This window comes from Lentzea jiangxiensis, from assembly GCF_900104175.1.
GTDB classification, from domain to species: Bacteria; Actinomycetota; Actinomycetes; order Mycobacteriales; family Pseudonocardiaceae; genus Lentzea; species Lentzea jiangxiensis.
On sequence record NZ_FNIX01000012.1, the window covers coordinates 1 to 56316 of the forward strand.

General features: G+C 70.8%; 54 protein-coding genes and 2 pseudogenes (1 of these 56 only partly in view). 28 read left to right on the forward strand and 28 right to left on the reverse strand.

Annotation, left to right across the window (positions count from 1 at the left end):
• The coding region (locus BLQ91_RS26295) for a transposase (protein WP_143022819.1) at positions 1-312 on the forward strand (312 nt) is incomplete at its 5' end.
• A gap of 27 nt (positions 313-339) precedes the next feature.
• On the opposite strand, the gene BLQ91_RS26300 is transcribed toward BLQ91_RS26295, so the two are convergent.
• The 3 genes from BLQ91_RS26300 to BLQ91_RS26310 all read right to left on the reverse strand — a co-directional run bounded on the left by BLQ91_RS26300 (position 340) and on the right by BLQ91_RS26310 (position 1522).
• Positions 340-774 carry a hypothetical protein gene (locus BLQ91_RS26300; RefSeq protein ID WP_090100854.1) on the reverse strand — a complete coding sequence of 145 codons (435 nt, stop codon included), beginning with the start codon at positions 772-774 and terminating at the stop codon, positions 340-342.
• Positions 771-980: a hypothetical protein gene (locus BLQ91_RS26305; protein ID WP_090100855.1), complete on the reverse strand. Its 210-nt coding sequence runs from the start codon at positions 978-980 to the stop codon at positions 771-773. Before BLQ91_RS26305 ends, BLQ91_RS26300 begins: the two co-directional genes overlap by 4 nt.
• Before the next feature lie 305 nt (positions 981-1285).
• Entirely contained in the window at positions 1286-1522 is a 237-nt protein-coding gene (locus BLQ91_RS26310) for a hypothetical protein (RefSeq protein WP_143022820.1), read from the reverse strand.
• Between the two features lie 502 nt (positions 1523-2024).
• On the opposite strand from BLQ91_RS26310, the gene BLQ91_RS26315 reads away from it, so the two are divergent.
• On the forward strand, positions 2025-2561 hold the full coding sequence (locus BLQ91_RS26315) for a hypothetical protein (RefSeq protein ID WP_090100857.1): 537 nt from the start codon (positions 2025-2027) through the stop codon (positions 2559-2561).
• 520 nt (positions 2562-3081) lie between these two features.
• Here BLQ91_RS26315 and BLQ91_RS26320 read toward each other — a convergent pair.
• Complete coding sequence (locus tag BLQ91_RS26320; protein WP_090100858.1) at positions 3082-3384, reverse strand: hypothetical protein; 303 nt, start codon at positions 3382-3384, stop codon at positions 3082-3084.
• Between the two features lie 11 nt (positions 3385-3395).
• Between BLQ91_RS26320 and BLQ91_RS26325 the strand changes: the two genes are divergently transcribed.
• The gene (locus BLQ91_RS26325) at positions 3396-3776 is read left to right on the forward strand and encodes a hypothetical protein (RefSeq protein WP_090100859.1); all 381 of its coding nucleotides are present in this window, start codon (positions 3396-3398) and stop codon (positions 3774-3776) included.
• 232 nt (positions 3777-4008) lie between these two features.
• Here BLQ91_RS26325 and BLQ91_RS26330 read toward each other — a convergent pair whose 3' ends face one another.
• Complete coding sequence (locus tag BLQ91_RS26330; protein WP_218130411.1) at positions 4009-10200, reverse strand: DNRLRE domain-containing protein; 6192 nt, start codon at positions 10198-10200, stop codon at positions 4009-4011.
• Between the two features lie 61 nt (positions 10201-10261).
• On the opposite strand from BLQ91_RS26330, the gene BLQ91_RS42175 reads away from it, so the two are divergent.
• A complete protein-coding gene (locus tag BLQ91_RS42175; protein ID WP_218130412.1) occupies positions 10262-10825 on the forward strand; it encodes a hypothetical protein in 564 nt (187 codons plus the stop codon).
• Positions 10826-11189: 364 nt separating this feature from the next.
• Here BLQ91_RS42175 and BLQ91_RS26340 read toward each other — a convergent pair whose 3' ends face one another.
• Both BLQ91_RS26340 and BLQ91_RS40500 read right to left on the reverse strand, forming a co-directional pair.
• Complete coding sequence (locus tag BLQ91_RS26340; protein ID WP_218130413.1) at positions 11190-13778, reverse strand: hypothetical protein; 2589 nt, start codon at positions 13776-13778, stop codon at positions 11190-11192.
• On the reverse strand, positions 13775-13972 hold the full coding sequence (locus tag BLQ91_RS40500; protein ID WP_143022821.1) for a hypothetical protein: 198 nt from the start codon (positions 13970-13972) through the stop codon (positions 13775-13777). Before BLQ91_RS40500 ends, BLQ91_RS26340 begins: the two co-directional genes overlap by 4 nt.
• A gap of 102 nt (positions 13973-14074) precedes the next feature.
• Here BLQ91_RS40500 and BLQ91_RS26345 point away from each other — a divergent pair.
• The 3 genes and pseudogenes from BLQ91_RS26345 (at position 14075) to BLQ91_RS26355 (ending at position 16953) form a co-directional block, all read left to right on the forward strand.
• A pseudogene (locus BLQ91_RS26345) lies at positions 14075-14496 on the forward strand (YciI family protein).
• A gap of 12 nt (positions 14497-14508) precedes the next feature.
• Positions 14509-15792, forward strand: a complete 1284-nt coding sequence (locus BLQ91_RS26350; protein ID WP_090100861.1) for an RNA polymerase sigma factor — start codon at positions 14509-14511, stop codon at positions 15790-15792.
• Between the two features lie 84 nt (positions 15793-15876).
• A complete protein-coding gene (locus tag BLQ91_RS26355) occupies positions 15877-16953 on the forward strand; it encodes a hypothetical protein (protein WP_143022822.1) in 1077 nt (358 codons plus the stop codon).
• A gap of 36 nt (positions 16954-16989) precedes the next feature.
• On the opposite strand, the gene BLQ91_RS26360 is transcribed toward BLQ91_RS26355, so the two are convergent.
• Both BLQ91_RS26360 and BLQ91_RS26365 read right to left on the reverse strand, forming a co-directional pair.
• Positions 16990-18414, reverse strand: a complete 1425-nt coding sequence (locus BLQ91_RS26360; RefSeq protein ID WP_090100863.1) for an amidase family protein — start codon at positions 18412-18414, stop codon at positions 16990-16992.
• 301 nt (positions 18415-18715) lie between these two features.
• Positions 18716-19216, reverse strand: a complete 501-nt coding sequence (locus BLQ91_RS26365; protein WP_090100864.1) for a CGNR zinc finger domain-containing protein — start codon at positions 19214-19216, stop codon at positions 18716-18718.
• Between the two features lie 26 nt (positions 19217-19242).
• On the opposite strand from BLQ91_RS26365, the gene BLQ91_RS40505 reads away from it, so the two are divergent.
• The gene (locus BLQ91_RS40505) at positions 19243-19449 is read left to right on the forward strand and encodes a hypothetical protein (RefSeq protein ID WP_143022823.1); all 207 of its coding nucleotides are present in this window, start codon (positions 19243-19245) and stop codon (positions 19447-19449) included.
• Positions 19436-20050, forward strand: a complete 615-nt coding sequence (locus BLQ91_RS26370) for a TetR/AcrR family transcriptional regulator (RefSeq protein ID WP_245733819.1) — start codon at positions 19436-19438, stop codon at positions 20048-20050. Before BLQ91_RS40505 ends, BLQ91_RS26370 begins: the two co-directional genes overlap by 14 nt.
• Here BLQ91_RS26370 and BLQ91_RS26375 read toward each other — a convergent pair.
• Positions 20033-21043 carry a helix-turn-helix transcriptional regulator gene (locus BLQ91_RS26375; protein WP_090100865.1) on the reverse strand — a complete coding sequence of 337 codons (1011 nt, stop codon included), beginning with the start codon at positions 21041-21043 and terminating at the stop codon, positions 20033-20035. The genes BLQ91_RS26370 and BLQ91_RS26375 overlap by 18 nt on opposite strands.
• A 97-nt stretch (positions 21044-21140) precedes the next feature.
• Between BLQ91_RS26375 and BLQ91_RS43835 the strand changes: the two are divergent.
• Positions 21141-21575, forward strand: a pseudogene (locus tag BLQ91_RS43835) (NAD(P)-binding protein); the annotation flags it as partial.
• Between the two features lie 167 nt (positions 21576-21742).
• Positions 21743-22408, forward strand: coding sequence for an FAD-dependent oxidoreductase (locus tag BLQ91_RS42185; protein ID WP_218130415.1), 666 nt, complete (start codon positions 21743-21745; stop codon positions 22406-22408).
• Between the two features lie 31 nt (positions 22409-22439).
• Here the strand turns inward: BLQ91_RS42185 and BLQ91_RS26385 are convergent, their stop codons facing one another.
• Complete coding sequence (locus BLQ91_RS26385) at positions 22440-23303, reverse strand: ferredoxin family protein (RefSeq protein ID WP_090101151.1); 864 nt, start codon at positions 23301-23303, stop codon at positions 22440-22442.
• Between the two features lie 314 nt (positions 23304-23617).
• Between BLQ91_RS26385 and BLQ91_RS26390 the strand changes: the two genes are divergently transcribed.
• Both BLQ91_RS26390 and BLQ91_RS26395 read left to right on the forward strand, forming a co-directional pair.
• On the forward strand, positions 23618-24283 hold the full coding sequence (locus BLQ91_RS26390; protein WP_090100867.1) for an SDR family oxidoreductase: 666 nt from the start codon (positions 23618-23620) through the stop codon (positions 24281-24283).
• 80 nt (positions 24284-24363) lie between these two features.
• Positions 24364-24975, forward strand: a complete 612-nt coding sequence (locus BLQ91_RS26395; protein ID WP_090100868.1) for a class I SAM-dependent methyltransferase — start codon at positions 24364-24366, stop codon at positions 24973-24975.
• Here the strand turns inward: BLQ91_RS26395 and BLQ91_RS26400 are convergent.
• Positions 24972-25721 carry a ZIP family metal transporter gene (locus BLQ91_RS26400; protein ID WP_090100869.1) on the reverse strand — a complete coding sequence of 250 codons (750 nt, stop codon included), beginning with the start codon at positions 25719-25721 and terminating at the stop codon, positions 24972-24974. The genes BLQ91_RS26395 and BLQ91_RS26400 overlap by 4 nt on opposite strands.
• Before the next feature lie 186 nt (positions 25722-25907).
• On the opposite strand from BLQ91_RS26400, the gene BLQ91_RS26405 reads away from it, so the two are divergent.
• Both BLQ91_RS26405 and BLQ91_RS40510 read left to right on the forward strand, forming a co-directional pair.
• The gene (locus BLQ91_RS26405; RefSeq protein ID WP_090100870.1) at positions 25908-26852 is read left to right on the forward strand and encodes a helix-turn-helix transcriptional regulator; all 945 of its coding nucleotides are present in this window, start codon (positions 25908-25910) and stop codon (positions 26850-26852) included.
• Positions 26853-26854: 2 nt separating this feature from the next.
• A complete protein-coding gene (locus BLQ91_RS40510; protein WP_143022824.1) occupies positions 26855-27121 on the forward strand; it encodes a hypothetical protein in 267 nt (88 codons plus the stop codon).
• On the opposite strand, the gene BLQ91_RS26410 is transcribed toward BLQ91_RS40510, so the two are convergent.
• Positions 27033-29954, reverse strand: coding sequence for an NACHT domain-containing protein (locus tag BLQ91_RS26410; RefSeq protein WP_090100871.1), 2922 nt, complete (start codon positions 29952-29954; stop codon positions 27033-27035). The two genes, BLQ91_RS40510 and BLQ91_RS26410, sit on opposite strands and share 89 nt — an antisense overlap.
• A gap of 30 nt (positions 29955-29984) precedes the next feature.
• Entirely contained in the window at positions 29985-30536 is a 552-nt protein-coding gene (locus BLQ91_RS26415) for a cadmium resistance transporter (protein ID WP_245733821.1), read from the reverse strand.
• A 95-nt stretch (positions 30537-30631) separates the two neighbouring features.
• On the opposite strand from BLQ91_RS26415, the gene BLQ91_RS26420 reads away from it, so the two are divergent.
• Together BLQ91_RS26420 and BLQ91_RS26425 are read left to right on the forward strand one after the other, a co-directional pair.
• Positions 30632-31501 carry an SDR family NAD(P)-dependent oxidoreductase gene (locus tag BLQ91_RS26420; protein WP_090100873.1) on the forward strand — a complete coding sequence of 290 codons (870 nt, stop codon included), beginning with the start codon at positions 30632-30634 and terminating at the stop codon, positions 31499-31501.
• A gap of 10 nt (positions 31502-31511) precedes the next feature.
• Positions 31512-32072 (forward strand): TetR/AcrR family transcriptional regulator, encoded by a 561-nt coding sequence (locus tag BLQ91_RS26425; RefSeq protein WP_090100874.1) that lies wholly within the window; start codon positions 31512-31514, stop codon positions 32070-32072.
• On the opposite strand, the gene BLQ91_RS26430 is transcribed toward BLQ91_RS26425, so the two are convergent.
• Together BLQ91_RS26430 and BLQ91_RS26435 are read right to left on the reverse strand one after the other, a co-directional pair.
• Complete coding sequence (locus BLQ91_RS26430; RefSeq protein WP_090100875.1) at positions 32061-32858, reverse strand: LLM class flavin-dependent oxidoreductase; 798 nt, start codon at positions 32856-32858, stop codon at positions 32061-32063. The genes BLQ91_RS26425 and BLQ91_RS26430 overlap by 12 nt on opposite strands.
• A 63-nt stretch (positions 32859-32921) precedes the next feature.
• Positions 32922-33416, reverse strand: a complete 495-nt coding sequence (locus BLQ91_RS26435; protein WP_090101153.1) for a DinB family protein — start codon at positions 33414-33416, stop codon at positions 32922-32924.
• Between the two features lie 809 nt (positions 33417-34225).
• Here BLQ91_RS26435 and BLQ91_RS26440 point away from each other — a divergent pair.
• From BLQ91_RS26440 to ligD (BLQ91_RS26455), 4 genes are all read left to right on the forward strand, one after another.
• Positions 34226-35203, forward strand: a complete 978-nt coding sequence (locus tag BLQ91_RS26440) for a tyrosine-type recombinase/integrase (protein WP_090100876.1) — start codon at positions 34226-34228, stop codon at positions 35201-35203.
• Positions 35204-35336: 133 nt separating this feature from the next.
• Positions 35337-36158: a non-homologous end joining protein Ku gene (gene ku / locus BLQ91_RS26445; protein ID WP_090101155.1), complete on the forward strand. Its 822-nt coding sequence runs from the start codon at positions 35337-35339 to the stop codon at positions 36156-36158.
• Positions 36159-37604, forward strand: coding sequence for a non-homologous end-joining DNA ligase (gene ligD, locus BLQ91_RS26450; protein WP_090100877.1), 1446 nt, complete (start codon positions 36159-36161; stop codon positions 37602-37604).
• Positions 37594-38478 carry a non-homologous end-joining DNA ligase gene (gene ligD / locus BLQ91_RS26455; RefSeq protein ID WP_090100880.1) on the forward strand — a complete coding sequence of 295 codons (885 nt, stop codon included), beginning with the start codon at positions 37594-37596 and terminating at the stop codon, positions 38476-38478. The genes ligD (BLQ91_RS26450) and ligD (BLQ91_RS26455) overlap by 11 nt, the downstream gene beginning before the upstream one ends.
• A gap of 13 nt (positions 38479-38491) precedes the next feature.
• Here ligD (BLQ91_RS26455) and BLQ91_RS26460 read toward each other — a convergent pair whose 3' ends face one another.
• A complete protein-coding gene (locus BLQ91_RS26460; RefSeq protein WP_090100882.1) occupies positions 38492-39463 on the reverse strand; it encodes a GlxA family transcriptional regulator in 972 nt (323 codons plus the stop codon).
• 53 nt (positions 39464-39516) lie between these two features.
• Between BLQ91_RS26460 and BLQ91_RS26465 the strand changes: the two genes are divergently transcribed.
• Positions 39517-39900: a cupin domain-containing protein gene (locus BLQ91_RS26465; protein ID WP_090100884.1), complete on the forward strand. Its 384-nt coding sequence runs from the start codon at positions 39517-39519 to the stop codon at positions 39898-39900.
• 140 nt (positions 39901-40040) lie between these two features.
• On the opposite strand, the gene BLQ91_RS26470 is transcribed toward BLQ91_RS26465, so the two are convergent.
• From BLQ91_RS26470 to BLQ91_RS26490, 5 genes are read right to left on the reverse strand one after another with little or no spacing between them, the layout of a single operon-like run.
• Entirely contained in the window at positions 40041-40847 is an 807-nt protein-coding gene (locus BLQ91_RS26470; RefSeq protein ID WP_090100886.1) for a hypothetical protein, read from the reverse strand.
• Positions 40844-42394 carry a nickel ABC transporter ATP-binding protein NikE gene (gene nikE / locus BLQ91_RS26475; RefSeq protein WP_090100888.1) on the reverse strand — a complete coding sequence of 517 codons (1551 nt, stop codon included), beginning with the start codon at positions 42392-42394 and terminating at the stop codon, positions 40844-40846. The genes BLQ91_RS26470 and nikE overlap by 4 nt, the downstream gene beginning before the upstream one ends.
• Positions 42391-43218: an ABC transporter permease gene (locus BLQ91_RS26480; RefSeq protein ID WP_090100890.1), complete on the reverse strand. Its 828-nt coding sequence runs from the start codon at positions 43216-43218 to the stop codon at positions 42391-42393. The genes nikE and BLQ91_RS26480 overlap by 4 nt, the downstream gene beginning before the upstream one ends.
• On the reverse strand, positions 43215-44165 hold the full coding sequence (locus BLQ91_RS26485) for an ABC transporter permease (RefSeq protein WP_425412540.1): 951 nt from the start codon (positions 44163-44165) through the stop codon (positions 43215-43217). The genes BLQ91_RS26480 and BLQ91_RS26485 overlap by 4 nt, the downstream gene beginning before the upstream one ends.
• The gene (locus tag BLQ91_RS26490; RefSeq protein ID WP_245733822.1) at positions 44166-45875 is read right to left on the reverse strand and encodes an ABC transporter substrate-binding protein; all 1710 of its coding nucleotides are present in this window, start codon (positions 45873-45875) and stop codon (positions 44166-44168) included. It lies immediately after the preceding gene.
• A gap of 92 nt (positions 45876-45967) precedes the next feature.
• Between BLQ91_RS26490 and BLQ91_RS26495 the strand changes: the two genes are divergently transcribed.
• A complete protein-coding gene (locus BLQ91_RS26495; protein ID WP_090100893.1) occupies positions 45968-46795 on the forward strand; it encodes a M55 family metallopeptidase in 828 nt (275 codons plus the stop codon).
• A 54-nt stretch (positions 46796-46849) separates the two neighbouring features.
• Positions 46850-48136: a M20/M25/M40 family metallo-hydrolase gene (locus BLQ91_RS26500; protein WP_090101159.1), complete on the forward strand. Its 1287-nt coding sequence runs from the start codon at positions 46850-46852 to the stop codon at positions 48134-48136.
• Between the two features lie 27 nt (positions 48137-48163).
• Here BLQ91_RS26500 and BLQ91_RS26505 read toward each other — a convergent pair whose 3' ends face one another.
• Together BLQ91_RS26505 and BLQ91_RS26510 are read right to left on the reverse strand one after the other, a co-directional pair.
• The gene (locus BLQ91_RS26505) at positions 48164-48739 is read right to left on the reverse strand and encodes a pyridoxamine 5'-phosphate oxidase family protein (RefSeq protein ID WP_090100894.1); all 576 of its coding nucleotides are present in this window, start codon (positions 48737-48739) and stop codon (positions 48164-48166) included.
• Between the two features lie 103 nt (positions 48740-48842).
• Complete coding sequence (locus BLQ91_RS26510) at positions 48843-49421, reverse strand: DinB family protein (protein ID WP_090100897.1); 579 nt, start codon at positions 49419-49421, stop codon at positions 48843-48845.
• 263 nt (positions 49422-49684) lie between these two features.
• On the opposite strand from BLQ91_RS26510, the gene BLQ91_RS26515 reads away from it, so the two are divergent.
• Positions 49685-51343 carry a M14 family metallopeptidase gene (locus BLQ91_RS26515; RefSeq protein ID WP_090100899.1) on the forward strand — a complete coding sequence of 553 codons (1659 nt, stop codon included), beginning with the start codon at positions 49685-49687 and terminating at the stop codon, positions 51341-51343.
• A 10-nt stretch (positions 51344-51353) separates the two neighbouring features.
• Here the strand turns inward: BLQ91_RS26515 and BLQ91_RS26520 are convergent, their stop codons facing one another.
• Positions 51354-52565 (reverse strand): FAD-dependent monooxygenase, encoded by a 1212-nt coding sequence (locus tag BLQ91_RS26520; RefSeq protein WP_090100901.1) that lies wholly within the window; start codon positions 52563-52565, stop codon positions 51354-51356.
• Between the two features lie 85 nt (positions 52566-52650).
• On the opposite strand from BLQ91_RS26520, the gene BLQ91_RS26525 reads away from it, so the two are divergent.
• Positions 52651-53187, forward strand: a complete 537-nt coding sequence (locus tag BLQ91_RS26525; protein WP_090100903.1) for a TetR/AcrR family transcriptional regulator — start codon at positions 52651-52653, stop codon at positions 53185-53187.
• Between the two features lie 263 nt (positions 53188-53450).
• The gene (locus tag BLQ91_RS26530) at positions 53451-54215 is read left to right on the forward strand and encodes an alpha/beta fold hydrolase (protein WP_090100905.1); all 765 of its coding nucleotides are present in this window, start codon (positions 53451-53453) and stop codon (positions 54213-54215) included.
• A 24-nt stretch (positions 54216-54239) separates the two neighbouring features.
• On the opposite strand, the gene BLQ91_RS26535 is transcribed toward BLQ91_RS26530, so the two are convergent.
• Positions 54240-55028 (reverse strand): pentapeptide repeat-containing protein, encoded by a 789-nt coding sequence (locus tag BLQ91_RS26535; RefSeq protein ID WP_090100907.1) that lies wholly within the window; start codon positions 55026-55028, stop codon positions 54240-54242.
• Between the two features lie 11 nt (positions 55029-55039).
• Entirely contained in the window at positions 55040-55450 is a 411-nt protein-coding gene (locus BLQ91_RS26540) for a winged helix-turn-helix domain-containing protein (RefSeq protein WP_090101161.1), read from the reverse strand.
• 48 nt (positions 55451-55498) lie between these two features.
• Between BLQ91_RS26540 and def the strand changes: the two genes are divergently transcribed.
• Positions 55499-56077, forward strand: coding sequence for a peptide deformylase (gene def, locus BLQ91_RS26545; protein ID WP_090100909.1), 579 nt, complete (start codon positions 55499-55501; stop codon positions 56075-56077).
• On the opposite strand, the gene BLQ91_RS26550 is transcribed toward def, so the two are convergent.
• A protein-coding gene (locus tag BLQ91_RS26550; protein ID WP_090100911.1) for a coiled-coil domain-containing protein crosses the window boundary here: on the reverse strand, positions 56017-56316 show its final stretch. It continues 843 nt past the right edge of the window; only the last 300 of its 1143 coding nucleotides appear in the window; its start codon lies off the right edge, out of view — the gene reads right to left on this strand; its stop codon occupies positions 56017-56019. The genes def and BLQ91_RS26550 overlap by 61 nt on opposite strands.

Genomic DNA, 56316 nt, shown 5'->3' on the forward strand with positions numbered 1-56316 from the left:
CCGCCGGTGCGCGGCCGGCGCGGACGTCCACGCCGACGACCGGACGCGTTGTACGCCGACCGCGCCTACGACTCCGCCAAACACCGCGAAGAGCTACGGAACATGGGGATCGACCCCCAGATCGCCCAGCGCGGAGAGGATCACGGATCCGGGCTCGGCACGATCAGATGGGTCGTCGAACGCACGATCGCCTGGTACCACGGCATGCGGCGCCTTCGCATCCGCTGGGAACGCCGCGACGACATTCACGAGGCGTTCCTCAGCCTGGCCACCTGCGTGATCTGCTACCGCCACATCAAAACCCTCTGTTAGGAACCCTAAGCGCGCGGCGGCGGTTCATCACTGGGCCACCTTCGCCACGATCTTCTTCGCGACCTCTTCGGCGTTGTCGCACGTCGCGGTCTGCACCCGGATCTGCTGGGTGAGGTCGTCGTCGTCGACGCGGTTGTCCTGATCGACCTTGATCTGGTCGTCCCAAACAATGTAGGTGGTGCAGCCCAGGCTTCCTTTGGACAGCACGGCTTTGCGGCCTTCGACGGTGATCTCACGCGCACTGCCGTCACTGGCTTTGACCAGCTTCGACGGGTCGGTGTTCATCGTCCATGCCACGTTGACCTCAGGCCGGCCGACACCCTTGTCCCGCTTCTGCGGTGCCGTCACCTTCCCGGATCGGGCCGTGCACGACATCGGCCCGCCCGTCTCGAGGAATCCCTCCTCGAACATGCCCAGCGTCGCGGACGCGGCCTTGTACGGGTCCGGTCTGACCAGCGTCAACTCGGGCTTGGTGCGTCCGGAACCGTGCTTGGCATGTCCTGCCAGATAGGCGCCAGCGCGGTGACGTACTCGCGCAACACCGCACACGCCGGTTTCGCGAGCTTCTCGTCGGACCTGACCGATGCGCTCGCACGAATCTGCACCGAGTGGTTGTCGTCGAGCGGCTTGGAGACGGTGCAGGTCTTCTCCTCCTCGGAAATGAACACGTCCAGCCCGCCCAGCTTCTCCGGCGCGTCGTCACGACTGCCTTGTGCGGCTCCGAGACGCCTGGGTCGACCTGAACCTCGGTCTGCTGCGGCGCGCCGCTGTCCTGCAGCTGCTGGTCACCGCCCGAGCCGGTGCAGGCCGTGGCGAACAGAACCGCACCGACCGCGGCAGCGAGCGTAAAACGCTGTCGTAGAGCCATGTCCGTGATTCCCCCGAATCTAGACAGAAGTACGAGAGGGCCCCTGACCAGAACGAATTGACGAATGAGCCGACGGCGGCTGACCAGCGAGCAAGATCAGACGTGTCAGCCGCGCAGCGGCGATGCCGAGGCGTGCACGCCGACGACCTCAGGAACTGCGGCCTCGGCGCCTGGCGCGAGCCAGGTCAGCAGCACGGCCAGCACGATGAGCACGCCGGCGGCGAACACCGTCGTCCGGTTGATCACCCCGGCCGCTGACCTGCCCAGGGCAGTGATCTGGTGCAGCCGTGGACCGGCTTGTGGCACGGCGTCGTCGTACCGTTGCTGACTGAGCAGCAGCATCTCCACGTCCCCCAACGTGGTCGGTCAGGCCACCACCGCGGCGAAGAGGTCTCCTCGCCCCGCTGGTGTGCCCGCGCGTGGCTCCAGCTCACGAACGAGCCGGAGACGGCCGTGCTGGTCATCAGCGAGCGCTCCGGCGCGCCGGAGCGCTGCACGACCAAACACGTGCCTGCCGGACACCTCGCGCACCGTGCGACCCATCGGTTCCCACACCGCGCCCGCGCTCGTAGCGCCGGCACGCTCAGCAGCTCTGCACTGAACGTGACTATGACCCTGCACGATAACGGCAGGTGAGATCAACAGCGAGCCTGGGAAGACGCAAAAATCGCCGCAGCCGACTATCATACGTGAACAGCGCTGTGCGGGTTCGCGGAGTTGGCGCACATCCTTGGATCGGCCCGCGACGTCGGCGCACCCTAACTGCATCGGCGCCTCGATCCGGTTCCTGCGACGGCGCCCGGTGGCCGCGAACGGGTCACTGATCACCGCCAGGGGGAGCGCCATGACCACACAGCAGCTGCATGACCGACTGACCGCTCCGGAGATGACGGCGCGGGCCCGGCTCACCGACCTGATCGAGAACACCGACGAACTCACCGCCACGCTGCAGGAGTGGCTGCGGATCCCTCTGGACCACCACCTGCATCGGCACGAGCTACGTCCGCCCACCAGCCCTGAGCGAGACGCCTTGCAGTTGCACAGCAGTACTCTGCACGTGCTGGCCCGCGAAGGTGTTCTGCGCGCCGCGATCCCGGCCTCTGACGAGCTCGTCGTCGCACGCGTGAGCGCGGTGATCGCTCGGCAGCGACTTCCCCAGCCTGCACGCAGTGCCCTCGACCTGGGTGAACTACCGCTCGGGGCGATCCTGCGGCGCCACCTGGTCCGCCGCCACACCCACGTCGCCGACCCTGCGGAGGGGTCGGACTCCACCGGCCGCGCTCAGCTGTTGCAGGTGCGTGCCACGCTGACGATTCCCGGCCGGGGGCGTGTGGCGGTCGTCGACGAGACGATCTACTTGGCGCTTCTACGACCGGGCTAGCTCACAGCGGTCCCGCCAGCCCCCAGGCGGAGCCCGGCTTCCGAGGGGCGTGGGCACGAGCCGCTCGGACGGGCAAACTCCGTCCTCCCAGCAACCGAGCCCAGCCGTCGAGCCGCCGCTCTTCAGCCTTGACCAGCAGGTTCACTCCCACATCCCGAGTACCGTGCCGCAAGCCGACACCTGGAATCAACGTCCAGCGGCGCTGGACGGACCACAAAGGGTTCTCAGGCCAGCGTGAGCGCGGATCTGTCCAGTCGGCGTGCGCCCAGCACGTTGGCGAGCAGGGCGATGGCGCGTTCCTGCTCGTCGTCGGAGTCAGCCTCGCCGTACGGATCGGCAGGGGACCGAAGGCGAGAACCACAGCGAAGTACTGCGCGCGATCATCGTCGCTCCGCGCTCCGCCGATCGCTGACCAGCGACTCAGCTGCGGGACACACCGTCCCTACTTGCGTGTGTGCGCGAGAGAGTCGCCCTCAGACGGTGCCGAGTATTCACGGTGGATGGGATAGGAGCGCCGGGGTCAGCGCTGTTCGCGTGCCATTTCGGCGAGTCGCTTGTTCTTCAGCGAGATGGCCGTTGCCCAGTCGCCTCGGTCCTCGGCCTCGCGGGTCTGCTCCGCGGTGCCGGACGGGCCGTTGCGCTGGCCCTGCGAGGGGCCGGGGCGGGGGGGCGGGGGCCGTCGCCGGCCCTGCCGAACCTGCAACAGGCTCTGGAAATCGCCGAAGGGACGAACGACGCCCGCAGCATCACCCTGCGGCACCGCCGCCTTGGCGAAACCGCGCTGCACCCCAAGATCGCCGATGCCCGGCTCGCAATCCACCACCTGCGGCGAGCATGTTCGCCGGCATCGCCGATGACATCGACCACGCCCGCACCGTCCTGCACGTGGCGCGGGCTCTGACGCTGAACGGGCAAGCCGCCGAGACGGTGTCGGAGTTGGCCGCGATCGAGCAGGCCGTGCACGACTACGGCTCGGTCGGCTACCCGGCCGACCTGTGCAGCGTGCTCGGGGAGGTCCACGCCGCGCTTGGCGACACGGCCGAGGCCGACCGTCGTTATGGCGAGGCCATCGACTACTACACCGCCGCCGTCATCGACCGGCGCGCCGACCAACCGACCGCCCGAACGACGAAGAGGAGCGAACGGCATGACACCACGCACCACGAACAAGGGAAAGCGGATCACCGGGGAGGCCCGAGTCACGATGGCCACTGACCTCAAGTTCCCTGTCAAGTCCTTGTGTTCAAGCGGCGAGAGGTCGAACCATTGGGTATGCCCAGTTGTGCTTGATTCGGGTAACGAGACCGATTGAGTCACTTGTCGATTTCAGCCGGTGATGCCAGGACACTTCTCGCTCGTCCTCGGGTATCCACCGACCCGTATGTGTCGGGTGGTGGCCACCCGAGGATGAGCGGTGGTCACGAGGTCAGACGGCGGAACTCGACGATCAGCCTGTCACGCAGCGTCTGGCAGCCCGGCCGATGCGTTTGAAGAAGTTCTTACGGCGGCCTTCCCGATATCCTTGTTTCGCCTGCTTCACGCAGGCGGCGATGTCCTGAGCGTTTCCGATCAGACCGCCCACTACGCCAGCCACCAGCCATTTGGCCGCGCTCCGGATCTTACGACCGACCCATTTGACCGCCCGCCAGAGCGCGCTGCGGATCCTTCGCGCGAGGCGTGCGCAGCCTTGCCTGAATCGCAAGCAGATGCGGATCACCGCGTAGATGGCTCCCACCAGCAGTGCCACTCCCCAGGCGCGCCCGTCGAGGTCGGTCACGCCGATCGGGTTGGTCGGGTAGGCGTACCTGTTCGCGCCACCGCCCGGAACCGGGTCGGTGGAGGTGAACAGACCGGTGACGGGGTTGTACAACCGCACGCCCATGAGGACGAGTCCCGCGCCGGAAACCGCGCGTTGCTCGGCGCCGAGCCAGCCGTACTCGACCTCGCTGGTGCTGGCCGTGTTCCCACCGGATGGTGCGCCGTACTCGTCGAACGCGTTCCACCCGGTGATCGAGGTCGCGGCCGCACCGGCGACCGGCAGGTCGATCGTCGTCACCACGTCGCCGTGGGGGTCGGCGATGGTCAGTTCGGCCACAGCGGCGTTGTTGACGGTCAGGGCGAGGTTGCCGCCGAGGAGTTCGGCGTAGCGACGGGTGACGCCGTTGCTGGTCACCCAAGTGGGATTGTCCGAGGCGTCGGTGTAGTGGTGGACGGTCTGGGTCGATCCCGTCGAGTCGGTCACGGTCTCGACGGCCCGGCGGTCGTGGGCGTCGAGGGTGAACGCGGTCGTGGCACTGCCCTGGGTGATCGACTTGGCTAGGTCGTTGTCGTGGTAGGCCAGGGCGATGTCGCCGCCCTGGGGGTCGGGGGCATCCGAGGCGGGCAGGATGAGCGTGCGGCCGAGCGGGTCGTAGGCGTAGGTGCCCTGACCACCGGCCCCGGTTACGGGGCGGTCGGCGGTGTCGAACGCCCTGGTGGTCGTCGTTGCGCCGGTCGTGGTGCAGGAGCCGTCCGCCGCGGCGGGGGCGATGGTCTTGGTGAGGCGGTTGTGGTTGCCGTCAAAGCCGTAGGAGCGGGTCGCGCAGGCCGGGGACTGCGTGGGGTCGGTGATGTCCACGCCGGTGGTCGCGGCGGTACGGTCGCGGACCTGGGTGAGCCTGCCAGCGGCGTCGTAGGTGTAGGCGCGGTCGTAGGGGACGGCGTCGCCTGGGTCGCTGCCGGCGGGGCCGGTGAAGGCGCTGCCCTCCGGGGTCCACTCGTGAGCTACGCGACCGGTGACGTCGTTGTCCTGGGACCAGGCCAGCCAGCCGCCGTCGGGATCGACGGTGGTGGTCCCGTCCTCGTCCACCGTGGTGATCCGACCGGTGTAGCGCAGGCCCACCGGTTCGCCGGCGTTGCCGAGGTCGGTGTGCCTGGTGACGCCGCCGGGCAGCTTCTGCACCACCAGGCCGCCGTCGGCGTCGTAGGCCCCCGTCGACGTCCACGTGGAGCCGGCGGTGGTCACCTCGACCTTGGTGGCCAGGCCCCGGCGTTCGGTCTTGCCAGCGGCATCGGGGCCGTCGTAGGTGTAGCGGGTGGACCCGTTGGCGTCGGTCACGGTCGCCACGGCGCCGGAGGCGTCGTAGACGGTGGTGGTGGCCGTTTCCCCGGAGGGTTGGTAGGTGGTCTGCCGACCCCACGAGTCGTACCCGGTGGTCACCGTGCCGGCGGTCGAGCCGTCCGGGTTCTTCGCGGTCATCTTGGTGGCCGTGCCGGTCAGCGGGTCGTACTCGGTCTCCTTGCGGGTGTTCGGCGTCGACCCTGTCAGGCCGGTGACGACCGTTGAGGTGGACGCCGTGCGGCCGTCGGGCAGGTAGGTGGTCGTGGCCGTCCTGGCCACCGCGCCGGAGGTCTCCACCACCGTGGTCGGCGCGAGCAGGTAGGTGAAGCCGGTCGTGGTGGTCGTGGGCAGGGTCGGCCCCGAGCTGGGTGCCGCGGCCGGGAAGGTCTTGCAGACCAGGCCCGCCCACTGCGGTTTCCCGCCGCACTCGGCGTGCACGGGGTTCGCCGCGACGGTGTGGTGCACGGTCCTGGTGGTGCCCGCGTCCGCGCCGTTGGAGGTCGGCTGCCGGGTCTCGACGGCACGGCCTTCGGCGTCGTAGCGGGTGAGGTGGACGAGGTCGCCAGCGGTGGGCGTGCCGTCGAGGTCGACGTCGGTGGTCACCCGGCCCGGCAGACTCAGCGCCCACCCGTCCGCGTCGCCCGCCACGGGGGCGGCGTAGTCGGTGAGGGTGCGGGAGACGACCTCGACGTCCTGTCCGGTCCCCGGGTCGTGGGCGAACGTCGTCTCCGTGGTCGCCAGGCGGTACGGCAGGGTCGTCGCCGGGTTGACCCCGCCGTTGGGCGCGCCCTGGTCGAAGTCGGTGCGCGTGTGGGTGCGCAGCCAGCGCAGCGAGCCGTCGCGCAGCGCGGCCGTCCGTGCCGGGCCGTAGGTGTCGGTGACCAGTGTGCCCGCCGGGGTCACCACGGTGGCGCCGTTGACGATGTCGGCGTTGTAGACGGTCGACGTGGCCAGTTGGTCGGAGGAGGCGCCGGAGGGCAGCTGGCCGTCGACGATCAGCCGCAGGGCGCGTTCGTCGAGTTCGCGCACCACGTTGCCCTGGGCGTTGTAGTCGGTGGCGGTGTGCTGCCAGGCTCCGGCGCCGTACTTGGCGGTGTTGACGGTGTAGCCCTGGGCGTCGGTGTACTGAAGGTCGGCGTGTTCCCAGTCGGCGGCGGCGATGTTCGCCGGTGAGGTGGAGTTCACCGGGTGGTCGGGGCCGAAGACGGCGAAGCCCTTCACCGGTGCGGCGGCCTGGTTCCAGCGCTCGACCGAGCCTGCCGACAGGTCGGGCAGGCCGGTGCCGGTGGTCGGCACGTCGTAGACGAACGAGGCCAGGGTCGCGACGCCGCCCGTCGGGTCGCCCGCGGGTCGGTCGCGCTTGACGTTGGCCAGCTTGACGTTCGGTGCGGCGGTGTAGGCGAGTTGGAAGGGGACCTGGCCCGCAGGTTTCACCGATGTGAGGCGGTTGCCGGAGTCGTAGCCGTAGGTGGTGCCGAGGTTGTCGCGCGGGTCGGTGGCCGTCGCCAGGCGTCCGGCCGTGTCGTAGGTGTAGGCCGCGACCTTGATCGCGTCCATGCCGGGCCCGCCGGTCTTGTCGGGGTTGAAGATGTCCAGCCACGCGGCGACCAGCCGCCCGTTGGCGGACCCGGAGGTGCCGTACTCCAGCCGCAACGACCGGCAGCCCACCGCGCCTGTGTAGACGCCCTGGGCGTCGGTGCAGACGACACCCGGTGCGGCGGGTGCGAGGATGCGGGTCACGCGGCCGCTTGCCGGGTCGTAGGTGTAGGTGGTCTTCCCCGTGACGCCGGCCTCGGTGATGCCCGCCGGTCGGAACTTCCCGGCCGCGCCGGCCGTCGGAGCGCCCGCGGTGGTCGTGGTGAAGGTGGTGGTCGTGCCGTCGTCTTCGGTGTACGCGATGGTGGTCGTAGCGCCGCTGCCCGTGACGGTCAACTTGCCGGCGTCGAGGGTGGTGTCCTCGTCGGCGGCCACCCAGTTTCCGGTCTGGAGGGCCGCGGTGGTGCGCCGGGTTCCGTTCGGGGACTCGAACACCAGGGCGGTCCCGTCGCCGTCGAGCAGCACAATGGTGCCGTCGATGCGGGTGCTGTCGACGACCTGCATCCCGGCCACGCCGGCGTCGGCGCCGTCGAACTGCGCGGTCCAGCCGGGGCCGAAGACGCCGTTGACCGCGTCGGTGGCGCCGGCGAACGTGGAGTGCGACCGGGACAGTGACAGGTCGCCGGTGTAGCCGGGCACCGACACGTCGATCGCGGACGTATTGAACTCGCCGGTCCACAGCGCGACCTGGCCGGGTCCGGCTTTCGAGACCGAGAACCCGTTGCCGAAGGCGTGCGGCAGGCGCTGCACGGTGGCGCCAGGGGCTTGGGACCAGGTGCACTGTTCGGTGGTGCCGTACTTGAAACAGACCTGGATGTCGAGTTTGACCGGGATCCGGTCGTTCAGTGTGGTGGGCTGGATGCCGGTGGTGTCGGGGTCGGCGTCCAGGTTCGCGTCGGTCTTGGCGAGGTTCGTGTCCCAGAGGGTGTTGACGTTGATGCCGCCGGCGCCGTTGTCGGCCACCGGCAGGTCGGTCGCGTCGTTCCAGCCGGTCAGGTCGTCGTTTCCGCCGTAGCCGGAGACGCGCCACTTCACCTTCGCGGTCACCGACGTGGCGGGGCCTCTCGGCGGGCCGGAGGCTGTGATGCGGATGTTGTCGGTGGTGGTGGTCCGGGGTGTCGAGGTCGGCGAGGTCAGCGTCGTGCCGCCCCAGCCGAACTTGTAGGTCTGGTTCGGCGAGAGCTTGCCGGCAGGGGTCTCGGCCTGGACGACGATGGTGTGCAGACCCGCCTTGTCCTTCGGGAAGGTCACGTTGTACTTCGCGACCGCAGGGTCGTTCGACGAGGTGATCTTGATCTGGCCTTCGGCACCACCGGTGAAGTTCGCCGGCGGGCGCTTGCCGTCCACGATGAGCCGCAGGTAGCCCGGCGCGTTGTATCCGGTGCCGGTCGCGGTGATCGTGCACGTGACGTCCGTGGTGGGCGGGTTGTCCTGCCAGGTGTCGCTCACGTTGTAGGGCGCCGGGCACGACACGACGGGCAATGCCGGGGTCGCCGTACCTGTGCGCAGCCGCTGGTTGTAGTTGACCCAGGAGCCGTCGAGTCGGCCGTCGTTCGCCTTCGCCCGGATGTAGAGCAGGGTGTTGTCCGGCAGGTCCGTCGCTGGACGGCAACCGGCCGTCGTACCGGACGCGTAGACCGACGACGTGCAGGTGCCCTTCAGGCTGAAGGTCGGGCCCGTACCCGTGTAGAACTCGAAGACGTACTTCACCGTGTTGCCGTCCGGGTCCGTAGCCTTCGTCCGCACCCAGGGGCGCAGGCTCGGCGAGTACAGCCACGAACTCGTCTCACCCGGCGCCGCATACGCGACGGCCTCGCTCGGCTCCACTGTGGCCGGCGCACCGGGCGGCCGGTTGTAGGTGTAGGAGACGAAGGGGTCCGCGGAGCTCTCACTGGAGTGGAACCTCTTCCAGGAGTTGGAATCGGCCTCGTTGCCCGCCATCAGCACCATGCCGCCGACGGTGTAGGGCGCGTTCGACCACGCCTGCACCAGAGGGGTGATCGGCACCGACATCCGTCCCGCCGGGCAGCCGCTGTCATGCCCCTTGGCCACGCTCGTCGACCCGTACTGCGAGCCGAACGTCGGCTGCGCGGTCCATCGCGTGGCCGTGGACGCCAGCTCGTAGGTGCTGCGGACGATCATCGTCGACGCGGTGCACGAGTAGGACCACGTCTCGAACATCGACAGTTCCGCACTCACGATCTGCTTGCCCTTGAACGGGGCGACGGAGAAGTTGAGGAACGACCGCGCCTTGACCGTGCCGCCGTTGTAAGTGCCCAGCTTCAGCTCCGACGAGATGGACTGGTCGGTGGTGTAGTCCGACTGGACCCAGGTGTCGAAGCTGGAGTACGCAGTGCCGACTGCGTAGGTGGGGTCCACGGTGATCGGGTAGGTGCGCTTGGAGTCGTTGAACCACACCGGGTCAGGGGTGACCACGAGGTTGGTGGAGCCGTCGGCGGCGGTCTCGATCGCGATGCCAACTGTGCTGTGGTTGACGTGCTCACCGCTGCGCTTGTCAATCTCAGCGTCCCACATCAGCGGCACGGGGATGCTGGAGTGCACCTGCTCCTTGGCATCGAGGAAGTCGATCGTGCCGTCAGGCTGCTGCCTCGCGGTCAGGCCCTTGAGGCGCAGCGGGATCCGCCACACCGGTGCCATGGCCGGGCGGCTCTTGACCACGAAGTCGTACTCGAAGCCCGACCGACGGGTGTGCAGGACCAGGTCCACACCCGGCTCCACGTCCGGGTAGACGGCCTCGGTCCCGTCCAGCTTCGGTTCCGGCAACGGCCAAGGCGCCACCCACTCGACCTGACGGGCCGGGTCCGCGGCCAAGGCTGCCGCGACGAACGCGGTGCCCTTTTTCGTGGTCTTCCCGCCGAGCTTCAATCCCAACGGGTGGCCGGTCGGGGCGACCGTGCCATCGCGGTCCTTACGCCACTTCAAATCCACCGTGCGCCAGTTACCGGTGGTGTCCTTGAAACGGATCGGCGCACCGTGCGCCTCCGTGGTCAACGTCCCGTCCGGATTCGACCACGTCGACGACGTCTCGGTCCGCATCGACTCCACTTCGACGCGCGAGCCCTGCGCCCGCGCGCTGACCGCCGCCGAGACCACGTCCGGCCGCGCGTCCACCCGAGCTGCGGTCGCGGGCGGCGGTGCCTCGGGGGCCGCCACGGCGACAACCGGAGCAACCACCTCCGTGGTGCTCAGCACCAACGCCACCGATGCCGCATACGAGACGATCCTGGTCGCCAACGACCTGGATCTGCGCGAGAAGAACAATCTTGGAGACGACACGAATCCACCCCTGTGGCAAAACCGGCGAGCGCACTCCGATATCACGTACCGTCGTCGACACGGTCTCACCCGAATGGAAGCACGCGAAATTCCATCTCACGGCAAAGATGCTGAACCGCGTTGGCGGGTGATCGACCGTAACAGCGGCGGACCGTGCGCTTCCCCGAAAGCGCACGAGGATTACGGAAGCCCCCCTCGCGACGCCCGACGGTCGGGCAGTCACCTCATACTGGGCGGTGTCCTTATGTCGAACAATCTGCCGTTCGAGTGAAGCAGTCACAACCTCTGGGCTCTACGCCACACGAAAATGATCACGCCAGAACGGTGGCAGCCAGGCCTCGAAATCCCCGACCTCGAATCACCAGGCCCACGAGCGGTGATCACTTTCGACGACGGACATGACCGTGGCCGTGTCCCATGCGGCCGGCTCCCGGCGGCCACGTATGCCGAGGACAGTTTCGCCCCTGGTGCGCCACCGCCGCGCCATCCCGAACATCGTCCGTCGCAGTGCCGAACAATTTCGGGAAATTCTGCGGAATGATCCACCGTATCCGCCTACACGTCGGCGGGCTGCCATCCGCCTCCGTGTTGCCGGTCCGGCGGTGCACCCGGTAACGGCATCCGGCGGTACCAACTTACCGAGGCGGGCGTGCATGGATCGGTAAGGCATTCAGGGTCTGGTCGGATGGATGGCAACAACGTTGTCCGGCGTGGGCCGAGGTCTGCCTGGGGTGTCGGTCTGGCGGGTAAAGACGGCGACGGCGAGGGTGAGGTGTGTTATCTGGCGTTGGAGGTCGTCGATTTCCGCGTTCTGATTGGCGATGGTTCTCGTGAGTCTGGCTATAGTTTCTCGGAGTCCCGTTTTCGTTTTGGGGGTCTGATTGGTCTCGTTGCGGACACGTTTGTAGAAATGGTTCTTGAGGTCGGCGTAGCGTTTGATGAGCGCCATGCGGTGGACGCCCGCCGCGGCGGCGAGGGCGACGATGGTAAGGCTGCCGTTGGAGGAAGTGGCCTGGCCGGTCAGGAGGCGGTCGATGACCTGGTGGATGCGGGTGCGCTCGTCCTGTTGTTGTGGGTCCTGATGCTGGTTCATGTCCTGGCCTGGCCTCGGCGGGGTGGGCGGTGGTGTCATGAATGTCGGCGAGGGTGCGTAGGCGGTCTGCGTTGTGGTGCAGGCGCCTGTCGAGGGGCTCGGGGCTGTGGGCGGCGAGGTCGTCGATTTTCTGGGCGTTGTCGCGCAGGAGGCGGGCGTGGGTGTCGGTGCGCACGGCGTTGCCGCAGCCGGGTGCGCAGTCGTACTGGTTGGGCGCGGTGGCGTCGAGTGTCGGGTCGCACAAGGCGGTGTCGCGTTTGAACACGCAGATCAGGTGGGCGTCGGGATTGTCGAACAGGATCAGGCCGTCGCGGTCGAGGAACGCCGCGGCCTTGCGGGCGAAGGTCCAGGGGACGATGCGGCCTTCGAAGCGGGGTGTGGTGGCTGCGGCGGTGAGGGCGCGTCGGGCGGCGGGCCCGGAGACCTTCTCGCCGGCGGCGAGGCGGTCGCGCAGGCGGGCGGCGGTGTCGGCGGCGGCGAGGGCGGTTTCGACGTCGAGGACGCCGTGGATGCCGCGGCGGGCGCGGGTGGCGTAGCCGGTGGAGGTACGGGCGTCCAGGACGGTGCGCATGTGGCCGTACTGGACGGCCAGGGCGATCAGGCCACCAGGTCGGCGGGCAATGTGCCAGGCCAGGGTGCGACGGAATCTGGTCAGGCTGATCGTCCCGCCGGGGTCATCCGGGATGTGCTGGTGGGGCAACCCCTGGGCGGTGGCCTCCCTCTTCGCCCAGAGCACGAAGTCGTCGATCCTCTGGCTCAGCGTGTCGGCTTTGAGCGCGCCGGACAGGCCGCGGCGGCGGGTGACGTCGTGGTGGGCGGCGCTGAACAGCAGTTCGCCGTCGGGCACGATGCGTTCCAAGACGCGGATGGCGTGCACCACGGGCGTGATGGCGACCCAGGGAAGCTCGCGTTCCTCGTCGGCGGAGAGGTGGTTGCCGTCCTCGTCGGTGACGTTCTTGTAGTGGTGGCCCCGGATCAGGTGCGGTCCGGTCGTGTCGACGGGTTCCGTGCAGCATCCGGATCGCAGGCCCTGTACTTCTTGTGGACGCATCCCTGTCAGGTACAGGCAGATGATCATGGCGGCGGTGCCGAGGTGGCGCATCAGCGTGGTGGCCTCGGTGAAGTCGATCCGCTCGCGCCACGGATGTCCTTCGATGTGTCCGGTCACCGGTACCGGCAGCGGACACGGGCCCGGTCGCTGTGCCACCAGCGCGGCGAGTCCGTGTCGTCGGGCGAATCGGTCGACCTGCATCGGGCTGGCTCCGGTGGTGGCGGCGATGAACGCCTGGGCCGGCGCGTGCACGCCCTTGTGCTGCACAGCGGGCAGAGGGCTGCCGCTCTGTATGAGAGGCGACAGGTAGGCCTCCAGCGCGGCACGGCCCGCGGGGGTGGAGGCGGTGGCGGCGGCGAGGCCGGTCAGGCGGTTCCTCTCGGTCCAGGCGGCCAGGATGTCGTCGGCGAAGTTTTCGACCATCTGCATCGCCCACGTCAACAGCGGCCCGATGACGTGCGGATCCAGTGGCTCGGTCGTGTTCTCCCCACCGGCCTCGCCGCTCGCGGCGGGAAGATGGTCGTCGACGCCGTCCACCTCCCACACCGGGCGGGTGACTCCGGTCGGGTGGGCGGTGAGCCCGTCGAATGCCCACAGATCGGTCAACCGGCTGAGCATGAGCCCCGCGGGGCCGCGACCGATGCCACCGGATCGACGGTGCTCGGCGTAGGCTGCCCAGTCGTCCCCGGCGCATGCCGCGAGGTCGCCGATGCCGCGGGCGTGCAGCCAGCGGGCCAGCCGCATCCACTCCAGGCACGTGTCACGTTGCTCGCCGGCCGAGGTGCGGGCGCGGGCCCGGTGTCCTCGCGTCTTGAGCTGGGTGGGACGCAATTGCCCGTTGATCATGGTCCACGCAATCCGCTTCACATGGTTGCGCAACGGTGCGGGACAGTTCTTCCAGTGAACCGATACCAGCCCGGTGGAGGGATTGTCGATGAGCGGGGCGAGCGACCACACCATGTCCCGGTAGCGGGAGCTGGGGTGAACGTTGCCGGGGCTGATCCAGCGGGGTAGCACGACCGGGGAGTCGCCGGCGGGCATCGGCAATACGTACGGGTCGTCCGCGGCGGGGGCGGTCATGGGGCGAGATCGCCTTTCATCAGCAGGTCCACGACGACGCGGTCGGTGTCGTCGACTTTGGTCAGGGCGGAGTTCCACGGGACAGGACCGACCTGGTCACGAAAATCGGCCAACCGCAACAGATGATCACGCCAGCGCCGGTCCCAGACGTACCGCAATCCTGGATCGCAGGTGCCTGAGACGCTTCTGAACACGTGACGTATCCCGTGTTAGGTGATCGCTCGCTGTTACCGCTAGCCTCCCGAACATGACTTCCCGTATTCAGATGAATACGGGATCTGTCACGGGTTTGGGTGTTGGAATTCATGCTGATCTGGCGCGTGACCTCCGACGAGGCGTGGACCAACCTCGGCGACATCGACTTCGACCAGATGCTCGAGACCGTCGGCAAGTTCAACGAAGAGCTCATCAACGCCGGTGTGCTGATCGCCGCCGAGGGCCTCGCCCCGGCCGAGGAGGGTGTGGTCGTCGACTCTCCTCCGAACCGCCGGTCGTCACCGACGGCCCGTACGGGGAGACCAAGGAGCTGTTCAACGGCTTCTACCTGATCAGCGTCCCCGGCATCGAGGACGCCGTCGAATGGGCCAAGCGCACCCCGATGACCGCCGCCGGGTTCAAGACCGAGATCCGCCGCGTCACGACGATCGACGAGTTCCCGCAGGACAACGAGTGGATCAAGAAGGAACGGGCCTGGCGCGAGTCCACCGGCCAGCTCTGATCTGATAGGTCCATGAGCAGCGGTGACCCCACGGGACGCAAGGCCGTCGCGGCGGTGTGGCGCATCGACTCCGCGAGGATCATCGGTGCGCTCACCCGCTACACCGGTGACTTCGCGCTCGCCGAGGACCTCGCGCAGGAAGCGCTGGCCGGGGCGCTGGTGACCTGGCCGCGCGAGGGCGTGCCGGCCAACCCGGCGGGGTGGCTGCTCACCGTCGGGCGGCGGCGTGCGATCGACGCGTTCCGCCGCCGCAGCACCCGTGACGAGAAGTACGCCGCCCTGGCGCACCACCTGCCCGAGGGCGGCGCTCTCACCGGCGCCACCGAACCCGGACCGGCGCCCGACGACGTGCTGTGGGACCCCGACCAGATCGACGACGACACCCTCGCGCTGATGTTCACCTCGTGCCACCCGGTGCTGTCGCGGGAGGCCGCGGTGGCGCTGACGCTGCGCGTGATCGGCGGTCTGACCAGCGACGAGATCGCCCGGGCGTTCCTGGTGCCCACGGCGACGGTGCAGGCCCGCATCACCCGCGCCAAGAAGACCCTCGGCGCGGCGAACGTGCCGTTCGAGGTGCCGCCGGCCGGCGAACGCCCGGCGCGGCTCGCCCCGGTGCTCTCGGTCGTCTACCTGATCTTCACCGAGGGCTCCTCCGCCAGCTCCGGGGACGAGGTCATCCGCTTCGACCTGGCCGGGGAGGCGCAGCGGCTCGCGCGCATCCTGTCACGGCTGATGCCCGGCGAACCCGAGGTGCACAGCCTGCTCGCCCTGCTGGAACTGACCGGCGCCCGCTTCCCGGCCCGCCGCGGCCCCGGCGGGGAGACCGTGCTGCTGCAGGATCAGGACCGGCGGCGCTGGGACCGCTCCGCCATCGCCCGCGGCCGTGCCGCGCTGGCGAGAGCCGCCGAGGCGGGCCGCGGCTACGGCTACTACGGGCTGCAGGCCGCGATCGCCGAGTGCCACGCGCTGGCCGGGTCGGTCGAGGAGACGGACTGGGACCGCATCGTCGCCCTCTACGACGGCCTGAACAAGCTCGCCCCGTCACCGGTCGTGGACCTCAACCGCGCGGTCGCCGTCTCCATGGCCCGGGGACCCGCCGCCGCGCTGCCGCTGGTCGACGCGCTGGCGGCCGGTGAGGCGTTCAAGGGCTCCCACCAACTGCCGGGCGTGCGCGGCGAGCTGCTGCGCCGCCTCGGCCGCCGCGACGAGGCCCGCGCGGCGCTGGAACAGGCGATTGCGTTGTGCGGCAACGAACGCGAACGCGCGGCGCTGACCGGGAAACTGGCGCAGCTCTGATCACCTGACCACGCGGGGTGAACCTCAAATCCGTTAGGGCGACATCAGTGGCACTCGACCGGGTGACGCGGGAATGATGTTGTGATGCACTCGCTGCCCGCCACCGTGGCCTCCGCGCTCGCCGAGGCCGACAGCGAGAGCGCCGACTGGCCCGCCCAGTGGCGGGCGCTCACCGCCGTGTCGGTCGAGCTGCAGTCGCTGCTGGTCACCGACCCCGGACCGGAGCTCGTCGCGCTGATCGAGCAGATCGTCACCCAGCTCGCGGACGGGGTCGCCGCGAGCCGGCGGCACCGGGTGGAGCTGGCCGAGCTGGCCCACCGCGTGCTCGACACCCACGCCCGCGCGTGCGCCGAGACCGCGGCCGACCCCGTGCGGCTCGCCGACTGGCTGCTCGACCTGCAGCTGCGGCACCCCGAAGCGCCCGACGTCGGCCTCGCCGCCTACGCGCGGGCCCTCGACGACGACGGCCTGCAGCGCTACCGCGACCGCGCCGTCGCGCTGTTCGAGCCGCTGCCGGTGATCGGGTTCGGCGAGACCGGCCGCTACGACCGTGCCCGCTGGGCGTTGCTGCGCGTCATGGAGGAGCTCGCCGAGTACACCGAGGACGTCGACCTGCAACTGCTGGTGCTGTCCAAGGACCTGTCCTCGGGCTGGCACTACCTGCAGGTGGCGACCGTGCTGCGCGACAGCGGCCGTTCCGGTGAGGCCCTGGAGTGGGTGGAGCGGGGCCTGCGCGCCGTGGGCGGCCGGGGCGCGGCGCTGCGGCTGCTCGACCTCGCCGTGGAGGAGCACGTGCGGCGAGGCGCGCCCGAGCGGGCGGTGCAGGTGTGCCGGGAGGCGTTCCTGGCCCGGCCCAGCCTCGACGTCTACCTCAAGATCCGCACGCTGGCCGTGCACACCGACCGGTGGCCGCCGCTGCGCGCGGAGCTGGTCGAGCACCTCGTGCGGGACGGCAGCCGTCTGGCGATCGAGGTCTACCGGCGCGTGGTCGAGGTGGAGCTGGCGCGCCGCGGCGTGCAGGAGCAGGACGTGGTCGTGGAATGGCTGCGGCAACTGCGCGGTCTGCAGCCCGACGCGTTCGCCGACTACCTCGACCACATCAAGTCGCGGCACGTGGCGGACCGGGAGCTGCTCGACGAGTTGTCGCGCCGCGGGTTCTGATCCTTCCCGCTTCGGATGGCGCGTCTTCGCAAGATCCTAGTTCGCATGACCGAGGCCGGAGGGGGTTCGGTCCGCCCACGGCCGGGCGCGCTCCAGCTGGGCGGAGACCGACAGCAGCGTGCACTCGTCGTGCTGGCGGCCCACGAGCTGCACCGCGAGCGGCAGCCCCGACGAGGTGCGCCCGGCGGGAACGGACGCGGCGGGGTTGCCGACGATGTTCCACAGCGGCAGGAACGTGGTGTAGCGGGCGGCCGCGAGCAGGGCGGTGACGACGTCGCGGCCGTCCCACTCGCCGACGCGGATCGGCGGACGGGTCAGCGCCGGGGTCAGCAACACGTCGACGGAGGCGAACACCCGGTTCGCGTACGCCGTGAGCGCCGTGTCGGACCCGGTGGCCCACCGCACCAGCCCGCGCGGCACGCGGCGTCCCAGCTCGGCGGCCGTGCGGGTGCGGGCCTCGACCAGGTCCGGGAGCTCCAGGCCCGCGCGGGCGAGGTGCGCGTTGTGCAGGTAGCGCAGCGCGAACTGCGTCGAGGCGGCGAGGTCGCGCATCGGCGGGTCCAGCCGCACGACGTCGTGGCCGAGGTCGGTGAGCAGCGCGGCGGTATCCTGCACGACGTCGCGCACCTCGTCGGCGATCGGGATGCCCGGCCCCCACGGCCGCAGCGACACCCCGATCCGCAGCCGGCCGGGGTCGGTGCGCGCGGCCTCGGTGAAGCTGGTCCGGGGCGGGTGCGCGACGTGGGCGTCACCGGGGGCGGCGCCGTGGATCTGGTCGGCGACCAGCGCCCAGTCGCCGACCGTGCGGGTGAGGGGGCCCGCGACCACGAGGCCGCCGAGCACCTGCGGTTCCGGGGCGAGGGAGACGCGGCCGCGCTGGGGCTTGAGCGCGAACAGGCCCGTCACCGCGGCGGGGATGCGCAGGGAGCCGGCGCCGTCGGTGCCGATCGCCGCCGCCGCGAGGCCCGCCGCCACGGCCGCGGCCGAGCCGCCGCTGGACCCGCCGGGGGAGTGCGTGAGCGACCACGGGTTGCGCGTCGGCCCCGCCCAACTGCTCTCGGTGTGCGGCCACAGCCCGAGCTCCGGCATGCGGGTGAGGCCGATGACCACGGCCCCGGCCGCGCGCAGCCGCGCCACGATCGCCGAGTCGGCCGGCTGCGGGGTGCGGGCGGCGTTGGTGCCCTTCGTGGTGGGCAGGCCCTCCACCGCGATGTCCTCCTTGACCGCGATCGGCACGCCCAGCAGCGGCAGGTCCTCACCCGCGGCGCGGCGCGCGTCGGCCCGCTGCGCCTGCGCCAGTGCCTGCTCGGTGAACACGAGCCGGAACGCGTTGAGCTTCGGGTCGATGCGCTCGATGCGGCGCAGGTGCTCGAGGACCAGCTCGTGCGCGGTCACCTCACCGGACCGCACGGCGTGCGCCTGCCTCGCGACCCCGGCGAAACACAGCTGCGTCAGCTCCATGAGCCGAATCCAAGCATCGACCGGTGATCCGCGGAATGGCAGTGGCCGCATGAAGGCCCGCATGAAGGGTCAACCGCGCCCAGGCGTGGCTGACCGCCGACAACGGCGGTCCCGTGCCGTAGAGCCAGACCCGGTTCTGGGGCGCGGAGGGCCGACCCGCACAAGACCGCGTACCACGCCTACGAGCAGTGCGACGTCCACGGCACCAGCCACCGGGTGGTGCGCTACGGCCTGGGCGGTGAGCAGTACGTGCCACGCCGGCCGACCAGCGTCACGGGCTGACGGGTCAGGCGCTGACGGGTCAAGCGCTGCGGCGGCCGCGGTGCTGGGCGACGGCGACGCGGTTGGCGCACCTGGTGGAGCAGAAGCGCCGTTTGCCGTTGCGGCTGGTGTCGACGAACACCGTGCCGCAGCCCTCGCGATCGCACCAGCCGATGCGTCCGGCGTCCTCGCAGAACAACGCCGCCATGCCCGCCGCGGTGTAGGCCTTGACGCGCACGTCGGTCGGCGCGTCCTCGCGGGCGTAGTGCAGGTGCGGGGCGCGGCCGTCGTGGGTGGAGATGTAGTGGGTGGTCGAGGAGCGGGCGAGCAGGTCGTTGAGCAGCCCCACGGTGGGCGCGCGGAACACCTGGCGCAGCAGCTCGACCCAGTCGCGCACGTCACGTTCCTGCCGGGCGTCGAGCGATCCGAGGGGCTTGTAGTCGGAGGCTTCCAGCAGTACGAGCAGGGGCTGGGCGGGGTCGGCGTTGACCAGCTTCGCGGCCAGTTCGGCGGCCGCCCCGCCGTAAGGGTTGAAATGCACTAGACCATGACACCAGGGTGGGGATCATGATCGCCACCTGCCCCGCCTGCCACTGGCCCTGCACCGGCGCCGTCTCCGCGCACGGCCCCGTCGCCTACGTCCGCTGCGTGTGCGGCCTGTTCCTCGTCGTGGAGAGCGGAACCGTCACCGCCACGGCCGGGACCAGCGCGTTCGCCCCGGTTCACCACACCGGTGGTGATCTTGCTAGTGTCCCGGACCGTGAGCCGTCGTGATCTGCTGTGCGACACCGCGATCCAGATCCTCGCGGTGAACGGCGGCCGGGGCCTGACCCACCGCGCGATCGACCGCGAGGCAGGCGTCCCCCTCGGCACCACCAAGAACTACTTCCCGACCCGCGAGGCGATCCTCACCGCCACCGCCGCGCGCATGACCGCCCTGCACCGCGCCGCCGTCGACCGCCTGCGCGAGACCACCCCGGCCGGCATCAGCGCCACCGACGTCGCCGAGCTCTACCCGGCCCTGCTGCGCCGCGCGGTCGCCGACGACCCCACGCAGATGCTCGCCATGGTCGAGCTGTACCTGGAGGCGGTGCGCCGGCCGGGGGTGCGCGAGGCGTTGTCGGGCATGGTGCTCGCCAACGCCGAGGCCGCCGCCACCTTGCAGCAGGCGGCGGGCCTGCCCTCCACCGTCCGCGACACCGGCCTGCTCGACGCCTACTTCCTCGGCGTGGCGATCTCCTTGCTGGCGCTGCCGCAGGAGACCCTGCGCACCGTCGGGCTCGACGACCCGTACGCGCTGGGCATCGGCGTGTTCTCCGCGACCGTGCCCGGCGCCGGCCCGCCGCCGCGGGACAGCTCAGCCGGGTCGGGCTGAGCCCGGTTCGCCGACGCCGGCGTAGCGGTCTGCCAGCTGCCGGCACGCCCGCACGAGCGCGGGCGGCTGCACCTCGGTGAGGTCGGTGTCGAACGTGGCGAGGATCCCGGCGATGCCGGCCCAGGACCAGGCGCCGAGCGTGAGGCGGCTGTGGCCGGCGTCGAGGTGTTCGACGACGGAGCCGCCCGGCGCCCAGCGGGCCGCGACGTGCGCGGGCAGGGCGAGACGGGCGGAGCCGGTGCGCTGCCAGGCCGCGGGGGTGTCGCCGCGGTCGTGGCTGCTCATGACGAAGTGCGCGATGTCGCCGCCGGGCAGCTCTCGCGGGGTGAAGCGGCGGCCGGTGGGACGCGGGTGCAGCCGGTCCACCCGGTCCACCCGCCAGCGCCGCTCGTCGAGGTCGTGGCCGATGAGGTACCACCTCCCCGCCCACACCACCAGGTGGTGGGGCTCGAGGCGGTGCGCCGCGGTGAAGTCCGGCTCACCGGGAGCGGCACGCGTCCCGTCCGGGCGCAGGACCTCCGCGACCAGGACGTGGCGCAGCCGCACGGCGGTGCCGACGGTGGTCAGCGCGGCGGGGTCGATCGAGGGCGCGGGGAACTCCCAGTAGTTGCGCAGCCTGGTCAGGCGCAGGGACTCCATCGCGGCGCGCAGCGTGTCGGGCATGGCCTGCTGCACGGTCACCAGGGCCCGCGCGGTGTCGTCCTGCAGGCCGAACACGGAGCTGGGCGCGGTCTGCAGCGCGATGGCGACCGCGAGCGCCTGGTCGTGGTCGAACAGCAACGGCGGCAGGGTGTGCCCGCTGCCGAGCCGGTACCCGCCGTCCGGGCCGCGCACGGTCACCATCGGGTAGCCGAGCTCGCGCAAGGTGTCCAGGTCGCGCCGCACGGTGCGTTCGCTGACCGCCAGGCGGTCGGCCAGGTCGCGCAGCCGCCACGTGGCCCGCGAGCCGAGCAGGGACAGCAGCCGCAGCGCGCGGTGTGACGTGGTCGCCATCGCGTCATCGTGTCAGCGGTACTGGCCGTTCGGTGTCCACTACTGCTGCCAGTGTCGCTCTCGACGGGATGTCGGCGACGGAGAGGCTGGTCGGGATATGCGCGTGGTCGTGGTCGGAGGAGGGATCGGCGGGCTCGCCCTGGGAGCGGGGCTGCGCCGAGGTGGTCACGAGGTGGCGGTGTTCGACCGCGACACCGACGTCGCCGCGACCGGCGGGTACCACATCACCCTCGACGAGCGGGCCCTGGCGGCGCTGGAGCGGCTCGTCGCGCCGCAGGTCGTGCGCCGGCTGCTGGCGTCGGCGTCGGCGTTGCGGCTGCGGGACCGCGACGTGTTCTTCGACTACCGCGGCCGCGTGCTCGGCCACGGCCCGGACCTGTCCGGCAGCGCGAGCATCGACGTCGACCGCATCACGCTGCGCACGCTGCTGGCGGACGCCGTCGGCGAGGACCTGCACCTCGGCCGGGCCGTGACGGAGGTGGGCACCGGCGGCGACGGCAGGCCGCGGGTCTGCTTCGCCGACGGCACGGCGGTCGAGGCGGACCTGGTGGTCGGCGCCGACGGAACCCACTCGGTCGTCGCCCGCCACCTGGCGGGAGCCCCGACCCACCGGCCCGCCGGCCCGCCGGGTTCTCCGGCCGCACCCGCCGCGCCGACCTCACCGCCGCCGGGCAGCGCCGCCTGGGAACGCGCTCGGCGATGGGCATCGGCCCGCGGGGCGCCGCGCTCTACGTCGGGTTCCTCGACCCGGTGGGCAACGCCGCCCTCGACGCCCCCGGTCTCAGCGCGTCGGTCACCACCGGCCCGACCTACATCTGGGGAGCGATGTTCCCCGAGTCGGCCCGGACCGCCTCGCTGCGCGACCTGCGGGGCGCCGCGCTGCGGGCCGCCCTGCTCGACCGGTTCCGCGAGCACCGGTGGGCCGGTCACACGCTGGAGGTCCTCGCGCGCGCCGACCCCATCAGCGTGGCCGCGTTCCGGTTCAACGCCGCCTCGACCCGTGCCGCCGACCTCGCGCCCTGGCCCGCCGGTCGCATCACCGCCCTGGGTGACGCCGTGCACGCCACCCCGCCCACCGCGGGCATGGGCGCCGGAGCGGCCGTGCGGGACGCCGCCGACCTGCTGGCCGAGCTGGACGCCCTGCCCGGTGCCGCGGGCGTCGCGGAGGCGGTCGGCCGTTTCGAGGCGCGGATGCGCGTGCGCGGTGCCGAGGTCCTCACGGCGGCGATGAGGACCGTGCGGCTGATCCTGGCCACCGACACCGTTCCCGGCGCCCTGGCCACCGCCGCGCTGTGCCCGCTGCTGGCCGCCGCCACCCGGCTTCGCCGCCCACCCGCCGCGCACGCCGTGGCGGCCAGGTCGTAGCAGGGCACCCACGGCGCCGGGGACCTCGCGGTCAGCGGTGGACCCGCACCCGTTGCTCGATCGCCGTCGCCACCAGCGCGATCGCGACGTCCGGTGACTTGCCGCAGCTCGCCGGGCGCGGCGGCACGGGCTGCTCGGCCAGCGACACCCGCCACTCGCGGCCGTCGGCGTGCCGCACGGTCGCGGAGTGCGCGGTCTCGGCGACGACGGTGAGCACGTCACGCGTCTCCCCGATCTTCTCGCGCACGGCGACCTCGGCGACCTGGCCGCGCGGGGTGAAGCAGGAACGGCCGCGGCACCGGTCGGCGAGGATGCCCTCGGTGACGACGCGCTCGGCCAGCCGGTGGTCGATGCGCCCGTACAGGTGACCGGTGGGCAGCAGGACACCGGTGGGTGCGAAGCGGTGCCCGCCGGTGTGCGTGCACTCCCACAGGTGCAGCGCGGTGGCGATCGGGCGGCCATACAGGGCGCAGCAGACGTCGCGTTTGCTGTTGGTGCAGATCAGCAGCAACGGGTCGTGCACCGGGGTGCCGAACGCGGTGGAGCGGCCCGCGCCCAGGGCCTCGAAGTCCAGTTCCAGCGCCTCCTCCGGGCAGGCGAGGTCGGCCTGCTCCAGCCATGATCCACCGGGCTTCGTGGAGGCCAGGTACAGGCGCCGGGTCGCGGGCACGTGGTCGTCGGCGTGGCGGCCGGGGCGGCGGATCAGCAGGATCCGCACCCCGGTTCCGGCGGCGCGGCGGGCCAGTTCGGCGCCGAGCTCGGGGTCGAGGTGGCTCTCGGTCAGCGCGTCGCGGCCCCAGGGGCCCGGCTGCTCCAGGCACAGCCACGCCGTCGCGGTCGCGGCCGTGCCGGCCAGCGGTTCCCCCGCGAAATCGGAGAGTGTCGAGCACCTCATCTGCACACTCTATACGGCCGTTCGGGTGAGGACTAAGGGCAGCCTTAGTCACAGTTCGTGGATGCCTCGAGGGCGGGCTTCACCTATCCGGCCGCGGTGAAACGAGACCGGGCGCGTGTCACGGCCGGTCCCTGCCCACCGGTTCGGCCATCCGCTGCCGCAGACCGGCTTCGAACCGGGCCGGTAGCCGGGGAACGGCTCATCCGGCTCGGCGGTGCCCGCGTCGGTGGCTCGAACGCTCTTTCCGCCCCGTCCCTCCGCTCCCGCAATAGGGTGGTCGGCATGACAACGGTGATCACCGGGGAAGCCGGGGCATCGGTGCCGCGACCGCGCGCAGGCTCGTGCGCGACGGGCACCAGGTCGTGATCAGCTACCGCCAGGCAGCAGACGAGGCCCGCGCACTGGAACAGGAGCTCGGTGTGCTGGCGGTGCGGGCCGACACCGCGGACGAGGACGACGTGGTGCGCCTGTTCGACGCGGCCGGCGACGACATCACCGGCGTGGTCAACAACGCGGGCATCACCTCCCCGTCCGGCCCGCTGGCCGAGCTGCGCACCGAGGACCTGCGCCGCGTCGTGGACGTGAACGTCATCGGAGCGATCCTCGTCGCCCGCGAGGCCGCGCGGCGCATGACCCGCGGCGCGATCGTGAACGTGTCCTCCGGCGCGGCGACGCTGGGCAGCCCGGGGGAGTACGTGCACTACGCCGCCACCAAGGCCGCCGTCGACGCGCTGACGATCGGCCTGGGCAAGGAGCTCGCGCCGCGCGGCATCCGCGTCAACGGCGTGCAGCCCGGCACCGTCCGCACCGACATCCACCGGCTCTCCGGCCAGCCCGACCGCCCCGACCGCGTCGCCGGGCGGGTGCCCCTGGGCCGTCCCGGCGAGGTGGAGGAGATCGCGAACGCCATCGCCTGGCTGCTCTCGGACGAGGCCTCCTACGCCACGGGCTCGATCCTGCGGGTGACCGGCGGAACGTGACCGCGCGCTCTGCACCCGTTCGCCTCTGCACCCGTTCGCCTCTGCGGGCGTCCGGCCCGCTGCCCCTAAGCTTCACCGTCATGTCCGCGCCCGCGCTCACCGACTTCGTGCTCGCCCACACCTCACCGGTGCCGGTGCCGCTGCACAGCGCGGTCGAGGCGATGGACCTGTGGGAACGCACCCGCCACGACCAGCCGCCGTTCTGGGCGTTCCCGTGGGCGGGCGGCCAGGCCCTCGCGCGGCACGTGCTCGACCACGCGGACCTGGTCCGCGGCAGGAAGGTCTTCGACCTCGCCTCCGGCTCCGGCCTGGTGGCGATCGCCGCGGCCCTGGCCGGCGCCGAGTGCGTGACGGCCAACGACATCGACCCGCTCGCGCTCGCGGCCGTGGAGCTCAACGCCGCCGCCAACGGCGTCACCGTCACCACCCTGGGCGGTGACCGGCTCGACGGCGACGCCCACGCAGCCGACGTGGTGCTGGCCGGGGACGTGTTCTACGACGCGGAGATCACCGCCCTGGTGCTGCCGTTCCTGGCCAGGGCCGCCGCACGGGGCGCGCTGGTGCTGCTGGGCGACCCGGACCGCGCGCACCTGCCGCGGGACCGGTTCGCCGCCCAGGCCCGCTACGAGGTGCCGGTGCCGCTGACGCTGGAGAGCACCGAGACCCGCAGCGCCACCGTCTGGCGCGCCTAGCCGAGCCGTTGCACCACGAACGCCGTCAGGAACCCGGCCGTCGTGCACAACCCGGTGTACAGGCGCGCGCGTTCGTAGGCCTCGGGGATCATCGTGTCCGCGATCATCGCCAGGATCGCCCCCGCCGCCACGGCCGTGATCACCGCGATGAGCTGCGGCGAGGCACCGTCGAGCAGCAGGTTGCCCAGCGCCGCGGACACCCCGCTGGCCACCGCGATCGCACCCCACACCCCGAACACGTACCCGGCGCCGCGGCCCGCGCGTTTCATGCCCGCGACGCTGGAGAGCCCTTCCGGGACGTTGGAGATGACCACCGCCGCCAGCATCGCCACCCCGACCCCGCCACCGCCGAGCAGCGACACCCCCAGCACCACCGACTCCGGCACGCCGTCGAGCAGCGCCCCGACCGCGATCGCCGACCCGCTGCCCTCCTGCTCGGACTCCGCGGGCTGGTTGCTGCTGCGCTTGCGGTGCCGGGCACCACGACGGGCAAGCACCGCGTTGGCCAGCACGTACACCACCGCACCGCCGAGGAACCCCACTGCGGTCGCGAGCAGGCCGCCGGTCTGCTCGGCCTCGTCCATCAGCTCGAACGCCGCAGCCGCCATCAGCACCCCGGCGCCGAACGCCATCACCACGGCGACCACGTCCCGCGGCACCCGGACGAACCAGGCGACGAGCGCGCCCAGCACGAGCGCACCGCCGCCCGCCAACCCCCACACACCCGCTTCGACCCACTGAGGCATGCCCCGGGATGGCCTGCCGCTCCGCGATGTACACCTGGAGATCACCACGCCCGCCGAAGGCGGATGCCCGCACGTCGTCCGGCAGCACCGCCGCCCAGGACTCCCGCGCGCCCTTCGATGTCACCGGGCCGGAAGTTCTGCGGCCCGGAAGTTTTGCGGCCAGGTCCTGTCCTAAAGTGTCGGTCCATGTTGGAAACCTCGGCGCGCCTGCTGCGCCTGCTCGCCCTGCTGCAGTCACGCCGCGACTGGCAGGGCAGCGAACTCGCCGACGAGCTGCAGGTCAGCCCCCGCACCGTGCGCCGCGACGTCGACCGGCTGCGCGAGCTCGGCTACCCCGTCAACGCCACCACCGGCTCCTTCGGCGGCTACCGGCTCGGCGCCGGCGCCGAGCTGCCGCCCCTGCTGCTCGACGACAGCGAAGCCGTCGCCGTGGCGGCCGCCCTGCGCGCCAACCCCGTGACGGGCCTGGAGGAGGTCTCCCTGCGCGCCCTGCTCAAGCTGGAGCAGGTCCTGCCCTCCCGCCTGCGCCACCGCGTCGCCGCCCTGGACCAGGTCGAGTCCGTCCCGCACGACAACCCGGGCCCCGCCCTCGACCCGCAACTGCTCTCCACCCTCGCCGCCGCCTGCCGCGACAGCGACACCCTGCGCTTCGACTACCACTCCCACGACGGCACCTCCACCCGCCGCCGCGTCGAACCCCACCGCCTCGTCAACTGGGGCCGCCGCTGGTACCTCGTCGCCTTCGACACCGACAGGCAGGACTGGCGCAGCTTCCGCGTCGACCGCGTCGACCCGCCCCGGCCCCCGCACGGCCCTCGCTTCACCCCGCGCGAGTTCGACGCCACCGGCTACGTCGCCTCCCGCGTCAGCCGGGCCGCCTGGCGCTTCCAGGCCCGCGTCCTCGTCCACGCGCCGGCCGACGCCGTCGCCGACCGCATCCACGACGCCGTCGGCACCGTCGAAGCCGTCGACGACACCACCTGCGTCCTCGACGTCGGCTCCGACTCCGTCGAGACCCTCGCCGTGTGGATCGGCCTGCTCGGCTTCGACTTCGAGGTCACCTCGCCACCCGAGTTCGTGGCACACGTTCGCTCTCTTGCGGCCCGCTACGCCCGGGCCGTACAAGACTGAGCATGGCCATCACCGGACGGGACATCGAGCACCTGCTCTACACCGACACCCCCGACCCGGTCCTGGTCGTGCACCAGGGGTCGACGCAGATCGTGGCCGCCGCCGACCTGGGCGGCCACACCGGCGCGGTCGTGGTGTGCTCGCGCACGGAGGTGCTGCGCAAGGTGGGGGAGCGCGACCTCAGCGAACAGGACCTCGCCGCGATCGCCGGGGCTCTGTCGGCGACCATTCAAGACCCAACTCAGCCGCCGCCACCTTGGCCCGCTTGAGCAGATCGGGTCGTCCTGCGTACGCATCCTCGTCGATTTCGGTGAGCAGTTCCTCCGTGGAGAGATACGCGCGCTCGGCCGGGAACCGGAAGCCGCGCTCGTGCAGCCTCAACCACGCTTCCAGCACGGAAGCGGTGTTGTAGCTCCACAGCTCCGCGAAAGCCGAGAGGATCGCGAGATCATCACCGCCGATCCCGATGCGGGCACACGCCTCGCGTTGCACCAACTCGATGTCGACGACGCCGCCGGTCAACCGCCGCAAGGCCGGTAGACACCTCGACACCGGTGTCATCATCAGTTCGACCAGAGCGGTGGCCGTGTCGATCGGGTACACGGACGTCAAGGGCCGCATCGCGTCCCGCCACGTCAGGCCGACCTCGTCCAAGGTGACGTACGGCTCCGACATCAGCAGCCATTCCGGCTCCGCCTCGACACCCGCTGCCTTGTGCAGGCTGAGGTGGAAGTGCTGCTCGCGGTCGCGGGTCAGCCACACGCACCGCACGAAACTCGCCCACTCCGCGGCGGACAGCCGCGACTTCCAGAACAGCGTCGCCCGCCGCCAGTCGTCGACGCCGAACCGCAGATCGGGCGCGTACACCTTCTCCCGCAGGGCCAATGTCAACGTGACGAGGTTGGCCGCGTACTTCGCCTCCCGGGTGGAGTCGGGCAACGGGACCGGCTCGTAGGCCGTCCGCGTCACGCGACGGTCGTCCCTCGTCTCCAGCAGCCGCACGACCAGGTCGAACATCCGGTCGTCGTCCGCGAGCTCCCGCAGGAAGTCCAGGACGGGCTTGCTGGTGGTCAGCGCCATGAACGACAGCACCGAGTACAGCTCGGTGTCGTCCACGGTGGTCTTGCGACGCGACTTGGCGGCGTCCTCGCGCAGCAGGTCGGTCAGCGTCCGCCACACGTACCGCGCCACCAGGTACTCGCCGAAGGTGGCGTGCAGGAACTCGTAGGTGGCGAGCTTCGTGTCGTCGCCCCGCACCGCCTCGGTCTTCTGCACGAAGAAGAACCGCCCCAGCGCCAGGTCACCGGAGGACAGGGGAGTGCGCGCACCCACGGACCTGTCCGCCGAGCCGACCTCGAGCAGTGCGGCGAGGTCAGCCGTCACCTGGTCCCCGGTCACCCACTGCACGCCGCGGTTGAACATCGCGAGCGCCACCACCGAGAGCCGGTCCAGCTCGAACTCGACGTCTTCGTCCAGGCCCTCCTCGGTGCGTTCGACCGGGGACTTCCCGACCTCACGCCGGGCGAACCGCTCCAGCAGCCGCTCGTAGAGCTGTCCCCGGCTGATCTGCTGGTGGTCGCGCTGCAACGCGCCGTCCACCGCGTCGTACAACGCCAGCATGAGCAGCAGCAGCGGCTGCTCGGCCAGCTCGGGGTACTCCAGCGCCACCTCGGCGGGCAGCGGCGCACCGCCCTCGTTCCACACCCGCAGCCACTGCCGCACCTGCTCGTCGGAGAACGGCAGCAGCCGCACCACGTGCGACATCGGGGGCAACGCCAGCCCCGCGCACACGCTGAGCCGGCTCGTCACCACGAACGCCGCCGGCCGTTGCTTCTCGGCGAGGTCCCGCTGGAGCTCCGCGATCGTCGTCAGGTACCGGTTCTGGCTCACCCCGGTCGCCTGCATCAGCTCGTCCAGCCCGTCGAGGACGACCACCGGAACCGACCCGCCGGTGGCACGGGAGAACGCCGCCCAGCCCACGGGTTCGTCGAGCAGCCGCGCGAGGCCGTGCTCTATCTGCTGCCGCACGTCCGAGTCGGCCGGCGCGGTGCGCAGCTCGACCCGCACCACGGGCGTCCCCGCGGCCGACAGCCGCGCCGCCAGCACCTCCGTGAGCACCGACTTGCCCGACCCGGGGTCACCCAGCACCAGCAACGGCGACCACCAGGCCTCCGCCGACGTCAGATGGCCCGCCAGGTAGGCGTAGAGATCGGTCCGCGCCGGCCGGTGGGCCCAGTACCCGGCGGTCGAGGGCACCGTCTCCCGGCCGGTGTTCACCAGCAGCTGGAACCGGGGGTCGACGTAGGCCTCACCGAGCGCCGGGATCCGCTGCCCGCCATCGGAGGGGACCAGCGGCCGTCGCAGCGCCGCCGAGTACACCGCCGCCAGCTCCGTGAGCCACACGTCGCGCACCGGCTCGGCCGTCACCTCGCGCAGCACGTCCTCCAGCCGCGCGAGCGCCGCCCTGGTGGCGCGGTGGTCCTCCATCGACGCCCAGAACGCCACCTCCGGGCAGTCCACCGCGAGCTGCCGGAACAGCTCCTGGTAGCGGCGCACCGCGCGCTCGGGCAGCACCCGGTACGACGCGAGCGTCCGCTCCTTCTCCGCCTCGGAGAGCTCGTCCCACACCGCCGACCCCGTCGAGACCCAGTCGAGGTCGTGGTTGAGCTCCTCGTAGAAGGTGCGGACCGCGACCAGGTTCGCCTCGTGGCTCCGGCCCGCGGACGGCACGGGCAACGGCTTCTCGAACGGGTGCCCGAACCGCAGAAGGGTCTCGTCTTCCGCCGAGAACGAGAACGGCAGCTCCAGCTCGCGCAGCACCTCGAAGTACGCCGTCACCACGATGACCGAGTGGGCCGCGTGCAGCCGTTGCGTGCGGTCGTAACGGTTGAGGCCACGGCGCTTCTCGGTCACCTTCGTGACGAGGTCGGAGAACAACCGGGTGAAGTCGGGCTTGGCGTCGAACAGGTCCAGCACCTGCCACAGCCCCAGCGACCCCGCCAGCAACGCGCCGCCGAGCAGCTTGTCCATCGCGGCGACCACCGGGTGGTTCTGGCCGCCGAGGATCTTCACCGCTTCGACGTAGCTGTAGGTCGTCCGCACCCGGACATGTCTACCTGATCTTGGGCGTGCTCATCCCGAGAACAGCACCAAAAGACCGATCGCGATCAGCACGACGGGCAGGGCGATGTGCCCCCACTTCGCCAGAGCGCGCGCCACCACCCGGCGCGAGGCCAGGAACCAGCCCGCGAGACACCACACACCGACCAGCGCCAGGAACACCACGACGTAGACCCACAGCGAGTCCGCCACGGCGAACACCGGGACGTACACGCCGATGTTGTCGCCTCCGTTCGCGAGTGTCACGCCGGCCATCGCGAGAACACCCAGCGCGGCGTCCGGCTCGTCCTCGTCCTCCGGCCCCCGCCACAGCGACCACGCCGCCTTGAGACCGAGCGCCAGGGGGAGGAGACCGAGCCACGGGCGCACCTGCTCCGGCAGCAGGGAAGCACCGAGCGCGCCGACGACCGCGACGGCCAGGATGCCCGTGAAGCCCAGGTACTGACCCCCCACCACCCGCCACGGCGACCGGGCCCGCGCGAAGAACAGCGCCAGCAGCACCAGGTCGTCGACGTTCGTCACCGCGAACATGCCCGCCGCCTGACCGGCCACCCCAAGATCCACGGCAGCATTCTCACCCACACCGAAACGGATTGAGAATCCATGTTGTGCTAGCGTCGCACCCGTAAGTGGATGAACTATCCGCATCGGAGGACGTCATGACACGCCGAGCAGTCGTCACCGCCGCAACCGGCGGCATCGGACTCGAAACCGCACTCGGACTCACCAGAGCCGGATTCGCCGTCACCGTCGTCGGACGCAACGCCGAACGCGGCGCACGAGCCGTCGACACCCTCAACGCACAGCAAGGGGAACCCGCCCAGTTCCTCCAAGCCGACCTCGCCTCACTCGACCAGGTCCGCGCCCTCGCCACCCGCATCACCACCGGGGGAGACCTCGACCTGCTCGTCAACAACGTCGGCGCCATGTACCCCGACCACACCCTCATCGACGGCGTCGAAGCCTCCTTCGTCGTCAACCACCTCTCGCCCTACCTCCTCACCGAACTGCTCCTGCCCACACTCACCCGCCGCATCGTCAACGTCACCTCCAGCGCCGTCATCACCGCCAAAAAGATCTTCGACCACGCCGAACCACCCGGCGGCTACTACGGCTTCCACTGGTACGGACGCGCCAAGCTCGCCAACCTCGCCCACACCCTCGACCTCGCCCGACGACTCCACGGAACCGGAGTGGACGTGCTCGCCGCCGACCCCGGGGGAGCGGCCACCGACATGACCGGCGGAACGATGCACGACCCCAAGATCGTCTCACCGGCCCTGCGCCTGCTGTGGCCGCTCGTACGACGCACCTTCGACCGCGCCACCTCCGGCTCCGCCGCCACCGCGGCGCTCCCGTCGCTCGAAGCCGCCACCGGAACACACCCCAACGGCACCGTCATCGGCCGCCACGGAAAACCCGTCACACCCGCCAGAACCGCCACCGACCCCCGCGTGCAGCAAGCGGTGCGCCGACTCAGCGAAACCCACGCCCCACTCGGACACGTTCCGGATGGCGTATCCAATTAGGCTGGCGAACATGACGCCCCAGCGAAAGGACGCCGCCCGCAACTGGGAGCACATCCTCACCGTCGCCAGAGAACTCGTCGACGAAGGAACCCCGCTGCAGCTCAACGACGTCGCCCGCCGCGCAGGCCTCGGCGTCGGCACCGTCTACCGCCACTTCCCGACCACCGAAGCGCTCCTCGAAACCGTCGCCGCACCCCGCCTCGAAGCACTCGCGGACTGCGGCGAAAAAGCCCTCGACCACGACGACCCGTGGACCGCCCTCGCCGACTACCTCACCGAACTCGTCAAAGGCCAGGTCACCGACCCCGCCCTCGCCAAGGTCTCCGCCGCGGACGACGACGTCCTGCCCCGCACCACCGAACTCAAGACCCGCATCCTCACCGCCGGCGCCCAGCTCCTCGCCCGCGCCCGCGAGGCCGGAGCCCTCCGCCCCGGCCTCGACGACGCCGACCTCGTCCCACTCATGTGCGGCATCTCCTACGCCACCTACATCCACAGCGACAGCCCAGCCGACCGCCTCCCCACCGCACGCCGCTACCTCGACACCCTGCTCCGCGGCCTACGCGCCTGACCGCGGGGGACCGGCAGCCACGAACGCCCGCAACTCCTCAAGCCCCCGCGCCCCACCATCGGTCAACATCCACGTCACACCCGCCGCCTCGTACCCCGCCACGTCCACCGGCAACTCAGCACCACCCCACAGCACCACATCCCCCTCCACCGGCCCACCCGACGCCACGAAATCCGCCTTCAACCGAGCAGCATCAGCAGGGGAGAGCACCACCAACCCCTCCGCACCGAACGTCGCCGGCACCACCCCCGCCGCATGCCCCGCCGCCCGGAACGGCACCGACCGCGGCCACACCCCACCAACCCACACCGGCACCTCCACCGGAGCGAACCGCACACCACTCACCCGGAACACCTCACCCCGGTGCTCCACCACCTCACCCGACAACAAACCCCGCAGCAGCTCCACCCCCTCCGACATCGCCTCCGCCCGCGACACCCGCTCGCCGAACGGGGAGAAGTCCTGCGGCACCCCCGCACCGACCCCCAGCACCAGCCGCCCACCGGACAACCGCTGCAACGTCGACGCCTCCAACGCCACCTTCCACGGCCGACGCCGCCCCAACGACGTCACCAACGGCCCCAGCACCACCCGCGACGTCCGCGCCGCCACCGCACCCAGCGTCACCCAGACATCCGCCACCACCGGCTCGTCCGGCACCACCACGTGGTCCCACAGGAAGAAGCCGTCCCACCCGGCCTCCTCCGCCGCCACCCCCAGCGACACCAGCACCGAAGGATCACCCAGCGACTCACCGAACGAAGGAACATAGATCGCGTATCGCATGCCCCGAGTCTCCCAACCACCCCCGACAAGATCATCAAAAACACTCTGACCAGCACAAACGACCTAACGACCCTCGCCAGTCGCCCCGTCGAGCCGCTCCCGCAGGATGTCCGCGTGACCCGCGTGCCGCGCCGTCTCCGTCGTCACGTGCACCAACACGTTGAACAACATCACGTCAGGACGCGGCCACCACGGCACATGACCGGGGGAGTCCACCGCCAAAGCCCCGATCGTCGCGTCCGAATGCGCCCACACCCGCCGATAGCGCGCCACGACCTCCTCACGCGACTCCTGATCCGTCGCCCGCATGTCCTGACCACGCGCCGACAGGTCGTCCCACCGCGGCATCGGCTCCGGGAACGGCCGGCCGAACACCTCACCGAAGTACCGCGACTCCGACAACGCCAGGTGCTTCACCAACCCCAGCAGGTTCGTCCCGGACGCGGTCAACGGCCGCCGCACGTCCGCCTCGTCGAGCCCCTCGAGCTTCCACACCAGCACCTCGCGCAACTCACGCAGATCGCTGTGCAGGTATGCCTTCGCGAAGTCGTCGATCATGAACGAGCAGCCTGCCACTCCGGCCGCACGAGTCCCTAACGCCACGGTGACGAAAGGCGGTGGAGACGTCGCCGAGAGAGCGGCAGGCGTCCGGAGCCGACGTCCCAGCCGTCCTGGGCAAGCCGGCGGTGCGGCCGGGACGAGCGGCCGACGCGAAACGCCCGCAGAAGCCGTCTGGGCGAACCGGCACGGTGCCGTCGAGTGCCGTCGAGTGCTGTCAGGACCGGAGGCGTCGCAAGAGGCCGCCAGGCAGCCGCGGAGGTGGGCCCGATCCCGGTTACTTGACATAATGTAGATTATCGGCGAAACGGCGACCTGCGAAGATCGTGCGGAAGAGGCTGGCGACGCCCGTGTTGGCGCGTCTGCAAGACACAGCCGACGGGCAGGCCCGCTGCACTTGCAGACGCCACACAACATCAGATCCACGGCGATGTCGGAGCGCGGTCGACACCGACGTGTCGTCAGTGAGACGTACGCGGAGTGGCGTCATTACGCTCGCGATCCCCGACAAGTGGCGCCACCCGGTCCAGCGCCACCCGGTCAGCGCCGTCCGGCCCGCCTGGCCAATTCCGGCCAAACGGACATTTGATGCATAATCGCCATTATCCAGCACAGTGCACCCTGGTGAACCTGCTCGCGCCGGCCGTTCCGCGTGAACGCCGCGACGAAGCGCCGTCAGAGCCCCTGCGGCGCTCTCCCGCTCACTCGAGCGGGATCGTCCGACACCGGGGTGAGAACATCGTCACCGCAGCTCAGGCCGCTGCTCGCCGATCACCGCTCCCCTCCCCTCGTGCGGGATTGTCGGTGCCGTGCGGTACAAGATCCATATGCACGTGCTCGCCGCCCAGGACGCCTTCTTCCTCGCCCGCCGGACCCGCAAGGACTCGCCGCACACCACGGCCGCCTACCAGCGGGATCTCGCCGGTGTGAACGCGCTCCTGGCCGAGACCCTCTCCTGCCCCGTCGAGGACCTGACCACCGCGCACCTCAGCGGGTCGCACCTGCGGCAGGCCTTCGGGTCGTTCGCGGACACGCACGCCAAGAGCTCGGTGCTGCGGGCGTGGTCGACGTGGAACCAGTTCCTGACGTTCTGCGTGGCCGAGGACCTGATCGCCGGCAACCCGATGGGGGCGGTCGCCCGGCCGAAGACGCCGCCGCTGGTGCCGAAGCCGCTGCGGGGTGAGGACACGCCCGAGCAGTTGCTGACGGCCGCGGCGGAGGGGGCGCGGAAGGGGCGTGACCCGTGGCCGGAGCGGGACGTGCTGGTGATCGCGCTGGGGTTGGTGGCGGGGTTGCGCAGTGCGGAGATGCGGACGTTGACGCTGGCTTCGATCGTGGGGCGGGAGGGTGACCGGCGGTTGCACGTGAAGGGCAAGGGCAACCGGGACCGGTCGGTGCCGATCGAGCCGCCGATGGAGCGGATCGTGGAGGCGTACCTGAAGAGCTGCAAGCGGCGGTTTCCGCAGGGGCGGTTCGACCGGGACAGCGCGTTGTTGCGGGATCGGCACGGTGAGCCGATCGGGCGGGGTGGGCTGGAGTACCTGGTGAAGTCGTGTTTTCGGTGGGCGGGGTTGCACGACCGGGTGCCGACGGGGGCGAACCTGCACGCGTTGCGGCACACGTTCGCGACGAGGCTGGCCGAGGACGGGGCGAGTGCGAGCGAGATCATGGCGTTGCTGGGGCATGCGAGTCTGGCGACGAGTCAGAACTACATCGAGGCGACGGCGCGGGAGCGTCGGGCGGCGGTGGCGAGCAACAGGACGTATCGGGCTCTGAAGGACATGTAGCTCGAGGGTCGTCCGGTGGGGTGCGGGACCGTGGGTGCGGTTGGTCGGGTCGGGGTCGCCCGGTTGCCGGGCAGGTGGGCCGAGTGGGTGACCTGGTGGTGCGGAAACCGCATTTCAGGGGTACCCAATGAGAATGAGATCCGTGTGGCGTGGGGCCATCTCCTTCGGCTTGGTGACGATCGCCGTGCGCCTTTACACGGCTGTCGAGGAGCACGACTTCCGGTTCAACCAGGTGCACCGGGAGGACGGCGGGCGCATCAAGTACAAGCGCGTTTGTTCGGTGTGCGGTGAAGAGGTCGAGTATTCGGACATCACCAAGGGCTACGAGCTGGACGACGGCCGGATGGTGATCATGGAGAACGAGGACTTCGAGAAGTTGCCGGTGAAGACCGACAAGTCGATCGACGTCCTGGAGTTCGTGCCGGTGGAGGAGATCGATCCGATCTACTTCCAGAAGACCTATTACCTGGAGCCGGACAAGGCGGCGGCGCGTCCGTACGTGTTGCTCAGGGATGCGTTGGTGAAGACGGGTCAGCTGGCGGTCGTGAAGATCACGATCCGGCAGAAGGAGACGCTGGCGACGATCCGGGCGCGCGATGACGTGTTGGTGATGCACACGATGTTGTGGCCGGACGAGATCCGCAGGGCGGAGTTCGACTTCCTGGATTCGGACGTGGAGGTGCGGCCGCAGGAGTTGAAGATGGCGACGTCGTTGGTGGAGTCGATGGCGGGTGACTTCGATCCGGAGACGTTCACCGATGACTACCGGGATGCTCTGGAGAAGGTGATCGCGGCGAAGGCGGAGGGTGCGGAGTTGCCCGAGCAGCCGGAGGCCGAGGACAAGGGTGATGTCATCGATTTGATGACGGCTCTGGAGCGCAGTGTGGAGAAGGCGAAGGCGGGGCGGAAGGGCGCGAAGAAGGCTGCTCCGAAGAAGAAGGCTTCGTCGGCGTAGATGGCCGGGCTCGACGAGTACCGGCGCAAGCGGGATCCGGGGCGGACTCCGGAGCCCGTGCCTGATGTTGCGGATGTGGTGCCGAGGGGCGGCAATGACACGTTCGTGATCCAGGAGCACCACGCGAGCAGTCTGCATTGGGATGTGCGGCTGGAGCGTGACGGGGTGTTGGTGTCGTGGGCGGTGCCGAAGGGGTTGCCGCCGACGACTGATGTGGTGCGGCTGGCTGTGCACACCGAGGATCACCCGTTGGAGTACGCCGAGTTCTCGGGTGAGATTCCGAGGGGTGAGTACGGCGGCGGTGAGATGTTCATCTGGGATCGCGGCCGGTACGAGACGGTGAAGTGGTCGGACCGCGAGGTCGATGTGGTGTTGCGCGGTCAGCGGGCCGTGGGTCAGTTCGTGTTCTTCCGGTCGGGTGGGGACGACAGGAACTGGATGGTGAAGCGGCGGCATGCCGCGGTGCGGCCGGACTGGCAGGTGTTGCCGGAGCAGGTCAAGCCGATGCTGGCGGTGCCGGGGCCTCTTCCGTCCGACGATGACGACCAGTGGGCGTATGAGTTCAAGTGGGACGGGGTGCGGGCGGTCCTGCGGGTGGAGGGTGGCCGGGTGCAGGCGTGGTCGCGGTTGGGCAACGAGATCACGGTGGCGTATCCGGAGTTGCAGGGTGTGGGTGAGCAGCTGGGGTCGACGGAGGCGTTGCTGGACGGGGAGATCGTGGCGTTGCGGGACGGGCGGCCGAGTTTCAGCGCGTTGCAGAACCGGATGCACGTGAGCAAGTCGGATGCGGCTCGGCGGGCGGCGCGGCAGTACCCGGTGACGTTGTTGTTGTTCGACCTGTTGCACCTGGATGGCACGTCGCTTCTGGGTTTGCCGTTTCGTCGGCGTCGTGAGTTGTTGCGGGGGTTGGAGCTGCGGGGGCCGCATTGGCTGACTCCCCCGTCGTACGACGAGGACGGGGCGTCGGTGCTGGCGGCGAGCCGGGAGCAGGGGCTCGAGGGGGTGGTGGCGAAGCGGCTGGATTCGGTGTACCAGCCGGGGGCGCGGTCGCCGGTGTGGCGCAAGATCACGGACCTGATGGCGCAGGAGGTGGTGATCGGCGGCTGGCGGATGGGTGAGGGCAAGCGGGCTGGGGTGATCGGCGCGTTGTTGCTGGGTATTCCGCAGGACGGCGGGTTGGCGTTCGCGGGTTCGGTGGGTACCGGGTTCAACGACGCGGAGCTGGCGGTGCTGACGCCGCGGTTGGAGGCGTTGGCGCGGCGGTCGTCGCCGTTCGTGACGGAGATGCCGAGGGAGAGGTCGAGGGGCGCCAGGTGGGTGGAGCCGGAGCTGGTGGCGGAGGTGGTGTTCCGGCAGTGGACACCGGACGGGCGGATGCGGTTCCCGGCGTGGCGGGGGTTGCGGCCGGACAAGTCTCCCGGGGAGGTGCGGCGGGATGAGCGGTGAGGTGTCGAAAGAGGTCGTGGTGCGGGTGGAGGACCGGGTGGTGAAGCTGACGAACCTGGACAAGGTGCTGTATCCGGGGTTCGGGTTCACCAAGGGTGAGGTGATCGACTACTACACGCGGATCGCGCCGGTGCTGTTGCCTCATTTGAAGGATCGTCCGGTGACGTTGAAGCGGTATCCGAACGGTGTGGACGGGAAGTGGTTCTTCGAGAAGAACGCGCCGGAGCACCGTCCGGAGTGGGTGCGGACGGTGCGGCTGGAGTCGCCGGGTAGTGCGAAGGGCAACGAGACGGTCAACTACGTGATGGTGGACGAGTTGGCGACGTTGGTGTGGCTGGCGAACTTGGCGGCGTTGGAGTTGCACGTGCCGCAGTGGACGGTGGGGCCGCGTGGGGGCAAGCGGGATCCGGATCTGCTGGTGTTCGACCTGGATCCGGGTGCGCCGGCGACGGTCGTGGAGTGTGCGCGGGTGGCGGAGCGGATTCGGGTGGTGCTCGACGACGACGGGGTGGACTCGTGGGTGAAGACGTCGGGGAACAAGGGGATGCAGGTGTACGCGTACGCGCCGGCGAAGGACACGTCGGAGTACGCGAGGGCGGTGGCGGTGCGGTTGTCGAGGGAGATGCCGGAGTCGGTGGTGTCGACGATGGCGAAGGCGCAGCGTCCGGGGAGGGTGTTGATCGACTGGTCGCAGAACAACCCGGCGAAGACGACGGTGGCGCCGTATTCGTTGCGGGCTCGTGAGCGGCCGGCGGTGTCGACGCCGGTGACGTGGGACGAGGTCGAGGAGTGCGAGGTCGTGGAGGATTTGTTGTTCACGGCGGATGAGGTTTTGGAGCGGGTCGGGGTTGCCGGGGACCTGTTCGGGAGTTGACGTCGAGGGCGGGTCACTGCGGGGGCGTTGGGCTGAAGCGGCGGCGGTAGTCCGACGGGGTGAGGCCGGTTTCGCGGCGCAGGACGGCGCGGAGGTTGGCGGTGGTGCCGAGGCCGGTGCGGCGGGCGACGACGTCGAGGCGCCTCTCCCCCAGTTCGATCAGGCGGCGGGCCAGTGTGACGCGTTCGCCGGTGAGCCACGCGAGGGGTGTGGTGCCCAGTTGTGCCTGGAAGCGGCGGTGCAGGGTGGCGGGGCTGACGGCGGCGCGGGCGGCCAGTGCGGTGACGGTGAGCGGGGTGTCGAGGTGGTGCTGGGCCCAGGCGAGGACGGGGGCGAGGGACTCGTCGGGCAGGTCGGGGACGGGGCGTTCGACGAACTGGCGCTGGCCTCCGTCGCGGTGGGCGGCGAAGACGAGGCGGCGGCTGACGGAGTGGGCGGTTTGGGCGCCGTGGTCGCGGCGCACGAGGTGCAGGCCGAGGTCGAGGGCGGCGGCGCTGCCGGCGGAGGTGAGGATGTCGCCGTCGTCGACGAAGAGGACGTCGGGTTCGAGGTGCACGTGCGGGAAGCGGGTGCGGAACTCGCCGGTCCACTGCCAGTGGGCGGTGGCGCGGCGGCCGTCGAGGACGCCTGCTTCGGCGAGGATGAAGGCGCCGCTGCAGAAGCCGACGAGGCGGGCTCGGCGGGCGTGGGCGCGGCGGATGGTGTCGAGGACGTCGGGGCGGCGGGGTGTGGCGATGTCGGGGCGGTTGGGGACGATGAGGGTGTCGGCGGTGTCGGCGATGGCGAGGTCGGCGACGCCGGTGAGGGTGAAGAAGCCGTCGCGCATGAGCGTGTGCGGGTCGGGTGAGCAGAGGCGGAAGTCGTAGAGCCGGCCGCCGAGTTCGGGGCGGTGCAGGCCGAAGATCTCGGTGGCGCAGCCGAGTTCGAACGGGTTGGAGTTCTCGTCGACGATCACCACGACGCGGTGCGAGGATTCTTGCGGCATGTGCGATTCCTAGCACTCACGGTCGTGTGGTGGCATGCGCGAGGCTCGTTTGCATGAATCCCATCGCTTTGGATGACGCCTTTGCTTCGTTCGACGTCCTGTGGAGTCCTCGGATCGTCGCGCGTGTCAACGACTACGACGTGCGGATCGCGAAGGTCGAGGGTGAGCACGTGTGGCACGTGCACGACCACACCGACGAGTTCTTCCTGGTGTTGCGCGGCGAGTTGCAGATCGTGCTGCGCGAGGAGTCCGGGGAGCGCACGGTCGTGCTGCCGCGGGGCGCGGTGTTCACCGTGCCCCGCGGGACCTACCACAAGCCGGTCTCCCCCGGTGGTGCGTCGATCCTGATGTTCGAGCCGTCGGGGACGTTGACGGTCGGTGACCGCCACGACGAGGTTCCCGGCCACGTGGAGGCGACGACGGGGCACGTGTTGTGACGCCGGGCAGGCCAGGCGGCAGGGTTGGCAGGACGATCTCCTGGACGGGCCGGTGTGCGGACGCGGACGGCGTTCTGGACCAGCTGGCCCTTGGATCCGGCAGCTGGGTCCGGCAGCGGTCTCGTTGAGGTGCACGGTCGCTACGCCGGGGATGCGTCGACCGTCGCGGCAACGCGCCTTGCTGGCGTTGCCGGTGCGGGCACAGCGCAACCGGGTAACCGAGCATGCCGTGCGCGCGGAACTCGCCTCCTTGGGCGTGCCCTGAGCCGCCGCCACCACAGCCACGGCGGCAGCCGGTGGTGCGTGACGAACGTCCACAGGTCGTCCTCGGCGACGTCGTGGGGATGGTGGCGCAGCACCTGCAGGCATTCCCGCGACACCACGCCGTGCAGCCGCGCGACGTGTGCCAGCGCCGTCGCGCCCTGTGCGCGCACCTCGAGGCGGTTGTGGTCCAGCGCCCGCGCCACGCGGGGCAGCACGGTCCACGGGTCGGGGTGCGACAGGGCCAGGCCGATCACCGCCACCCCGGCCAGGTCCTCGTCGCGGTCGAGCGCCGCGTCGACGTCCTCGGGGCGCGCGGTGCCCATCACCGCGGCGTGGTCGTGCCAGTTCACGCCTTCACCCCGCTGTGCGCGGTCCAGCAGGAACCGCCGGCGTCCGTCGGAGCGTTCACCGGTGCCCGCCCAGTCCGCGGCCAGGTAACGCCACACGGCGGTGGTGTCGGCGCGGGTGGTCGCGGCGAGCACCCGGCACAGCGCCAGCGCGTGCGCGGCATCGGTGGCCCCGGCGAGCTCCCCCAGCACTCCGGGCGGGCGGCCCAGGTCGTGCCACGCCAGCGCCGCCAGTGCCGCCGCCGTGGCGGCGTCCACCCAGCCGTCCGCGCCGCCCCGGCCGATCTCGGCGGGCGTGAGCGAGGCCCGGTACCGGGCGTGTCCGGCCGGGATCACCCGGTGGCCGGCGGCCCGAGCACCGGCACCGCGGCCAGCAGGGCGCGGGTGTAGTCGTGGGCGGGGGTGAGGAGGACTTCTTCGGCTGGGCCTTGTTCCACGATGTTCCCCTGGTGCATCACCGCGACCCGGTCGGCGATCTGCCACGCCAGCCCTAGGTCGTGCGTGATGAGCAATGATGCAAGGCCCAGTTCGCGGCGCAACCGCAGCAGCAGCGCCACGACCTCCCCGCGCACGGAGGCGTCCAGCGACGCGACGGGCTCGTCGGCCACCAGCAGACGCGGTCGCAGCACCAGCGCCCCGGCGATCACCACCCGCTGCTGCTGGCCCCCGGACAGCTCGTGCGGCAGCGACCGCAGGTACAGGCTCGCCGGGCGCAGCTCGGCCCGTTCCACAGCGGCCGTGACCAGCGCTTCCTCGTCCTCGCGCAGCCCGTGCACCCGCAGGCCCTCCGCGACCGCCTCGAACACCGTGTGCCGCGGGTTGAGCGCGCTGGAAGGGTCTTGCAGCACCAGCTGGACCTGGCGCCGGAACGCCTTGAGCGCCCTGCCTCCGCGCGGCACCTCCGCCCCGTCGAAGATCACCCGACCGGAGGACGGCCGGCGCAGTCCCATGATGGTTCGGGCGAGTGTCGTCTTGCCGGAGCCGGACTGCCCGACCAGCGCCACGACCTCCCCGTGCCCGACGGTCAGGTCCACCCCGTCGACCGCGCGCGTGCGGCCGTAGTCGACCACGAGGTCCCGCACCCGCAGCAGCGGCTCCGGTGCCGGCCGGGGTTCGGCCCAGCGGTGCCTCCGGTCGCCGATGACCGGGAACGCGGCCGTCAGCGCCGCGGTGTGCGGGTGGCGCGGGTTCGCGACCACCTCTCGCGTGCGGCCGCGTTCCACCAGCCGGCCGTGCTGCATCACCGCGAGGTCCTCGCACGTCTGCGCGAGCACCGACAGGTCGTGGCTGATCATCAGCAGTGCCAGGTCCCGCTCGGCCACCAGCCTCGTCATCAGCGCCAGCACCTGCGCCTGCACGACGACGTCCAGCGCGGTGGTCGGTTCGTCGGCGATCACCAGCCGCGGCCCGCACGCCAGCGCCATCGCGATCATCACGCGCTGCTTCTGCCCGCCCGACAGCTCGTGCGGGTACGCCCGTGCCTTGTGACGTGGCAGCTCCACCTGCTCGAGCAGTTCGGCCACGCTGCCGGGCGTGCCGTGCAGGCGCATCGGTTCGGCGATCTGCTCGCCCACGCGCCGCACCGGGTTGAGCGCGTGCATCGCCCCCTGGAACACCACCGACGCCGATGCCCACCGCACCGCCCGCAGCCGGCCCCACGACATCGTCCGCACGTCCTCGCCGTCGAGCAGCACCTGCCCGTCGACCCGTGCCGTCCTGGGCAGCAGCCGCAGCACCGACATCGCCACCGTCGACTTGCCCGACCCCGACTCACCCGCCAGCCCGAGCGTCCGCCCCGGCGCCAGCGCCAGGTCCACGTCGTCGACGACGCGTTTCTGTCCGTAGTGGACAGTGAGGTTCCTCAGCTCCAGCACCGGCTTCACCTCTTCGGCGTCACGACGGCTTCGAGCGCGCGCCCCACGAGCGTGAACGCCAGCACCACGGCCACGATCGCCAGCCCCGGCGGCAGCAGGAACCACCACGCCCCCTGCGGCACCGCCCCGTGCAGCTGCGCCTGGTGCAGCATCGCGCCCCACGAGATCCGCGCCGGGTCACCCAGCCCCAGAAACGCCAGCGTCGACTCCGCCACGATCGCCGACGCCACCGCCAGCGTCGCGTTGACCAGCACCAGCGGCACCACCGACGGCAGCACGTGCCGCGCGATCACGTGCGCGTGACCGCCGCCCAGCGCCCGTGCGCGTTCCACGAACGGACGGGCCTCGATCGTCAGCGTCTGCGCCCGCACCATCCGCGCCGTCGACGGCCAGCTGGTCAGGCCGATCGCGAGGATGATCGTGCCCAGGCCGCGCGGCAGCACCGTCGACAACGCGATCGCCAGCACCAGCGCGGGCAGCACCAGGAAGAAGTCCGTCACCCGCAGCAACACCCCCGCCGGCAGGCCGCCGAAGTGACCGCTCACGACTCCCACGGCCGTGCCGATGCCCACCGCCAGCACCGCCGCCGTCAGCCCCACGAACAACGACGTCCCCGCCCCCTGGGCCAGCAGCAGCGCCACCGACCGGCCGGTGTGGTCGGTGCCCAGCCAGTGCCGCGCGTCCGGCGCCTGCCACGCCGCCGCCGTCACCCGCGTGACGTCCAGCGACCCCGGGTCGATCAGCAGCGGCGCGACGACGGCGACGACCGCCGCCACGGCCAGCACCGCCGCGCCCGCCACCCCCGTGCGGTGCGTGAGGAACTTGCTGCTCATACGACCTTCACCCGTGGATCCAGAACCCCGTGCAACACGTCGGCCAGCAGGTTCATCACCACGACCGCGCCCGCCGTCACGACCAGCAACCCCTGCAGCAGGAAGTAGTCCGGGCCCGTCAGCGCGTCGTAGAACAACAACCCCAGGCCCGGCCACGAGAACACCGTCTCCGTCGTGATCGCCCCCGACACCACCAGCCCGAACCGCAGGAACACCAGCGTGATCGCCGGCAGCACCGCGTTCGGCACGGCGTGGCGCCGCCGCACCAGGTCGTCGCGCAGCCCCTTGGCCCGCGCCGTCGTCAGGTAGGGGGCGTGCAGCTCCTCCAACAACGACGACCGCATCACCAGCGCGTACTCCGCGCACACCACCGCCACCAGCGTGATCGACGGCAGCACCAGGTGGTGGCCGACGTCGAGCGCCTGCGAGAGGAAGTCCGGCGCCGTGTCGGTGTCGCGCATGCCCCGCGACGGGAAGAAGTCCCCCGTCACCATCATCAGCAGCATGCCCAGCCAGAACGTCGGCACCGCCCACAGCGTCAGCGACACCCCCGTGGTGACCCGGTCGAACGCCGAGCCGCGCCGCCACGCCGCCAGCACCCCGAGCCACAACCCCAGCGCCACCGCGATCACCGTCGACGTGCCCACCAGCAGCAGCGTCGGCCCCAGCCGCTCGAGGACCACCTCGGCCACCGGGCGGCGGAACGTGAACGAGGTGCCCAGGTCGCCGCGCAGCAGCGAGGTGAAGTAGCGGAAGAACTGCTCGTGCAGCGGCAGGTCCAGGCCGAACTGCGCCCGCAGCGCGGCCTGCGTCTCCGGTGTGGTCGGCCTGCCGCGCGTCATCGACACCACGGGGTCGCCGGGCACCACCCGGAACAGGAAGAACCCCAGCACCGCCACCATCAGCAGGCTGAGCGCGGCCCCACCGGCCCGACCGAGCAGGCGCACCTACTCGCGCTCCTCGGCCGTGGCCCTGCGCCGCCGCGTCACCAGCACCACCGCCAGCGCCAGCACCACGGCCACCGCGCCGCCGATCGCGAGCCCGATCCACCGCGAGCCCTGCGCCTGTGCGACGTGCTCGGCCGGTTCGGCGCCGTAGTAGCCCCACACGCCGTTCTGCGCCATGATCACGCCGCCCTGCGCGGGCTGGGTCGTGAACCGCGTGAAGCGGTCGGACCGGTAGCCCTCCAGCGCGTTGTCGTAGGCCAGCACCACCGCGGGCACCTGGTCGTGGAACCGCGCCTGCATCTGCTTGACGATCTCCACGCGCTTGTCCTCGTCGAACTCCGAGAGCTGCCGGGCGTAGAGCCGGTCGTAGGTCTCGTCGCAGAAGTAGGTGTCGGTGGTGCCGCCCTTGCCGTCCGCGCCCGGCCGCTGCGCACAGGTGTGCAGGCCGAGGATGAAGTCGGGGTCGATGTTGGCCGACCAGCCCGAGAACGCCAGGTCGTAGGTCGCGGCGGTGGTGATCTCGTTGAGCTGGTTGTCCGACACCAGCCGCACGTCCAGCGCGATGCCCACGTCGCTCATCGACCGCTTGAGGTACTCGCTGGCCTGCTCGTCGTAGGCGCGCCCGGCCCGGCCGATCAGCCGCAGCGCGAACCGGGTGCCGTCGGCGCCGCGCGGGAACCCGGCCGCGTCCAGCGCCGCGCCGGCCGCGGCCGGGTCGAACGGGCGCTGCGCGGAGGTGTCCGGGCGCCAGTGCCACTTGCCGAACACCGGCGGCACCAGCCCGGCGCCCTTCTCCGCGTAGCCCAGGTTCACCCGCTGCACCAGCGCGTCGAGATCGATCGCCTGCGCGAGCGCCCGGCGGACCCGCACGTCGCGCAGCGCGGGGTGCCCGTCGCCGATCGGCACGCCGGTGCGGGTCTGCGCGCCGGGGTTGATCACCAGTTCGGTGAAGCGGCGGCCCTGCGCCTTGTTGCGCGTGACGCCCGGCTTGCCCTGCAGCGAGTCGAACTGCGCCGGCGCCATCCGGTTGACCAGGTCGACCTCGCCCTTGGCCAGCGCCTGCACTGCCGCGTCGGAGTTCTGGAAGTACACGAAGTGCAGCTCGTCGACCTTGGGCGCGCCCCGCCAGTAGGTCTTGTTGGCGTGGAGCTTGATGAACTGCCCCGCCACGTGCTCGGTGAGCACGAACGGCCCCGACCCGACCACCGGCATCGTGTCGTTGGCGTGGTCCTTGACGCTGCCGACCTTCTCCCACACGTGCCTGGGCACGATCGGCACGTCCAGCGCCAGCATCGTCACCTGCGGCGTCTTCGTCCGGATCACCACCGTGCGGTCGTCGGGCGCGGTGACGGACGCGAAGTTGGCGACGAAGCTGCCGTTGGCGGTGCGGGCCACCTCGTCGGTGAGCATCAGGTTGTAGGTGAACGCGACGTCGTGCGCCGTGATGGGCACCCCGTCGGACCACTTCTTGCCGTCGGGGACGGTGAAGGTCCAGGTGAGCTTGTCCGGCGAGGACTCCCACCGGTGCGCCAGGCCCTCGGTGACCGCCTGGTCCGCCGCGGTGTAGGCGGTGAGGGGGTCGTACATCAACCGGCCGACCTCGGTGCTCGACTGGAACACCGCGAGGAACGGGTTCAACGAGTCGATCTGCTGCACGATCGCGACCTTGAGGACCACCGGTGGCCGCGCCGGCGCGGGCGGCGCCGACACCACCAGAAATGTTGCTGCTGCAAGCAATGCACCCAACTTCACCCGCACGAAATCCCCTCTTCCCCGGCAGTGCGCCGCTAACTTACCGAGATGTGCGAATCATGATCTCGGCGGACATGGAAGGCGCCACCGGAGTCACCTGGACCGGGGACGTCGTGCCCGGCACCGAGCAGTGGCAACGGTTCCGGCGCCTGTTCACGGGCGACGTCAACGCCTGCGTCACGGGCCTCGTCGCGGCCGGAGCGGACCAGGTGCTCGTCAACGAGGCCCACTCCTCGCAGCGCAACCTGCTGCTCGAGGACCTCCACCCCTCGGCGCGGCTGCTCACCGGACGGCACAAACCGCTGTCGATGATGCAGGGCGTCGACTCCGATGTGGACGGTGTGGTGTTCCTCGGCTACCACACCGGCGCGGGCTCGCCGGGCGTGCTCGCGCACACCTACCTGGAGAACTCGATCACCGGCGTGTGGCTCGACGGCGTCCTGGCCTCCGAAGGCCGCCTCAACGCCGCCCTCGCCGCCGAGCACGGCGTCCCGGTGCTGCTCGTGACCGGTGACGACCTCACGTGCGCCGACGCCGCCTCCTACGCGCCGTCCGCTCTCGGGGTGGCGGTCAAGCAGTGCGTGTCGCGGTACGCGGCCGTGTGCCTTCCCCCTGCCGTGTCGTCTTCACAGATCACACAGGCGGCCTCGGCGGCGATGGCGTCGGCCGGGCGGGTCGACGCGGTGGTGGCGCCGCACCGCATCGAGGTCGAGTTCGACGCCACCCACCTGGCGGAGGCGGCGGCGATCGTGCCGACCGTGGAGCTGACCGGGGTGCGGCGGGTCGGGTTCGACGCGGCGTCGATGACCGAGGCGATGAAGGCGTTCAAGGTGGTCACGCACATCGCGGGCGCGGCCGTGGAGGACCTCTACGGCTGAGCGTCCGCGGGGCGGTGCCGATTCCAGGCGACCGCGCCGGTTACGGTGGCCACCATGACGCTGGACGTGGCGCAGTTGTGCGCGCAGCTCATCCGGTTCGACACGACCAACCGCGGCGGCGGCGAGGCCGCCGGGGAACGCGAGGCCGCCGAGCACGTGGCCGCGGTCCTGCACGACAGCGGCGTGCCGCCCACGCTGCTCGAACCGGCGCCGCGCCGCACCAACGTGCTGGCCCGCGTCCCGGGCACCGACCCGTCGCTGCCCGCGGTGCTCGTGCAGGCGCACCTCGACGTCGTGCCCGCCGACCCCGCCGAGTGGAGCTTCGACCCGTTCGCCGGCGAGATCCGCGACGGGTTCGTCCACGGCCGCGGCGCCGTGGACATGAAGGACATGGCCGCGATGACGCTCGCGGTGATCCACCGCTGGCACGCCGAGGGGCGCCGGCCGCGCCGCGACGTGGTGCTGGCGTTCGTCGCCGACGAGGAGGACCAGGGCGCCTACGGGGCGCACTGGCTCGTCGAGCACCACGCCGCCCACTTCGCCGGCGTGCAGGCGGCCATCAGCGAGTCCGGGGCGTTCTCCTACGACGTCGACGGCGTGCGGCTGTACCCGATCGGCACGGCCGAGCGCGGCACCTCGCACATGAAGCTCACCGCCACCGGACGCGCCGGGCACGGCTCGCGCCGCAACGACTCCAACGCCGTCACCGCACTGGTCACCGCGCTGGCCCGCATCGCCGCGCACGAACACCCCGTGCGCCTGACCCCGACGGCCGAGGCGTTCCTCGTCGGCGCCGGCAAAGCGCTGGGCGTCGAGGTCGACCTCGACGACGTCGACGGCACCATCGCCCGCCTCGGCCCGGCCGCGAAACTCGTCGAGAACACCGTGCGCTGCTCGACCACGCCGACCATGCTGCAGGCCGGCTACAAGGTCAACGTCATCCCCGGCAGCGCCACCGCCCACCTCGACGTGCGCACCCTGCCCGGCACCGTCGACGAGCTCGTCGCCACCATCGACGCGCTGCTGCCCGACGGCGTCACCCGCGAGTTCCTCGAGCACCAGCCGCCGGTCGAGGCCCCCGTCGACACGCCCTGGTTCACCGCCATGGCCGAGGCCCTGCGCGACGAGGACCCCGGCGCCACCGTCGTGCCGTACTGCCTGGGCGGCGGCACCGACGCCAAGGCGTTCAGCAAGCTCGGCATCCACTGCTACGGCTTCTCGCCGCTGCAGCTGCCCGCCGGCTACGACTACCGCGCCATGGCCCACGGCGTCGACGAACGCGTCCCCGTCGCCGGCCTGGAGTTCGGCACACGGGTGCTGGACCGCTTCCTGTCGAGCTGACCGCGCCGGGCGCGGTCACCGAGCCGATCAGCGCGGCGGCAACGGCAGCGGCACCCCCGGCAACCCGTCGATGCTCGCGACGTTGTAGGGCTTGTTGTTCGTGTACTCGCGGAACTCGTCGTCGCTCTTGCGGCCGAAGTAGTCCTTGTGCAGCTCCCGCTCGGACCTGTAATCCAGGAACGGCACCGCGAACCCGCACGTGTCGCTGATCAGCTCCGCGCGCACCACGACCACCGCCCGCAACGCCGGGCCGTCCGCCTCGCCGAAGCCCGCGACGAGCTCGGCGAAGCGCGGGTCGTCGCGGAACACCGGCTCACCGCGGCCGTGGATCCGCACGATGTTCGGAGGACCCTCGAACGCGCACCACATCAGCGTGATGCGCCCGTTCTCGCGCAGGTGAGCGATCGTCTCGGCGTGGCTGCCGCCGAAGTCCAGGTAGGCCACCGTGCGGTCGTCGAGGATCCGCAACGTGCCCTGCCGGCCCTTGGGCGAGAGGTTGACGTGCCCGTCACCCGCCAGCGGAGCGCTCGCCACGAAGAACACCTTCTGGTTCTCGATGAACTCCCACAGCCGCGGCTCGATCCGCTCGTATTCCTTGCCCATGCCCCGCAGTATCGATCGCCTCGCGGACCCTGTCAGCCACCTTCCCAGGGGGTGAACCGGATCCGGTGCCCGTCCGGCTGCCCGCGGAGGCACCTCCGGCCGGTCACGCCATGCCGGCGGCCTTGCGCGCCTCCCGCTCCACCCGGGCCCGGTGCGCCTGCCAGTCCTGGTCGGGCAGGTTCGAGTTCCCGGCCCGCAACCCGGCCATCCCGTCGAGTCCCTCGCGCAGGATGTCCGCGTGCCCGGCGTGCCGGTTCACCTCGGCGATCTGGTGCACCAGCAGCAGGTGCAGCGTCACGTACTTGCGCTCCCCGGGCCACCACGGCACCACCCCCGGCGCGTCCAGGGGCAGCTCCTCGATGCTCGTGTCGGCGAACGCCGTCGCCCGCGCGAACAACCCCAGCACGTCCTCCCGCGACTCCTCCGCCGTGGCGAACATGTCCGAGTTCGGGTCGGCATCGACGTCGTAGGGCAGCTTCTCCGGGAACGGGCGGCCCAGGCAGTCGCCGAAGTAGCCCGCCTCGACGCCCGCCAGGTGCTTCACCAGTCCCAGCAGGTTCGTGCCCGTCGGCGTCAGCGGCCGGCGCACGTCGTACTCCGACACGCCGTCCAGCTTCCACAGCAACGACTCGCGGGCGACCTTGAGGTAGCGGTGCAGGTCGGCTTTCACATCCGGGGCCATGCCGCTCACCCTGGCAGAGCGGGGCCGCGGACGGCGGCGATTTGCCCGAGACCGGCGTGGTGCCGCGCCCGGAACCCGCGTCTCAGACGGCACCGACATCCTTCGGCACCAGCAGTTCCGGGTGGTCGACCACCGGCCCGGACTCCACCGCGGCGTCATCCCACCAGGCAACCCCATACGGATGGCGGGATGACAGTGAGGCTTCACACGGACTAAACATCGGGGAGCCATGTCCCTGCCGTGGTACGAAAGGGTTGCCCTGCATGCGAAAGACCCATCTCAGACCCCTGATCGGGGTAGCCGTCGCCGCGAGCGTCGTGTTCGCCATGGGAGGCGTGCCCACCGGCGCGGCCCCCGGCTCCGGGGAAACGTCGACCAACTACCAGGTCGGCAACGTGCGCACCGTGGAACAGCGCACCAAGCTCGCCAAGTCCGGCGCCGCGATCGACTCGATCGAGGAGCACGGCATCGTCGTGATCACCGCGACCGAGCGCGAGGTCAAGAGCCTGCGGGCCCAGGGCTTCGAGGTCACCGAGCTGCCCAAGCGGCTGGAGGCGAACTCGGCGGTCGGCCCGTTCGACTTCCCCGCCGCGGACTCGAACTACCACAACTACGCCGAGATGACGGCGGTGATCAACAACGCCGTCGCCGCCTACCCGAACATCATCTCCAAGCAGGTCATCGGCAAGTCCTACGAGAACCGGGACATCGTCGCGCTCAAGATCAGCGACAACGTCGGCGTCGACGAGAACGAGCCGGAGGTGCTGTTCACGCACCACCAGCACGCCCGTGAGCACCTCACCGTCGAGATGGCGCTGTACCTGGTCAACCAGTTCACGACCCAGTACGCGAGCGACGCCCGCATCAAGGGCCTCGTCGACACCCGCGAGATCTGGATCATCCCGGACGTCAACCCCGACGGCGGCGAGTACGACATCGCGACCGGCACCTACCGGTCGTGGCGCAAGAACCGGCAGCCCAACGCCGGCTCCAGCAACGTCGGCACCGACCTCAACCGCAACTGGGGCTACAAGTGGGGCTGCTGCGGCGGTTCCAGCGGCAGCACCGGCAGTGACACCTACCGCGGGCCGAGCGCGGAGTCCGCGCCCGAGGTGAAGGTCGTCGCCGACTTCGTGCGCGGCCGCAACGTCGGTGGCAAGCAGCAGATCAGCGCGTCCATCGACTTCCACACCTACAGCGAGCTCATCCTGTGGCCGTGGGGCTGGACCTACGACGACGTCGCACCGGGCCTGACCCAGGACCAGCGGGACACGTTCGCCACCATCGGCCAGCAGATGGCCGCGAGCAACAACTACACGCCCGAGCAGTCCAGCGACCTCTACATCACCGACGGGTCCATCCCCGACTGGCTGTGGGGCACGCAGGGCATCTTCGCCTACACCTTCGAGATGTACCCCGGCAGCGCCGGCGGTGGCGGCTTCTACCCGCCCGACGAGGTGATCCCGGCGCAGACCTCCCGCAACAAGGAGGCCGTGCTGCAGCTGCTCGAGCGCGCCGACTGCCCCTACGAGGCCATCGGCAAGGAAGCGCAGTACTGCGGCACCACGCCGCCGCCCACCGGCAAGTACTTCGAGAACGCCGCGGACTTCCAGATCCGCGACAACGCCACGGTCAACTCCCCGATCGCGGTGGCCGAGGTGACCGGCAACGCCCCGTCGACCCTCAAGGTCGGCGTGGACATCAAGCACACCTACCAGGGCGACCTGAAGGTGGACCTGGTGGCGCCGGACGGCACCGTCTACGTCCTGCACAACCGCAGCGGCGGCGGCACCGACAACATCAGCACCACCTACACCGTCAACGCCTCCAGCGAGGTCGCCAACGGCACCTGGCAGCTGAGGGTGAACGACAACGCCGCCCAGGACACCGGGTTCCTCGACAAGTGGAGCTTGCAGTTCTGACCGGCTGAGGTCAGGGCGCCGCAGTCGTGGCGCCCTGACCCGCGTAGTCCCGCAGCCGCACCGAGTCGTACACGCGCACGCCGCCGGAGTTCAGCCCGGCCAGCGGCCGCGCCAGCCACGACGGCAGCGACGTGAACACCTGCATCCCGCGCGTCAGCCCCCACACACCGGCGCGGGTCGCCGGGATGAGCGTCTTGGCCATGCCCAGCGCGAACTTCCGGCTGAAGCGCACGAGGTCGCGCATCTCGTCCTCGTAGCGCGCGAACGCCGCCCCGTGGTCCGTGCCCGAAGCCAGCTCACCCGCCAGCACGTAGGCGCCCACCACGGCGAGGCTCGTGCTGCCGCCGATCGCCGGACCGGGGCAGTAGGCCGCGTCGCCGACCAGCGCGACCCGTCCGCGTGACCAGGTGTCGCCTCGCAGCTGGGTGATCGAGTCGAAGTAGAAGGCCCTGTCACCGTCGAGGTGGCCCATCCAGGCGTCCACCTCCGGGTGCAGCCCCGCGAACGCCTCGCGCAGCAACTGCTTCTGCCGCACCACGTCCCGGTGGTGGCAGGACAGCTCCCCGGACCGGAACAGGAACACCGCCCGCGCGTCGTCGAGGTGCCGCGCCCCGTACACCGCGGCACTGCGGCCCGGTCCTATGTGGCCGGTCATCTCACCGGGCGTGCCCACCTCCCGCGGCACCGACAGCACCGCCAGGTAGGCGCCCACGAACGTCTTCGCGACCTCGCCGAACACCAGCCGCCGGACGTTCGAGTGCAGCCCGTCGGCGCCGATCACCAGGTCGAACCGCCGCAGCGCGCCCACCTCGAACGTCACCTCGCCCTCGTCACCGATCGAGGTGACCGAGTCGCCGAACACGTACTCCACGTCCGCCCGCGTGGCGTCGTGGTAGATCTCGCTCAGGTCGTCGCGCATGACCTCGACGTGCCGGGCCGCCGCGGCCGCGAAGATCTTCGTGACGTCACCGGTGACCGGCTTGCGCGTGCCCTCGCGCAGCACGGAGATGCGTTCGGTGCCGGTCGCCAGCGCCTCGATGCGCGGCAGCACACCCATCTTCTCCGAAATGGCCATCGCCGGCGTGAACAGGTCGACCGCGTGCCCGCCGGTCTTGCGCAGCACCGGCGACCGCTCGACCACCGTCACCTCGTGCCCGTACCGCGTGAGCCAGTAGGCCGCCACCGGTCCCGCGACGCTGGCCCCGGAAACGAGTATGCGCACGTCACACCCCCTTACTTAACGGTCGGTAAGTCCCCGGGCCGACTGTAGCACCGCGACTTACCGACCGTTAAGTAGGATTCGGGGCGTGGCACGACAGTCCGACACCAAGCAGCGGATCATGCAGACCGCGAGGGAGCTGTTCGCGCGCCAGGGCGTGCAGCAGACCAGCCTGCAGGAGATCGCCGACCGCCTCGGCATCACCAAGCCCGCGCTGTACTACCACTTCACCTCACGCGAGGACCTCGTGCGCAGCATCGTCACGCCGCTGCTCGACGATGGCGAGAAGTTCCTCTCGCGCATGGAGCAGCGCTCCGACGTGACGCCGCGGGAGATCGTCGAGGGCTTCTTCGACTTCCACCACCGCCACCGCAAGGACATGTTGCTGCTGCTCACCGAGATGACGACGCTCGCGGAGCTCGGCCTGATCGACGTCGTGCTCGCCTGGCGCGGCCGGCTGACCCGCATCGTGTTCGGACCGGACGCGCCCCTGTGGCAGCAGACCCGCGCGGTGCTGGCGTTCGGCGGCCTGCAGGACTGCACCATGCAGTTCCCCGACGCGCCGTTCGACGAGCTGAAGGCGGCGGCGGTCGAAGCCGCGTGCGCCGCCCTCGGCACCGACTAGTAGTGCCTCGCGGCTCCACGAGGCCGGCGGGGCGCCATGATCCACACCACACCAAGATCAACCGGCCCGTGCCCGCAGGCCGGGAAACACTGGTCACCCGACATGTTCCGGCCCGGGGAAAGTCACTGCGGCAGCGCGATTCCCGGCACCCCGGGCACCTCTAAGATCTCGCGCACCAGATGAGAAACGGCTCTCGAAAAGCGGGCTCCGCCCCCGTGGCCGCGGGGTAGGGTCCCGGACACCACACCACCGCCGGGAGAGACATGCGCGCCGTCGAGATCAGACCTGGGGTCCGGATCCGCTGGGTCGAGGTGCCGGGCGCGACGCCCGCCCGCGTCTACCTGCACGGCCTGGGCGCGTCGTCGGCGCCCTACTACGCCGAGGCAGTCGCGCACCCCCTGCTCGCCGGACGCCGCAGCCTCATGATGGACATGCTCGGCTTCGGCATCAGCGACCGCCCCAGCGGCTTCGCCTACTCGCTCGAGGGCCACGCCGACGCCCTCGCCGTGGCGCTGGCCAAGATCGGGCTGCGCCGCTGCGAGATCATCGGCCACAGCATGGGCGGCGCCGTCGCCATCGTGCTGGCCGCACGCCACCCCGAGATGGTGCGCTCCCTCGTGCTCGTCGACCCCCACGTCGACCCCGCCACACCCTCGCTCGGCGCCCCCGGCAGCCGGGGCATCGCCGCCTACAGCGAGGCCGACTTCCTCAGCCACGGCTACGACCGCGTGCTGCGCGACGTCGGCCCGCACTGGGCCGCCACCATGCGCATGGCCGGCCGCGAAGCCCTCCACCGCAGCGCCGTCGACCTCGTGCGCGGCACCTCGCCGACGATGCGCAAGCTGTTGCTGGAACTGGACATCCCGCGCGTGTTCCTGCACCCCGAGGACGCGCCGCCCAGCGGGGGACGCGAACTCGCGGGCGCCGGCGTCCAGATCGTCTCCGTGCCGAACGCCGGCCACAACATCATGATCGACAACGTCGAGGGCTTCGCCCGCGCGGTCGCCCAGCAGCGCCTGTCGGTGTAGGCCCGAGTTCCGCGTGGTGGTCGCTCAGCGGCGACGGGCGGGTGTCGCGGCCCAGTGCGCCGGCCTGCTCAACGAGGCGGGCAGCTTCGTCCTGGCATCTCCGCGCGCCGCGTTGACCTGCGGCTGGGTGAGGAACAGGCACGTGCTCAGGTCCGCGCCCGACAACTCCGCACCCCGCAGGTCAGCGCCGATCATGTCCGCCCGCGACAGGTCGGAGCCCGTCAGGTCCGCGCCGATCAGGTAGGCACCACGGAAGTCGGCGTTGCTCAGGTTCTTGTTGCGCAGCCGTGCACCGATCAGGTCCGCACCCCGGTACGACTTGGCGCTGGTCCGCAGCCGTTCGCTGGTGCGCAGCAGCAGGACGTTGACCTTGGCCCGGATCTCCGCGACGTCGAGCGCCAGGATGTCGTCCGGCGAGGCGACCGTGTGCCGCTCCACCTCGGCGTAGGCGGTGACGAGGTCGTCGTGCGGGTCGAGGCGGCGCGCCTCGGCGAGGTAGAACAGCAGCTCGTGCAGCTGGCGGACCACGGGAAACACCGCGAACATCTTCTGCCGCTCGCCGGTGCGCCAGTCGTTGCCCCGGAACACCGTCTGCGAAACCTTCTGACCGGCGCCGAAGCAGTCGTAGACCGTGCAGCCGGGGTAGCCCTTCTGCCGCAACCGGTCGTGGATGCCGCAGCGGTGGTCGGCCAGCAGGTTGCGGCACGGCGTGCCCGCGTCCTTGGAAGCCGCGAAATCGGCCGACTTCGCGAACGGCAGCGCGACGCAGCACAACCCGAAGCACTGGGCGCAGTCGCCCTTCAGCTCGTCCATCGCCGATCAGCCTACTTCGCCCTCGCGCGGCTCTCGCCGTGCAGGCGGACCTCGGCGGTCACGGCCACCGCACCCTCCGGACGCGTCCCGCGGTCGCGGTAGCGGAACAGCAGCCGCTGGATCGACGCGCCGATCTCCGCCCGCTCCTCGGGCGTCACGTGGATGAGCGCGCTGAACGACTCCTCGGTCGCCGCCGGTTCGTCGGTCTCCCACCGCAGCTGCCACGGACGTGCCTTGCCGCCCCGGTGCGGCGCCTCCTCGATCAACCCCAGCTCGGCGAGCCGCCGCAGGTGGAACGAGCACAGCCCGGAGCTCTCGCCGAGCCGTGCGGCTGCCTGGGTCGAGGTGAGCGTGCCGTGCTCGGCGAGCAGATCGAGCAGGGCGACGCGTACGGGGTGGTCGGGCAGCGGGCGACGGGGCATGATCACCACCCTACCCATTTCTTTGCAAAGACTGATAATTTGCAAAGCATGTCTTCCCGAGGTACCCCGCTCCGCATCACCGTCGTGGGCGAGGAGGTCCTGCACCGCCGCTGCCGTGAGGTCACCGAGTTCGGCACGCCCGAGCTCTCCCGGCTCATCGACGACATGTTCGCCACCAACCACGTCGCCGAGGGGGCCGCCATCGCCGCGAACCAGGTCGGCGTCGACCTGCAGCTGTTCGTGTGGGACATGACCGACGAGTGGGGCGTCCACCACATCGGCCACATCCTCAACCCGGTGCTCGACGACCTGCCCGCCGGCAGCCGCCGCCTGCTCGAAGAGCCGGAGGGGTGCCTGTCGGTACCCGGCCCGTACCGCGTGATCGCCCGCCCCGACCGCGCCGTCGTACGAGGCCGCGACAAGAACGGCACCCCGATCGTCGTCGAGGGCAGGGGCTACTTCGCCCGCTGCCTGCAACACGAGACCGACCACCTGCACGGCCGCCTCTACCTCGACCGCCTCGCGCAGCGCGAACGCAAGTCGGTGCTGCGCGAGATGGCCGTCGTTCAGGACGAGGTCTTCGCCCGCCGAGCCGCCCGCAGTTCCTCCGCGGCCTCGTCGAGCTGACGTTCCGCGCGCTCGGCACGCGTCAACGTCTGAGCGCGAGCGTCCTCGACGACCGCGAGCGTTTGCCGTACCGCGGCGACCTGGTCGGCGCCTTCCTGCCTGACCTGCGCCAGCCGCGCTTCGAACTCCGCTCGTGACCGCTCCAACTCGGCGCGTGCGTCGGCGGCGGTCTGCTCGGCCCGTTCCGCTCGCACCACCGCCTGGTCGCGCGCCTTCGCGGCGCGGCTCACCATCTCCGC

Excerpts from the sequence above, each read along its gene's own strand:
- BLQ91_RS26310 (WP_143022820.1), bottom strand. The coding sequence starts at position 1,522 with ATGCTGCTGCTCAGTCAGCAACGGTACGACGACGCCGTGCCACAAGCC.
- BLQ91_RS26315 (WP_090100857.1), top strand. The coding sequence starts at position 2,025 with ATGACCACACAGCAGCTGCATGACCGACTGACCGCTCCGGAGATGACG.
- BLQ91_RS26325 (WP_090100859.1), top strand. The coding sequence starts at position 3,396 with ATGTTCGCCGGCATCGCCGATGACATCGACCACGCCCGCACCGTCCTG.
- BLQ91_RS26340 (WP_218130413.1), bottom strand. The coding sequence starts at position 13,778 with ATGACCGCCCCCGCCGCGGACGACCCGTACGTATTGCCGATGCCCGCC.
- BLQ91_RS26350 (WP_090100861.1), top strand. The coding sequence starts at position 14,509 with ATGAGCAGCGGTGACCCCACGGGACGCAAGGCCGTCGCGGCGGTGTGG.
- BLQ91_RS26355 (WP_143022822.1), top strand. The coding sequence starts at position 15,877 with ATGCACTCGCTGCCCGCCACCGTGGCCTCCGCGCTCGCCGAGGCCGAC.
- BLQ91_RS26360 (WP_090100863.1), bottom strand. The coding sequence starts at position 18,414 with ATGGAGCTGACGCAGCTGTGTTTCGCCGGGGTCGCGAGGCAGGCGCAC.
- BLQ91_RS40505 (WP_143022823.1), top strand. The coding sequence starts at position 19,243 with ATGATCGCCACCTGCCCCGCCTGCCACTGGCCCTGCACCGGCGCCGTC.
- BLQ91_RS26375 (WP_090100865.1), bottom strand. The coding sequence starts at position 21,043 with ATGGCGACCACGTCACACCGCGCGCTGCGGCTGCTGTCCCTGCTCGGC.
- BLQ91_RS42185 (WP_218130415.1), top strand. The coding sequence starts at position 21,743 with ATGGGCATCGGCCCGCGGGGCGCCGCGCTCTACGTCGGGTTCCTCGAC.
- BLQ91_RS26385 (WP_090101151.1), bottom strand. The coding sequence starts at position 23,303 with ATGAGGTGCTCGACACTCTCCGATTTCGCGGGGGAACCGCTGGCCGGC.
- BLQ91_RS26395 (WP_090100868.1), top strand. The coding sequence starts at position 24,364 with ATGTCCGCGCCCGCGCTCACCGACTTCGTGCTCGCCCACACCTCACCG.
- BLQ91_RS26400 (WP_090100869.1), bottom strand. The coding sequence starts at position 25,721 with ATGCCTCAGTGGGTCGAAGCGGGTGTGTGGGGGTTGGCGGGCGGCGGT.
- BLQ91_RS26405 (WP_090100870.1), top strand. The coding sequence starts at position 25,908 with ATGTTGGAAACCTCGGCGCGCCTGCTGCGCCTGCTCGCCCTGCTGCAG.
- BLQ91_RS40510 (WP_143022824.1), top strand. The coding sequence starts at position 26,855 with ATGGCCATCACCGGACGGGACATCGAGCACCTGCTCTACACCGACACC.
- BLQ91_RS26420 (WP_090100873.1), top strand. The coding sequence starts at position 30,632 with ATGACACGCCGAGCAGTCGTCACCGCCGCAACCGGCGGCATCGGACTC.
- BLQ91_RS26425 (WP_090100874.1), top strand. The coding sequence starts at position 31,512 with ATGACGCCCCAGCGAAAGGACGCCGCCCGCAACTGGGAGCACATCCTC.
- BLQ91_RS26430 (WP_090100875.1), bottom strand. The coding sequence starts at position 32,858 with ATGCGATACGCGATCTATGTTCCTTCGTTCGGTGAGTCGCTGGGTGAT.
- BLQ91_RS26435 (WP_090101153.1), bottom strand. The coding sequence starts at position 33,416 with ATGATCGACGACTTCGCGAAGGCATACCTGCACAGCGATCTGCGTGAG.
- ku (WP_090101155.1), top strand. The coding sequence starts at position 35,337 with ATGAGATCCGTGTGGCGTGGGGCCATCTCCTTCGGCTTGGTGACGATC.
- ligD (WP_090100877.1), top strand. The coding sequence starts at position 36,159 with ATGGCCGGGCTCGACGAGTACCGGCGCAAGCGGGATCCGGGGCGGACT.
- ligD (WP_090100880.1), top strand. The coding sequence starts at position 37,594 with ATGAGCGGTGAGGTGTCGAAAGAGGTCGTGGTGCGGGTGGAGGACCGG.
- BLQ91_RS26460 (WP_090100882.1), bottom strand. The coding sequence starts at position 39,463 with ATGCCGCAAGAATCCTCGCACCGCGTCGTGGTGATCGTCGACGAGAAC.
- BLQ91_RS26465 (WP_090100884.1), top strand. The coding sequence starts at position 39,517 with ATGAATCCCATCGCTTTGGATGACGCCTTTGCTTCGTTCGACGTCCTG.
- BLQ91_RS26480 (WP_090100890.1), bottom strand. The coding sequence starts at position 43,218 with ATGAGCAGCAAGTTCCTCACGCACCGCACGGGGGTGGCGGGCGCGGCG.
- BLQ91_RS26500 (WP_090101159.1), top strand. The coding sequence starts at position 46,850 with ATGACGCTGGACGTGGCGCAGTTGTGCGCGCAGCTCATCCGGTTCGAC.
- BLQ91_RS26505 (WP_090100894.1), bottom strand. The coding sequence starts at position 48,739 with ATGGGCAAGGAATACGAGCGGATCGAGCCGCGGCTGTGGGAGTTCATC.
- BLQ91_RS26510 (WP_090100897.1), bottom strand. The coding sequence starts at position 49,421 with ATGGCCCCGGATGTGAAAGCCGACCTGCACCGCTACCTCAAGGTCGCC.
- BLQ91_RS26515 (WP_090100899.1), top strand. The coding sequence starts at position 49,685 with ATGCGAAAGACCCATCTCAGACCCCTGATCGGGGTAGCCGTCGCCGCG.
- BLQ91_RS26530 (WP_090100905.1), top strand. The coding sequence starts at position 53,451 with ATGCGCGCCGTCGAGATCAGACCTGGGGTCCGGATCCGCTGGGTCGAG.
- BLQ91_RS26535 (WP_090100907.1), bottom strand. The coding sequence starts at position 55,028 with ATGGACGAGCTGAAGGGCGACTGCGCCCAGTGCTTCGGGTTGTGCTGC.
- BLQ91_RS26540 (WP_090101161.1), bottom strand. The coding sequence starts at position 55,450 with ATGCCCCGTCGCCCGCTGCCCGACCACCCCGTACGCGTCGCCCTGCTC.
- def (WP_090100909.1), top strand. The coding sequence starts at position 55,499 with ATGTCTTCCCGAGGTACCCCGCTCCGCATCACCGTCGTGGGCGAGGAG.